The 57671-nt window shown below is 48.4% G+C and carries 52 protein-coding genes, 3 pseudogenes and 1 riboswitch (1 of these 56 running past the window's edge); of the genes and pseudogenes, 10 read left to right on the top strand and 45 right to left on the bottom strand.

The window, feature by feature from the left end:
• The 6 genes from AC58QD_RS29915 to AC58QD_RS29890 all read right to left on the bottom strand — a co-directional run.
• Nucleotides 1-138, bottom strand: partial view of an amidohydrolase family protein gene (locus AC58QD_RS29915; protein WP_497338706.1) — the 5' portion only. It extends 639 nt beyond the left edge of the window; the window shows 138 of its 777 coding nt (coding positions 1-138); the start codon lies at nt 136-138; its stop codon lies off the left edge, out of view.
• A gap of 200 nt (nt 139-338) precedes the next feature.
• Nucleotides 339-806 (bottom strand): hypothetical protein, encoded by a 468-nt coding sequence (locus AC58QD_RS29910; RefSeq protein WP_497338705.1) that lies wholly within the window; start codon nt 804-806, stop codon nt 339-341.
• A 574-nt stretch (nt 807-1380) separates the two neighbouring features.
• Complete coding sequence (locus tag AC58QD_RS29905) at nt 1381-2247, bottom strand: C40 family peptidase (protein WP_497338704.1); 867 nt, start codon at nt 2245-2247, stop codon at nt 1381-1383.
• Nucleotides 2248-2397: riboswitch (cyclic di-AMP (ydaO/yuaA leader) on the bottom strand.
• A 183-nt stretch (nt 2398-2580) separates the two neighbouring features.
• Nucleotides 2581-3234 carry a carbohydrate-binding family 9-like protein gene (locus AC58QD_RS29900; protein WP_497338703.1) on the bottom strand — a complete coding sequence of 218 codons (654 nt, stop codon included), beginning with the start codon at nt 3232-3234 and terminating at the stop codon, nt 2581-2583.
• Between the two features lie 473 nt (nt 3235-3707).
• On the bottom strand, nt 3708-4790 hold the full coding sequence (locus AC58QD_RS29895) for a branched-chain amino acid aminotransferase (RefSeq protein ID WP_497338702.1): 1083 nt from the start codon (nt 4788-4790) through the stop codon (nt 3708-3710).
• 100 nt (nt 4791-4890) lie between these two features.
• Nucleotides 4891-5730 (bottom strand): DMT family transporter, encoded by an 840-nt coding sequence (locus AC58QD_RS29890; RefSeq protein ID WP_497338701.1) that lies wholly within the window; start codon nt 5728-5730, stop codon nt 4891-4893.
• Between the two features lie 258 nt (nt 5731-5988).
• Here AC58QD_RS29890 and cls point away from each other — a divergent pair, with 258 nt between their 5' ends.
• Nucleotides 5989-7449: a cardiolipin synthase gene (cls, locus tag AC58QD_RS29885; RefSeq protein ID WP_497338700.1), complete on the top strand. Its 1461-nt coding sequence runs from the start codon at nt 5989-5991 to the stop codon at nt 7447-7449.
• A gap of 12 nt (nt 7450-7461) precedes the next feature.
• On the opposite strand, the gene AC58QD_RS29880 is transcribed toward cls, so the two are convergent.
• A complete protein-coding gene (locus tag AC58QD_RS29880) occupies nt 7462-8292 on the bottom strand; it encodes an AraC family transcriptional regulator (protein WP_497338699.1) in 831 nt (276 codons plus the stop codon).
• Nucleotides 8293-8879: 587 nt separating this feature from the next.
• On the opposite strand from AC58QD_RS29880, the pseudogene AC58QD_RS29875 reads away from it, so the two are divergent.
• Together AC58QD_RS29875 and AC58QD_RS29870 are read left to right on the top strand one after the other, a co-directional pair.
• A pseudogene (locus AC58QD_RS29875) lies at nt 8880-9026 on the top strand (DapH/DapD/GlmU-related protein); the annotation flags it as partial.
• 1159 nt (nt 9027-10185) lie between these two features.
• On the top strand, nt 10186-10467 hold the full coding sequence (locus tag AC58QD_RS29870; RefSeq protein WP_497338698.1) for a hypothetical protein: 282 nt from the start codon (nt 10186-10188) through the stop codon (nt 10465-10467).
• A gap of 414 nt (nt 10468-10881) precedes the next feature.
• Here the strand turns inward: AC58QD_RS29870 and AC58QD_RS29865 are convergent, their stop codons facing one another.
• The 9 genes from AC58QD_RS29865 to AC58QD_RS29825 all read right to left on the bottom strand — a co-directional run bounded on the left by AC58QD_RS29865 (nt 10882) and on the right by AC58QD_RS29825 (nt 24300).
• On the bottom strand, nt 10882-12390 hold the full coding sequence (locus AC58QD_RS29865; protein ID WP_497338697.1) for an FAD-dependent oxidoreductase: 1509 nt from the start codon (nt 12388-12390) through the stop codon (nt 10882-10884).
• Between the two features lie 907 nt (nt 12391-13297).
• Nucleotides 13298-14206 (bottom strand): dihydrodipicolinate synthase family protein, encoded by a 909-nt coding sequence (locus AC58QD_RS29860; RefSeq protein ID WP_497338696.1) that lies wholly within the window; start codon nt 14204-14206, stop codon nt 13298-13300.
• A 52-nt stretch (nt 14207-14258) separates the two neighbouring features.
• Nucleotides 14259-16403 carry a tail fiber domain-containing protein gene (locus tag AC58QD_RS29855; protein WP_497338695.1) on the bottom strand — a complete coding sequence of 715 codons (2145 nt, stop codon included), beginning with the start codon at nt 16401-16403 and terminating at the stop codon, nt 14259-14261.
• Nucleotides 16404-16435: 32 nt separating this feature from the next.
• Entirely contained in the window at nt 16436-17362 is a 927-nt protein-coding gene (locus AC58QD_RS29850) for a nucleoside hydrolase (protein ID WP_497338694.1), read from the bottom strand.
• Entirely contained in the window at nt 17362-19734 is a 2373-nt protein-coding gene (locus AC58QD_RS29845; RefSeq protein WP_497338693.1) for a helix-turn-helix domain-containing protein, read from the bottom strand. The genes AC58QD_RS29850 and AC58QD_RS29845 overlap by 1 nt, the downstream gene beginning before the upstream one ends.
• A gap of 26 nt (nt 19735-19760) precedes the next feature.
• On the bottom strand, nt 19761-20876 hold the full coding sequence (locus tag AC58QD_RS29840) for an exo-alpha-sialidase (RefSeq protein ID WP_497338692.1): 1116 nt from the start codon (nt 20874-20876) through the stop codon (nt 19761-19763).
• Entirely contained in the window at nt 20873-22423 is a 1551-nt protein-coding gene (locus AC58QD_RS29835; RefSeq protein ID WP_497338691.1) for an extracellular solute-binding protein, read from the bottom strand. Before AC58QD_RS29835 ends, AC58QD_RS29840 begins: the two co-directional genes overlap by 4 nt.
• Nucleotides 22424-22505: 82 nt before the next feature.
• Nucleotides 22506-23384 (bottom strand): carbohydrate ABC transporter permease, encoded by an 879-nt coding sequence (locus tag AC58QD_RS29830; RefSeq protein ID WP_497338690.1) that lies wholly within the window; start codon nt 23382-23384, stop codon nt 22506-22508.
• A gap of 13 nt (nt 23385-23397) precedes the next feature.
• Nucleotides 23398-24300 carry an ABC transporter permease gene (locus tag AC58QD_RS29825; protein WP_497338689.1) on the bottom strand — a complete coding sequence of 301 codons (903 nt, stop codon included), beginning with the start codon at nt 24298-24300 and terminating at the stop codon, nt 23398-23400.
• A 309-nt stretch (nt 24301-24609) separates the two neighbouring features.
• Between AC58QD_RS29825 and rbsK the strand changes: the two genes are divergently transcribed.
• Nucleotides 24610-25509 carry a ribokinase gene (gene rbsK / locus AC58QD_RS29820; RefSeq protein WP_497338688.1) on the top strand — a complete coding sequence of 300 codons (900 nt, stop codon included), beginning with the start codon at nt 24610-24612 and terminating at the stop codon, nt 25507-25509.
• Between the two features lie 493 nt (nt 25510-26002).
• Here the strand turns inward: rbsK and AC58QD_RS29815 are convergent, their stop codons facing one another.
• The 4 genes from AC58QD_RS29815 to AC58QD_RS29800 form a co-directional block, all read right to left on the bottom strand.
• A complete protein-coding gene (locus tag AC58QD_RS29815) occupies nt 26003-27613 on the bottom strand; it encodes a copper amine oxidase N-terminal domain-containing protein (protein ID WP_497338687.1) in 1611 nt (536 codons plus the stop codon).
• A gap of 200 nt (nt 27614-27813) precedes the next feature.
• Nucleotides 27814-28584 (bottom strand): hypothetical protein, encoded by a 771-nt coding sequence (locus tag AC58QD_RS29810; RefSeq protein ID WP_497338686.1) that lies wholly within the window; start codon nt 28582-28584, stop codon nt 27814-27816.
• 116 nt (nt 28585-28700) lie between these two features.
• Nucleotides 28701-29081, bottom strand: coding sequence for a type II toxin-antitoxin system VapC family toxin (locus tag AC58QD_RS29805; protein ID WP_497338685.1), 381 nt, complete (start codon nt 29079-29081; stop codon nt 28701-28703).
• 11 nt (nt 29082-29092) lie between these two features.
• Nucleotides 29093-29905, bottom strand: a complete 813-nt coding sequence (locus AC58QD_RS29800) for a phytanoyl-CoA dioxygenase family protein (RefSeq protein WP_497338716.1) — start codon at nt 29903-29905, stop codon at nt 29093-29095.
• Between the two features lie 138 nt (nt 29906-30043).
• On the opposite strand from AC58QD_RS29800, the gene AC58QD_RS29795 reads away from it, so the two are divergent.
• Nucleotides 30044-30835, top strand: a complete 792-nt coding sequence (locus AC58QD_RS29795) for a helix-turn-helix domain-containing protein (RefSeq protein WP_497338684.1) — start codon at nt 30044-30046, stop codon at nt 30833-30835.
• A 492-nt stretch (nt 30836-31327) separates the two neighbouring features.
• On the opposite strand, the gene AC58QD_RS29790 is transcribed toward AC58QD_RS29795, so the two are convergent.
• The 10 genes from AC58QD_RS29790 to AC58QD_RS29745 all read right to left on the bottom strand — a co-directional run bounded on the left by AC58QD_RS29790 (nt 31328) and on the right by AC58QD_RS29745 (nt 39592).
• On the bottom strand, nt 31328-31531 hold the full coding sequence (locus AC58QD_RS29790; RefSeq protein WP_497338683.1) for a hypothetical protein: 204 nt from the start codon (nt 31529-31531) through the stop codon (nt 31328-31330).
• A 110-nt stretch (nt 31532-31641) separates the two neighbouring features.
• Nucleotides 31642-32928, bottom strand: coding sequence for a molybdopterin molybdotransferase MoeA (locus AC58QD_RS29785; RefSeq protein WP_497338682.1), 1287 nt, complete (start codon nt 32926-32928; stop codon nt 31642-31644).
• A 16-nt stretch (nt 32929-32944) separates the two neighbouring features.
• Nucleotides 32945-33238 carry a hypothetical protein gene (locus AC58QD_RS29780; RefSeq protein ID WP_497338681.1) on the bottom strand — a complete coding sequence of 98 codons (294 nt, stop codon included), beginning with the start codon at nt 33236-33238 and terminating at the stop codon, nt 32945-32947.
• Between the two features lie 2 nt (nt 33239-33240).
• Nucleotides 33241-33579: a hypothetical protein gene (locus AC58QD_RS29775; protein ID WP_497338680.1), complete on the bottom strand. Its 339-nt coding sequence runs from the start codon at nt 33577-33579 to the stop codon at nt 33241-33243.
• Complete coding sequence (locus AC58QD_RS29770) at nt 33580-35094, bottom strand: MFS transporter (RefSeq protein WP_497338678.1); 1515 nt, start codon at nt 35092-35094, stop codon at nt 33580-33582.
• Nucleotides 35087-35278 carry a hypothetical protein gene (locus AC58QD_RS29765; protein WP_497338677.1) on the bottom strand — a complete coding sequence of 64 codons (192 nt, stop codon included), beginning with the start codon at nt 35276-35278 and terminating at the stop codon, nt 35087-35089. The genes AC58QD_RS29770 and AC58QD_RS29765 overlap by 8 nt, the downstream gene beginning before the upstream one ends.
• Nucleotides 35262-35795, bottom strand: a complete 534-nt coding sequence (locus AC58QD_RS29760) for a Rieske 2Fe-2S domain-containing protein (RefSeq protein ID WP_497338676.1) — start codon at nt 35793-35795, stop codon at nt 35262-35264. Before AC58QD_RS29760 ends, AC58QD_RS29765 begins: the two co-directional genes overlap by 17 nt.
• A gap of 32 nt (nt 35796-35827) precedes the next feature.
• Nucleotides 35828-36391 (bottom strand): 4Fe-4S dicluster domain-containing protein, encoded by a 564-nt coding sequence (locus AC58QD_RS29755; protein ID WP_497338675.1) that lies wholly within the window; start codon nt 36389-36391, stop codon nt 35828-35830.
• Nucleotides 36388-38565 (bottom strand): molybdopterin oxidoreductase family protein, encoded by a 2178-nt coding sequence (locus AC58QD_RS29750; protein ID WP_497338673.1) that lies wholly within the window; start codon nt 38563-38565, stop codon nt 36388-36390. The genes AC58QD_RS29755 and AC58QD_RS29750 overlap by 4 nt, the downstream gene beginning before the upstream one ends.
• The gene (locus tag AC58QD_RS29745; protein WP_497338672.1) at nt 38552-39592 is read right to left on the bottom strand and encodes a hypothetical protein; all 1041 of its coding nucleotides are present in this window, start codon (nt 39590-39592) and stop codon (nt 38552-38554) included. Before AC58QD_RS29745 ends, AC58QD_RS29750 begins: the two co-directional genes overlap by 14 nt.
• Before the next feature lie 182 nt (nt 39593-39774).
• On the opposite strand from AC58QD_RS29745, the gene AC58QD_RS29740 reads away from it, so the two are divergent.
• From AC58QD_RS29740 to AC58QD_RS29730, 3 genes are all read left to right on the top strand, one after another.
• On the top strand, nt 39775-40272 hold the full coding sequence (locus AC58QD_RS29740) for a hemerythrin domain-containing protein (RefSeq protein ID WP_497338671.1): 498 nt from the start codon (nt 39775-39777) through the stop codon (nt 40270-40272).
• Between the two features lie 107 nt (nt 40273-40379).
• Nucleotides 40380-40913: a DoxX family membrane protein gene (locus tag AC58QD_RS29735; protein WP_497338670.1), complete on the top strand. Its 534-nt coding sequence runs from the start codon at nt 40380-40382 to the stop codon at nt 40911-40913.
• 149 nt (nt 40914-41062) lie between these two features.
• Nucleotides 41063-42775 carry an acetate/propionate family kinase gene (locus tag AC58QD_RS29730; protein WP_497338669.1) on the top strand — a complete coding sequence of 571 codons (1713 nt, stop codon included), beginning with the start codon at nt 41063-41065 and terminating at the stop codon, nt 42773-42775.
• Between the two features lie 836 nt (nt 42776-43611).
• Here AC58QD_RS29730 and AC58QD_RS29725 read toward each other — a convergent pair.
• The 9 genes from AC58QD_RS29725 to AC58QD_RS29685 all read right to left on the bottom strand — a co-directional run bounded on the left by AC58QD_RS29725 (nt 43612) and on the right by AC58QD_RS29685 (nt 50125).
• Nucleotides 43612-44055 (bottom strand): globin domain-containing protein, encoded by a 444-nt coding sequence (locus tag AC58QD_RS29725; RefSeq protein WP_497338668.1) that lies wholly within the window; start codon nt 44053-44055, stop codon nt 43612-43614.
• A gap of 84 nt (nt 44056-44139) precedes the next feature.
• Nucleotides 44140-44742, bottom strand: coding sequence for a molybdenum cofactor guanylyltransferase (mobA, locus tag AC58QD_RS29720; protein ID WP_497338667.1), 603 nt, complete (start codon nt 44740-44742; stop codon nt 44140-44142).
• Nucleotides 44743-44976: 234 nt separating this feature from the next.
• Nucleotides 44977-45297: a hypothetical protein gene (locus tag AC58QD_RS29715; RefSeq protein WP_497338666.1), complete on the bottom strand. Its 321-nt coding sequence runs from the start codon at nt 45295-45297 to the stop codon at nt 44977-44979.
• Between the two features lie 412 nt (nt 45298-45709).
• Complete coding sequence (locus tag AC58QD_RS29710) at nt 45710-46747, bottom strand: hypothetical protein (protein WP_497338665.1); 1038 nt, start codon at nt 46745-46747, stop codon at nt 45710-45712.
• A gap of 6 nt (nt 46748-46753) precedes the next feature.
• Nucleotides 46754-47047, bottom strand: coding sequence for a hypothetical protein (locus AC58QD_RS29705; RefSeq protein ID WP_497338664.1), 294 nt, complete (start codon nt 47045-47047; stop codon nt 46754-46756).
• On the bottom strand, nt 46996-47661 hold the full coding sequence (locus tag AC58QD_RS29700) for an SGNH/GDSL hydrolase family protein (RefSeq protein WP_497338663.1): 666 nt from the start codon (nt 47659-47661) through the stop codon (nt 46996-46998). Before AC58QD_RS29700 ends, AC58QD_RS29705 begins: the two co-directional genes overlap by 52 nt.
• Nucleotides 47662-47690: 29 nt before the next feature.
• On the bottom strand, nt 47691-48146 hold the full coding sequence (locus AC58QD_RS29695; protein ID WP_497338662.1) for a NanQ anomerase/TabA/YiaL family protein: 456 nt from the start codon (nt 48144-48146) through the stop codon (nt 47691-47693).
• Nucleotides 48147-48189: 43 nt separating this feature from the next.
• Entirely contained in the window at nt 48190-49407 is a 1218-nt protein-coding gene (locus tag AC58QD_RS29690) for a mandelate racemase/muconate lactonizing enzyme family protein (protein WP_497338661.1), read from the bottom strand.
• Between the two features lie 25 nt (nt 49408-49432).
• The gene (locus AC58QD_RS29685; RefSeq protein ID WP_497338660.1) at nt 49433-50125 is read right to left on the bottom strand and encodes an NAD(P)-dependent oxidoreductase; all 693 of its coding nucleotides are present in this window, start codon (nt 50123-50125) and stop codon (nt 49433-49435) included.
• On the opposite strand from AC58QD_RS29685, the gene AC58QD_RS29680 reads away from it, so the two are divergent.
• Nucleotides 50114-50440 (top strand): hypothetical protein, encoded by a 327-nt coding sequence (locus tag AC58QD_RS29680; RefSeq protein ID WP_497338659.1) that lies wholly within the window; start codon nt 50114-50116, stop codon nt 50438-50440. The two genes, AC58QD_RS29685 and AC58QD_RS29680, sit on opposite strands and share 12 nt — an antisense overlap.
• Before the next feature lie 74 nt (nt 50441-50514).
• Here the strand turns inward: AC58QD_RS29680 and AC58QD_RS29675 are convergent, their stop codons facing one another.
• Genes AC58QD_RS29675 through AC58QD_RS29665 form a run of 3 tightly spaced genes read right to left on the bottom strand, consistent with a single transcriptional unit; the run spans nt 50515 to nt 52365 of the window.
• Complete coding sequence (locus AC58QD_RS29675; RefSeq protein ID WP_497338658.1) at nt 50515-51291, bottom strand: alpha/beta hydrolase family protein; 777 nt, start codon at nt 51289-51291, stop codon at nt 50515-50517.
• Nucleotides 51292-51340: 49 nt separating this feature from the next.
• Complete coding sequence (locus AC58QD_RS29670) at nt 51341-51682, bottom strand: hypothetical protein (RefSeq protein WP_497338657.1); 342 nt, start codon at nt 51680-51682, stop codon at nt 51341-51343.
• Nucleotides 51679-52365, bottom strand: coding sequence for a hypothetical protein (locus AC58QD_RS29665; protein WP_497338656.1), 687 nt, complete (start codon nt 52363-52365; stop codon nt 51679-51681). The genes AC58QD_RS29670 and AC58QD_RS29665 overlap by 4 nt, the downstream gene beginning before the upstream one ends.
• On the opposite strand from AC58QD_RS29665, the gene AC58QD_RS29660 reads away from it, so the two are divergent.
• Complete coding sequence (locus AC58QD_RS29660) at nt 52351-53286, top strand: helix-turn-helix domain-containing protein (protein ID WP_497338655.1); 936 nt, start codon at nt 52351-52353, stop codon at nt 53284-53286. The genes AC58QD_RS29665 and AC58QD_RS29660 overlap by 15 nt on opposite strands.
• Before the next feature lie 695 nt (nt 53287-53981).
• Here the strand turns inward: AC58QD_RS29660 and AC58QD_RS29655 are convergent.
• The 3 genes and pseudogenes from AC58QD_RS29655 to AC58QD_RS29645 form a co-directional block, all read right to left on the bottom strand.
• Nucleotides 53982-54758 (bottom strand): annotated as a pseudogene (locus AC58QD_RS29655) (tyrosine-protein phosphatase); the annotation flags it as partial.
• A gap of 213 nt (nt 54759-54971) precedes the next feature.
• Nucleotides 54972-57251 (bottom strand): helix-turn-helix domain-containing protein, encoded by a 2280-nt coding sequence (locus tag AC58QD_RS29650; protein WP_497338654.1) that lies wholly within the window; start codon nt 57249-57251, stop codon nt 54972-54974.
• Between the two features lie 83 nt (nt 57252-57334).
• Nucleotides 57335-57671: pseudogene (locus AC58QD_RS29645) on the bottom strand (carbohydrate ABC transporter permease); the annotation flags it as partial.

Genomic DNA, 57671 nt, shown 5'->3' with positions numbered 1-57671 from the left:
ACCTGCGAATTGCGGATGGGGCATTAAACAAGTCTTGTCGACGCCAGTCATTTGCATATGGTGCAGGGTTTGATCTACAAGCGGTTTCCAAGGCTGCGTTCTAGAAAAAAACACATGAAGATGACTGTCAATAATCATCCTGTTTGACTCCCCTTTCTTGGCCAATCTAATTAAGTTCATTGTTGTATAATACCTGTATTTTATTAGATCTACCTGTATTCTAAAGACGTATGTAAGTGCTGTCAATGGAAAAAGGATAAGAATTCGCAAAAACAAGAAGCATCCTGGTTGAATGCTCCAAGATGCTTCCTGATTGATACGTATTGACTAGCTTTCGATTACATATGAATTCCTGCATCGAAACCGTCATAATCATCCCCTGAGGGATCAAAATCCTTGGCAGTCCCGGAAGAGGCCCCCTCATTACTGAATGATACAGCTTCCGATGCGGAACCCGAGTAATCTGTACTGGTATCCTCATTGACAAGATGGGCAGGAATCGGAATCATATCCATGCCATAAGCTGTATTGTACACATTCCCTCTAGCAGTCTCATCTTCAATCATCCGTGTGTTATGCTCATGCTCTACCTGCATTTCCTGCTCTTCAACTGTTAATTCCCCACCACACGCTTGGGTAATCTCAAGTGCGGACGTGAGCTCGCTGTGATCAACGAACACCTGCACGACCGATTGACCCTTCTGCTCGTTGCGATGCGCATGGTAACCAAGCTCGGTCAGGGTATCATAGGCTAATGATGCCGCCTTGCTGTCTGGAAACATGAATACCATTGGAACATGACTCATGGACAAGCCCTTCTTTCTATTAAGGATATCATGCATTCCTATAGTTCAAAGTTAGCATATCCCAAAATCAGGCATTTAATCCGACATTCGCCTTCGCAAACTACAGCGTATTTAATTGCAAGAACACAAGTAAATTCATCCAAACCGTGCATCCTGGCAGCGTTATTGTAAAAAAGTGTACCATTAGGTCCTGAGGAGATCAGTTAGCCAGTGCTGGTATAGGTTATTGGGGCGGAAAAACCAGTTTGTTCTTGGATAACAAGTTTTACTACTGGTTATTTGCATGGATTCTGAGGGAAATCGGTTCGCAATGCGGAAATAAGGGATAGACGGGTTGGCTATTTAGTGCCTGATTGATGAAATGACCCAAATAGACGATAGTAACATGGCTTATCATTAGGCATCGTGTCAAGCTTAGCGGCTTGGCTGAGCTGTGTAACAAATTGTATACTTTCAGGAATTAGGCTCATCTAGTGATTCACTTCAACAAAGATTGGTTAAAGATAAACAAACGGCACGAACCTGAGGAAGGTCCGCACCGCTTGTTTACTAATCCTATTAAATTAAAGCTAGATTATACGACTCTGTTAGCACCAATAAACTTGGAACCCCAGTAGTTGCTAGAAATCGAATCAATCTTTATCCCACTTGAAGAGGTGGCAGAAATAAATTGATCATTCCCTAGATAAATGCCGACATGTGTCGTTCCTTTGCCTATGTTGAAGAATACAAGATCGCCAGGTGCCAAACCTACGGTTCGTGTGCCAGCAGTGTCATACATGCTTTTCGATGTACGCGGTAGATCTATTCCGTACTGATCGAATACATAGTTCACAAATCCAGAGCAGTCGAAGCCATTGGTAGTAGTACCGCCCCACATGTATCGAATCCCTATGTAATACTTCGACGTGTCGGATACCATATCGGCCAGTGTCTTCTTGGCCGGCACATACCAGGCTGGTGCATGATATTGTCCGTCCTGACAGATGATTGCTACACCATTAGCGTCGTCCCACTGTAACATATAACCGAAGCTTTCTGAGATAAACCGGAGAGGAACATAGGTCATCCCATTGGCTAACACTGGAGGAACATCCGTCTTAATGGATTTTCCGTTGACATTTGCTTCTGTTGAACCTGTCTTGATCGAAATCACCTTGTTACCGTCACTGAGCTTCAGACTAATGCTTGAATTACTCATGGCCCAATCCACTTTGTAGCCCATCTTCTCCGCTATATTGCGAATTGGAACAAGCAAAGTGCCGGATGTGTCGATAAATGGCTGTGCTTCTGGAAATGCGACAATAGAATCATTCACCTGAACCTTAACTCCGTATTCCGCCGGATATGCTTTGGCTTCGGACGGTGCAGTCAAAGAAAGCGCGGCTGCAATACCTCCAATCGCACATGACCAAAAAACCGTTTTGACAAAACGCTTCAAATCTTTTCCCTCCTGTTGCCTCCGAGGTTAGTTGTCGGATTCGGGAAGAGAGTTTCCCTAGCCGGTTCCCCCTTGCGGGCTTACCAAGCATTCACCCCACTTGCGATCCCCCAACCATCCATAAATCAGATGATTCAGTTAGCGCATGGAAAGAAACATCGCACCAGACTTCAATCCAGCATTCGTGCTTCTTTCATAGTCCCCCGTACAAGTCGTTCGGCACGACCCGATTCGGCATTCTTTTGTTTTTACATATTTGTTAGGCTATCATAGGATACATTTGGATTCAACCGCCAATAATTAGAAAATGGTGACCAAAACCGTAATTTCGGGCTATTCAAACGTAAATGTTCCAAATCGTTGCGGAATATGGAACCGTAAACGTCTCGTTGGCGACCAAGCGCTGTATTCGTCCAGCTCAGGATCGTTGCTCGAATTGCGGTCTATGCGATACAAATTGGTTCTCCACTCATCTCCAGCTTCAATGGACCTCCCATTCAACAGATCAGCTGCTGGAATAGCAATTTCATACTCTACACGCCGATTAGCCAAATCCACATTCACCCACAAAGTCAGCTCAGAGCTGTCCCATGAGGTGTCGACATTCAGAGTATTCCCTGTTGGATCATTCAGGTCATTCACAATGGTTGCGTCGAACATCACACTGGCCGGACTGAATTCAAATTCAAAGTATCTGGACAGATCCCCGTCTACTGACATGAATACCTCGACTACATCTTCATCATAAATAGGATCATCCCGCTGTGTCATAGTGCTCACAATACTGTCATCCTCACACACAAAACGATAATAGACGCCCCAATTGTTCCACGCGGCCCGGACAGCAGTAGCCAACTTGGGCTTGTCCCCTGTAACCACTTCACGCAGCTCCACTTCTGTCGCGGTTTCCCACATAGTAGGAGTCAGCGGTAAAGCCAGTTTGCCTTGCAAGGGCAGCTTACGGCACACATACTTGAATTCACTCATACGGATATCTCCTTTATGTATGTATTCTTTGCTAAAAAAAGCTTATCACGGATCGTTCTGGAATGGCAATCGGGGGCCGATATCATTTTGAGCGGCGTGCAGCGAGCTCTAAAGCGGATTTTCCGCTTTAGAGCAAGGCCGGGTGCCGCTGCTGCGGGCTGCAAAGCGGATTTTCCGCTTTAGAGCAAGGCCGGGCGCCGCTGCTGCGGGCTGCAAAGCGGATTTCCCGCTTTAGAGCGAGGCCGGGCGCCGCTGCTGCGGGTTGCAAAGCGGATTTTCCGCTTTAGAGCAAGGCCGGGTGCCGCTGCTGCGGGCTGCAAAGCGGATTTTCCGCTTTAGAGCAAGCCAGGCGCCGCTGCTGCGGGTTGCAAAGCGGATTTTCCGCTTTAGAGCGAGGCCGGGCGCCGCTGCGCACACATAAAGAAACATCCCGAATCCTTTTATGAAGGATCGGGATGTTTCCACTACAATCACTATGCTTTTACCGTTTCAACCTGCACGGTCCAACCGAATGAATCCTCGACGGAACCGTTCTGAATGCCGGTAATCGTATCGTATACACGCTGTGCAACAGGCCCGATCTCACCTTTGTTGATGATGATCTTCTTATCTTCCCAGTTCAGCTCGCCGACAGGTGAGATGACCGCAGCCGTGCCTGTACCGAACGCTTCTTCCAATGTTCCATTCTGAGAAGCTTCGTACAGCTCTTGGATGGATAGCTTCCGCTCTACGACTGGAATATTCCAGGTCTGCAGCAGTTCAATAACGGACGCACGCGTGACACCCTGCAGAATGCTGCCATTCAACTCAGGTGTAACCACCACGCCGTTGATTTTGAAAAATACGTTCATACTGCCGACTTCTTCAATATACTTCTTCTCCACGCCATCCAGCCACAAAACTTGAGCGTAACCGCCCTCTTTGGCCTCTTCTTGCGCTTTGATACTCGAAGCGTAATTACCCGCTGTCTTGGCATTCCCTGTTCCACCGCGAACGGCGCGAACATAATTGCTCTCTACATTGATCTTGACTGGTTTAATGCCCTCTGAGTAATACGCCCCTACAGGAGACAGAATCACCATCAGCATATAACGGTATGAAGCGCGTACACCTAGACAAGGTTCTGAGGCAAAAATAAACGGACGGATGTACAAGGAAGTCCCAGGCAGAGTTGGCACCCAATCCTTCTCCAAATGAACCAATTCTTTAATGGCGTGAATAATGAAATCACCATCAATCGGCGGGATACTTAACCGTTCATTGGACCGATTCAGCCTCTCCATATTCTGATCAGGACGGAATAATAAAATCTGGTTGTCGTGTGTCCGGAATGCTTTGAGACCTTCGAAGACGGCTTGTCCGTAGTGGAACACCATAGCGGCAGGATCCAACTCTATAGGACCATAAGGCACGATTCTGGCATCATGCCAGCCTTGGCCTTCCGTGTAATCCAGGATGAACATATGATCGGTGTAAATTTGCCCGAATCCGAGTTTACTAGGATCTGGCTTCGCCCGGAGTTGCTGGCTTTGTTGCACATGGATGGAATTAGGCATCGTAATCAGTCTCCCTATTCTTTTATACTATTACCAACTTACCTCATTATAAGGCTAAAGTAAAATTACAATATCCGTTCATTCTGATAAATCAGGTTTATTACCCCCAAGCCCCTATAATAAATACGCCTGCCACGATGACAGCAGACCAAGCAATCCTTTGCAGCCCTTGTGATTCCTTAAGCAGCCACACCCCGAACAAAGTACCGAATACCGTGCCAATCTCCCGGATTGGAGCGATATGCGAGAGCGGCGCCAACTTCATGGCATACAAAAAGATCAAATAGGAACCCGGTGACAGAATCGTACCTAACAAAAGAATACGTTTATTGCGACCCCACTCCTTCTTCACATCTGGAAGAGAACGAAAAGCGGGCCCAGTTAACACCGCTAAAAAACCAATGTTGGATAACTGGATAAGAGCAATCGGCGATATGTATTGGAGCACCTGTTTGTCGACTAATGTATAGCTCGTGATGCACAAGCCGGTCAGCAAAGCGATAAATACAGGTTTAATCGACCATGCCGCACCCGATGATTGTCGGAGCCCAATGACGAATAATCCGGCCACTATACATAGGATACCAAGCCAGCCTGCAAGCGATAGAGATTCGTTGAAGAACATAACACTGACAACGGGTACCAGAAAAGCCCCAGTCCCCCGCATGATCGGATACATCTGCGACATCTCGCCGATCCGAAAGGCTTGGATTAGCAGCAGCACATAGGCGCTTTGCAGCAGGGTGCTAACTCCAAGCAGCAGCCACCCTTCAATGGGGATCGAACGATTCAACAGCTCTATCAGGAAGAATGGGAGCAGTATAAGGAAGGACCCGATATGGATCGACCAGAGAAAGACGAATTTATTCATACTTCTCTTGGTGAACAAATTCCATACGGAATGCGCTAATCCTGAACAAATGACTAGCATAATTGCCATTGTTACCACCTGGTGTCAGGCCCCCTGCTGCTCATCGAATTTATGCCAATAAAGCACATATGACTGCATCTTGGCTCGATTATACGGTCGTCCCGTCATGACCGTCAATATAGATTCCATAGAAACGATAATCTTTCATAAAAGTTGGCAATCCGCGCAAGCTCGCTTATACTTAAGGCCTGATAAGATCGTTCCTGATTCTAAGATCAGCAAAACGGCTATACTTTTTATATATTCTGGATTTCGGGGTGTCCATTCATGTTAATTTTTCAACAAGGAATATCGGCTTATATTCTAGCTATCAATATACTGCTTGCATTAGCTGTCGTCTTCCTGGAGCGGAGGAATGTTGCCGCTACCTGGTCTTGGCTGATGGTGCTCCTGTTCATCCCGATTGTAGGCTTCATCCTGTATGTTATTCTGGGGCAAAACCTTAGCCGAAGAAAGCTGTACAAATGGAACCAAAGAGAATTCGAAATGATCCAAACTTTAACTCAGGCGCAAGCCAGGCGCATTCTGGACGGGCGTTTGGAGTTCGAAGACCCCAATATGCAGCTATACAAGGACACGATCTATATGAATGTGACGGCGAACCGTGCGCTGCTCACACAGAATAATGAAATTGAGATTTTTACCGAGGGAAACGCCAAATTCGACTCTTTATTGAAAAGTATTGAAGCGGCGGAGCATCACATCCATCTGCAGACTTATATCATTCAGAAGGACGAGCTCGGCCGACAAGTGATGGAAGCCTTAACGAAAAAAGCAAAACAAGGCGTGCAAGTCCGTGTTCTGTACGATGATATTGGATCGCGTACGTTGAATGATCGGTTCTTCAGACCATTCACGGAAGCTGGAGGGCTTCGCGCCGCCTTTTTCCCTTCGAAAATCCCTTACTTCAATCTGCGGGTCAACTACCGGAATCATCGCAAAATTGTAATCATTGACGGCAAAATCGGTTACATTGGCGGGTTCAATATCGGCGACGAGTATGTGGGGCGGAGCAAGAAGTTCGGTTTCTGGCGAGATACTCATCTACGGGTGACGGGGAGCAGTGTGCATTCCATGCAGGGCTTATTCCTGCGGGACTGGAACTTGGCCTCGGCCTCATCGGCTTATGTAGATTACGATCCTTATTTTTTTCCTGCTATTGAGGAGATGGATCACGGCTCTGTGCCTATGCAGATTATCGCAAGCGGACCGAACCAGAAGTGGAGTCATATCGGGAATACCTATTTGAAAATGATCCATACCGCCAAACAAAGTATTTACTTGCAAACCCCTTATTTCATTCCGGATGAGAGTCTGCAAAACGCCTTAAGAATCGCTGCGCTATCCGGGATCGATGTGAAGGTTATGATTCCTTTTGATTCTGATCATATGTTCGTTCGGTGGGCGTCTCTGTACTATGTGGGGGAGCTGCTGAGGGCCGGTGTGAAATGTTATATGTACAAAAAAGGGTTTCTGCATTCCAAGACGATCGTTGTCGACGGGATGATCTCAACCGTGGGAACAGCCAACTTCGATCTGCGCAGTCTGAAGCTTAATTTCGAGGTGAATGCGGTCATCTATGATGCGGAAACATCCACTACCCTGCAAGAAATTTTCTTACAAGATGTGGAGGACTCTCAGGAGTTGACGAAGGCTGAATATGACAATCGTTCCCTATGGCATCGCTTGATGGAGTCGATCTCACATCTGCTCTCACCGATTCTGTAACAGCTGCCGCTGCTACGTGTGCTGCTTGCGGAATGCGAGCGGCGGCCTGCCGTTCATCTGCTTGAACCTTTTGCTGAAATGATACTCGTCCGCATAGCCGCAGCTTACCCCAATTTCTTTGACCGACAGATCCGTATAAATTAATCTTTTCTTCGCATGTTCATACCTCACTTGATCGAGATATTGCTTCGGGCTTTGCCCGATATAGCGGTGGAAAATTTCTCGTAAATAGGAAACGGAAATCCCATGGCGCAAGGCTACAGCTGTAAGTCGAATATCTGAAGCATAATCTCGCTCAAGCTCCTCTTTAATGCTCTTAACGATCTCCGCTCCCCCTTCTGCTCGCACACCCGAATAAGGCAGTTGAACCATTTCGTATAACAGCTCATGAAGAATCGCTTTGGCCCGCAGCTCTCCCGCTGGATGGCCAGGTACCCAGCTTGAGGTTAGATGGAGGAACAGATTGTCGAAGCTGCGCTTATTGTCCCCTTGAAGGGTCATCAAGAATGGAAGCTCGAGCTCAGGAAGCACACATGCCGATGCCGTTTGCTCCATACCTTGGCCTGATGTATTTATCGTTAAGATCGACATTAACACCATCGTGATGTGCAGCGGTTTATCCAAATCCGACTCCATCGACATTTGCAGCCCGGGCTTCAAATAGAATAGCATTCCAGCACTGACCCGGTACGGCTTATCGGTTACAAAGGTCCCTTCCCCAGAATGAATCCAATAGAAGCTGTGAACCTTGCTGTTTTGGCGAATGTCTTTCCATCCTGGGGCTGTATGCCTATCATCCATCCAGTGGATGCCTATCCAGATGTTTGTTAACCAATCCCCCATCTGCAGCTCTCCTCCTCCGAATTCCTTCCGTTATGATCTTCTTCCTACTTGTTGATATTTTATTCGTTAGCGGCGTTTTTGACAAGAAACAATAGCTTTATTTCCATGTTCATCCCATGTGCGGGGTGGTAAACTACGGATAATATTAACTCATTTACGGATTGCAGAAAGGACGGAGCACCTGGATGGACAGCAGCCCTATTCGCGATGTAGATTATATGCCATGGAGAAGGAACAATGAGGAGGAAAGAGCTGAACAGAGCGAAATTCAACGAAAGCTTGAGACGGACTGTAAAGCGGTGTTCGGAGTCGATTGCTTCATTTCTCCATTCGCTATAGTATTCCCGGAACAGCTTCGGATGGGAGATCGCAGCTATATTGCCGCAGGCGCGATCGTTCGGGATAAATCGATTGTGATGGGTGCCGACTGCACCGTTAATTCCTATGCGGTCGTAACTGGCAATGTCGTTATGGGCGACGGAGTAAGAATTGCCTCGCATGCCAGCATCTATGGCTTCAATCATGGGTACGAGTCCACCGACAAGCCTATCTTCCGGCAGCCCATTGTATCCAAGGGGATTGAGATTGGAGATGATGTGTGGATTGGAGCTAATGCCGTTATTGTGGACGGGGTAAAAGTAGGTGCACATTCCATCATTGCCGGAGGGGCAGTGGTTACAAGGGATGTCCCGCCTTATAGCATTGTAGGGGGAAGCCCGGCCAAAGTCATTCGCAATCGTCTGGAAAATCTGGAGACAGGGAGTGTGGACAAGTTGGATATGAATTTGAATCGTTCAGATGTTGATCGTTCCATTACAAGTGCAGGTGCCGGCGTGTCGAATGCTAGTTCAGGAGCTGCGTTAGAGAGCAGATTGGAGGGCTTCGGACAACAGGTGAAGGAACAGCTGCAAGATGTGCTTTCATTCTATCTGGTACCCGTCCCGAACGAAGATCCGTATTATATCGATAAGCCTGGTCACAGGCGAACCGTGCGAGCCTATTGCGATGCGACAGAGATCGCCGGAATGTTCGGCGAGCTGCCGCCAGGCTTCACCCGCGATCAGCTTATTGCCCGCTTACAGAGCTACCAAGATCCGGTCACAGGCCTCATTCCCGATCCATGGGATAAGCCGGATCCAGAGAGTGACGATCCGGCTTATCTGCCCAACACGTTATCGGGATATTACCTGCTAGCCGTCGGGTATGCACTGGAAGTGTTAGGCTCACATGTCGAGCATCCCATCCATGTCATTGAGCGGAAGACGACGGAAGGGCTCTATCGCAACCTCGATCAGCTGCCCTGGCAGACGAACGCCTGGAGCGCAGGCAACTGGATTGATAGCTATGCCACTGGCTTGTACATCAATGCCAGACACTTCGGTTCTACGAAGCGTCCAGACGATCTGTTCGGCTGGCTCCATACGCATGCCGACCGCACTTCAGGCTTATGGGGCCGTCCGACCCCGCAAGAGGGCTGGATGCAGCCGGTTAACGGCTTCTACAGGCTGACCCGCTCCACATATGCGCAATTCGGCCTGCCTCTGCCTTATGTGAATTCAACCATCGATACAGTTCTTGCTCATTCGAAGAACCTGCAGTTCTTCCGCGATGATCGCGGCAATGCTTGCAATGTGCTGGATGTCATCCATCCGCTATGGCTCTGTATGCGACAAAGCGACTATCGCCGTACAGAGATTGTAGCTTGGTCGCTGCAGCAGATCGAGCGTGTCTTGGGCCGTTGGCAGGACGGCCGCGGCTTCAGCTTCGAGCTGGAGACGTTGCATCCTGCCGGGCTGCAGGGCACCGAGATGTGGCTCAGCGTCCTGTACTTGCTGGCCGATGCTTGCGGCCTGAGCGCAGCACTTGGCTATCGCCCGCAGGGCGTTCATCGGCTTGAGCCGGCTTGGCACTTCTCGACTGTGTGATGGGGCTTTTCTGCGGCGAGCGACGCTGCAAAGCGGAAAATCCGCTTTAGAGCGGACAATGCGGCACCCTCCGGCGCTGCAAAGCGGAATATCCGCTTTAGAGCGGACAATGCGGCGCCCGCCGGCGCTTGCAAAGCGGAATATCCGCTTTAGAGCGGCCTATGCGGCCATCGCCGCCGCCGCAAAAATAACGGCTTGTCTAGATGGACATCCTTTGCCGCTACTCGCCACAATAATCAGTGCTATATGATCACTTCCGTTGTCATTGCCGCCTGTCGCAATATGTAAAAAGGATGTATAATGCTCGCTGCCTTTTTAGTTGGAAGCATCCTTCCTTGAAAATTGCACCATTAGTTTAGTGCTAACGGATGCATATGTACAATAATTCCGACTTTTATAATGAAAATGCGACTTTTCGCTTCATACTGTTAACAAATACTGAATGTCGCTGTCGAATTCAATATTTCCCGGGAAATTTGTCGATGTCAGCAGAGCGATTATTTCTTGTTTCGACTTGAGGCTACAATGTATTTGCATTCTGCCACAGGACGCTTCACTAGTTTTGAAGTAACTCTCTATTATTCCGCTTAACTACAAAAGCCCCTTACCACCGCCGATCTTCCATCCAATCGGGGGGCAAGGGGCTATTTGGCTCACAATCCTCTTATTTAGGCATTTCAAACAACTCTGTATTAAGCTTTCGGCGTTGATCATCGGTCAGCTTCTCGATTTTATTAGCAGCCTTCACATCCGTGAGAGTAATGCTGTACTTCTTTTTCGCGTAATCCTGCAGCTCTCGCATCTCTTTCTCTGAGAGATCCAGCAAGCTCCGCTCTGCCTGAGTCTGACCAAGGATGATCCCGATTACTTCAGCAGCTTGAGCTGTGTTCGGTTGGATCCTGGCACTGCCGTATGCGATTGCGGACGCCCCGACATTTTTCCCTGCCACGATTACATTGGAATAGCCTTTCGGTATGAAGGAGCGCAGCGGCATCCCGTATTTGTCCGGGTCGCCCTGCCTGTGCCCCCAATGACGGTTGACCGTACCCTGCAAATCGATTGAATATCCCGCAATGCTTACATTATCCCAGTACATCTGCCCGCTCATCATATCAGTCGCCTGAAGGATGTATTCCGTCTCATATCGATCATAATCGCGGATGTACAAATAGTCGGGATACCCGTTAATCTCGGCATTCTCCCAGCCTGGGAGCTCCTTACGGAGATGAGGCAGAATTTTATCTGTTTCCAGCTTGCCTTGCTCTACCGCTTTCTTAATACTCGCCGGATCGGAAGGATTCACTTTATGTACAAGCAAGGCATTGATCAACACATCCCCATCGCGCTGATTGATCGTATTCAGTCCTCGCAGGAATACTTCCTTGTTGCTTGGTGTATACCGCGTGCCCACGTTACCGAAGCCCCATGTGAATTTGTCGGTTACCGTAGTCTCGCCCCCGTACTTCTCTTCCTGCTCCTTCTTGCTCAGGCGATTGATTTCCTTCTGAAACTTCGCCCAGTCCACATTGCGGAACTTCATCATCATCGAGGCAGCCATATAGTCTTTATCTCCGCCAAAAATGGTCTCGATGCCCGGAATTCGTTTCAATCCCAGACGGCTCGTAATCGCGGCAAAGTCCGTATTCTCTACCCAATACTTGGCGGTTATTGTCTTATCCTGGCCATCCTTAGTGCGATAGGTGATGGTGTTTATTTTTTTGCGATTCACATCGGCCCCGCCCGTGGCAAGCTCCATATTCTTGATCTCAATGCCTGACTCTAACGGAATGCCCTCAACTAGTGTATTGAAATACTTCTCGAATTCCGCTTTCTTGCGAATGTCCCCTTTCTTATAATCATCAAATAGCGTCTTGACTCTTCCCTGCAGCAGTGACTTCTGCCCATCCGAGAATGGCTCGTCCAGGTATAACATTTCGCCTTGAATGAGCTGACCGCCCGGCTTCTCCCGAGGGTCCAGAATGACAACAGACAAGCCCTCGTCTACAGCAGCACGGGCCAGATACATGCCCTCCATCTCTGAACCTATCAACACGATATCCGGTTTACTGGGATCCGTTCCTTTCGGCACTTTAACGGGTTCCTCTTGGCAAGCTGACAGCAATAGAACACTAATGATTAACAGGCTAAATAATAAACGATTATAAGTTTTCATGATTCCTCCAACTCTATCTATTTCCCCAACATTACCCACCTCCCTTACTTTACCAAATATTTCTGTTTCTTGCACATGTACTGGAATGCTTAGCAGCGTTTCACGATTTCGGACGAGCCTTGGCGTTTGAAATCAGTTAAGCGCGTAGGAGGGCAGAATGATGGGGAAAAACCAACCATTTCAGGACTTAGATGTCGAAGAATTGTACAGCTAAACCTAAAAAAACCTCAAAACTTACCCTAACACGATCTTATCTCGTCTAAATGAGCCTTGTATGTCGAAATGATCTACATCTAGACGGGGAAACATGCAAAAACGGCCTGTCTGTATAAATCATCGACAACTACTTTATCTCGATAAAGTAATCCTCTACAAATGGCCGAGGTTCATCGGTAATCCTTGGGATTAGTTAATCAAACTGTTACTACTTTGGTCTCGATTGCACGAATTCGTTGTGTGATTCCCACCTTACTCAAGCACAAAATTACTCTTTTTCCTTCTCCACTTCTGCGTATTGTGGCCAGTTTGGATTATAGTGGCAAGCCGTTTACAGATAAGCCATCTTACTACTGGCTATATGGGCCATTTCATCGCTCAGGAACTAATTAGCCAACCTGACTATCCCTTATTTCCTCATTGTTACCCGATTTTCCTCAGAATCAGGCCAATAACCAGTGGTAAAACAGGCTATCCCAGAAAAAACTGTCTTCTCCACACAAATAACCTATACTGGCAATGGCTATCGATCTCCACAAGACCTAAGTAGAAACGGTTTGGTTTACGATTAGTAAGGTTTGCTTTACGGCGTCTTGAAAAGGGTTCGTCCCCCTAACATAACTTACTAACAACAAAAAAGAGGCGGAACAATTCCCCCGCCTCAAAAATTAAATCCGAACCAAAAACTCATCTACATGTGATGCATTTCGCTCAATCGTTTGACTTGCTCCAACAGGAGACGTTCCTGCGGCTGTTCAGGGGAATGCGTATTCACCCGGCAGTACGGCTCCAGCATAACACCGTTCATCCGGAGGTACCGCTTAGCATTGGCCGGATAGTTGTGCAGCTCAATGAGAGAAGCCGGTCCGAGGAAGCTTTGCAGTCGCTCCGCCCTCTCAGGATCGCTGTTCCAATGGTTCGTCAGCCATACGTAAAGCTCCGGATGAAAATTCGCCATAACACCGCTGAAGCCAGCCGCACCCAGGCGTAGCGAATGGAGCAACGTAGCCGAGTTGGCGTTAAAAACTTTCAGACTGCTGCCTCGCACAGCTTCCAGCTTCCGGTTCAACTGCTCCGGGTCGCAGCAGGTATCTTTCAGGAACTTAAACCGTCCCGTATCAGAGCACCAACGAAGCAATTCCGGGGATAGCAGCCGTTTATACGGATAAGGGCATTCATATACCCCGAAATTCACATCCGGAATCTGCTTCAAGATCGTTTCCGCATGGGCTTTCCATACGTCTTCGCCCTCATCCTGCCGTGCTAGCCGGTTGCTAACGAGCACGAAAGCAGCGATGCCGGTAGCCGAGATCTGCCGGATTTCCTCCAGCTGCTCCTCGATCGTATCTCCTGTATGGCCTGACGCGATGACCGGGACCCTGCCTGCGGCCTTCGCCACGACAAACCGTGCGAGCTCCACTCTCTCGTCAAGCGATAAGTAGAACATTTCGCTGGACTGGCATACGGCAAACAACCCGTGAACCCCCTGCTCCAAATACCATTCAATTAAAGCCTCAAGACCTTTGTAATCAATCTTGTTATTTTCAGTGAACGGGGTCAGCATCGTGGGCCAAACCCCGTTCGGAATTGTATCATTCATCTGCGTCCCCGCCTTCTGCCTGCGCTCACAGGCTGCCTAACCTAACCACATGTCACCCTTGGTTTCGCATCGTCAAAGAACTTAATTCCTGATCCAGCGCAATCACCTTGTTCGACAGCTCCTGAACTGCCTTGATAAGCGGAGCGACGAACTCCTCATACCGCAGGCCCTGCTTTCTCGTCACCTGATCTTCTGTCCATCCGGCAAAATCGCCAATTCCAAGCGATGTCAGCGTCTCTTTCACCTCTTGCGCGATTAATCCGTAATGCGGTCGGTTGAATCTGTGGCGGATTGTCCGCTCGACAGCAGTCTGCTCGCCGTTTGCCCCGTCAATCATTTCCGTAGTGGTCGAGTCGTAATCTTTAAATTTATAGGAAACAGGACGCAATGCATTTATAAAAGACAATCCGAGGTCGCTGACCTGTATATCCACTTTATCTCGAGCATCCGAAGTAACAATCGTAGGGGATCCCGCATAAATGGATTTCCAACGGTTTGACATCGAGCCTAATGTATATTCATTGTCGTTTATCGGAGTGAGCTGCTTTGTTTGTACCGTCTCACCGTTCAAGTAAAAGGAGTTAGCGCGCCATTCCATTTGGGAGACAGTCGTTCCTGAACGGGTGACCAGCTCGTAATTAACGATTCCACCATCCGCATCGTTCAGAATTTGCCTGTTGAAGACACCGGCGTTAACGTTCCATTTCCAATTTTTCTGATCCGCAGCACCGTCCGTTTCCCGCATCATCATATAGGGCTGCTTGCTCTCCAGTTGCAAATCTTTTTGCACTAGAGAGATCCGGCTTTTATCGACAGTCCCGTATTCATACTTCGTCCAACCGTTGGAAAACACATGCGTGCCGATCACGCAGTCTCTCGTATTGTTCTGAAAGCTGAAGCCAATGCCGGAGACACCTTGGAAATTAGTCCCGTCATACAGGTTCTGCGGACAATTGTCGAGATAAATACCGTAATCCAGCCCAAGTCCCGGAGTTAACCCATCACAGCTTAATGCCCCGCAGTTCTTGAAATGGAAGCCGTAAGCGGTGCCAGAAAAATTCGTGACACTCGTATCCGCCTGCGCGCGAATGTTGCTGATCCAGGTTTTATTAACTTGCTCCAGCTTAAACCCGTACCAGTCCCCTCCGTGATCATAGCCGGACTTGTGTCGACCAACCGCCACATTATGAATGGCCGTCCAGGACCGGTTGTTTAAATGAAGGCAAACCCGTTGGGAATTGAATAGGCTGTCATGAATGCGGCCTTCCGAGAATACTGTAGTTCCAGTTGACAGGAGACCCTCGTAGGAGTGCGCAATATCCACATTCGATATGAAAAAGAAGACGCGATTGCCGATCTCAATCCCTCTTTTGACCCCATGTGTCGTGATTCCGCTCACTCTGACAGATAGTATGCCGCCTGCAGCGGACATTTTCAGAAAAGTATGGTCAGGCTGAGCTTGCGGGTCGATCCCAGTCTGATATACGCCAACCGCATCGATCTCTTCGATATACGCTCCCCAACAGTCACCCATCAGAATGCAGGTTTCCCAGCCATAATCGTATACAAAACCGGAAGTGATCTGCTGCAATTGATTCCCCCGAAACTCCAGACCTCTAAAGAAATATCTTACCCGGTATGTGTAGTACAGCGAGGAATCGACCGGAGTTGAAATCGCATGCCGCCCGTGAGCCCCTCTGCACATTAGAGTCATATGCTCTACTCCGGCTTCCCGTCCAACGATCGTCTCCGACTGAAAGACGAACCCATCCAATCCGGCCATCTGATCAAACACGATGGTTGTTCGGCCGCTTCCTTCGCCGACCAGTCGGATGGAAGGAACCGACAACGTGGACGTAATTCTGTAAGTTCCAGCCGGGAAAACAACGTTGCTTCCGTCAGCCGAATTCAAGGCCGTCTGTATCGCAGCGGTATCGTCTGCGACGCCGTCCCCCTTCGCCCCGAAATCCTTGACGTTAATCCAGTCTTCCCCTCTCAAAGGGTGATCCGGGTGATCCGGGCGGGAGGACTGCCCGTACACGGAGCCTGTCACGGAATTGTCCTTTGCATAGGCAGATTGCAAAGCGTTCCCGCGTAGCAGCTCCCCGGCCGCCAATGCGGCACCCGCCATCCCGAGTCCGGCCAAAAACTTTCTTCTATCAATAGGTTGTTCGTTCTTATCCTTTTCAATGTTCATGTATACACGCCTCCGTTCGTTTTGTGTTTACATTACTTGGACAGAGCTTGAACTTTCCGGAATAAATCTCCAAAGATGCGGTCGCGGTTCACGCCGTTAGCGCATCGAATAAAAGGACGGCTCGAATCGAAGCTCCACCGGTACATATCGGAGCTCGTGATGATTGGACTATGCACAAGACTGGATGGAACCCAATTGGGCTCAACCAACCAAGCGACAGCAGACAAATCCCATATGACTCGCGAATAAGCATAATGATCCTTGCGGCACTGCTCGAACGTTCTGAACAAATAATCTCCCACGGGTCCTTGATGCCTCAAGAACCGTTCTGTCTCCGCCAATGTGGTGAGAAGGTGCGATGCCGCTCCATGGCAAGGAATCCATACTAACGGCACTCCGCAATCAAATACGATTCGGGCAGCATGCACGTCCTGCCGCAGGTTGAATTCATGGCAGTTGGGCCAGTACAAGGCGTGGCCCCCAAGCCAAACGACAACGATCTTCTCGCGAATACGGGGCTCGAGCAGGAGGGCTGACGCCACATTCGTAATGGCTCCTATAGCGACGACATATAGCGGGTCTGCATCCGTTGAAGCTAAGGCGCGTTCGATCAAATCGGACACAGCTTCACTTGCCACCGGGGTCAAGGCATCCGGCAAGAAACGGTTGGAGCCTTTGAATGCAAAGCCTGTGGGCGACAGGTCCAGCAGTTCGAGTATTTTTTCAATTTCCTTATAGCTTTTCTCCATTCCGTCCTCGGGACCGTCGGACATCGCGTTGTGAAAAGGAGCCGCATATATGGCCTCAACCTGCAACCTCTCTGGAGAAGCCAAAGCATATACGACGGCAAATTGATCATCAATTTCGTTGTACGTATCCGTATCCAGCACCATCCGGACCTTGCCGGAAGGCGGTTTTAACCTGTTCAATAGGGTGTCTGCAGGGAGTGCTGACAGCATTATCCTAAACCTCCATCCTCATATAAAGCTGACTGTTTGCTGCGGTTGCGCGCTTCCGATATACGATAGCTTTGGGGCGTGACACCTTCCGTTTTTTTGAATATACGCAGGAAAGTAGTCCGGCTGTAGATGCCCACTTTGTCGCCAATCTCACTGATTGCCAGATCCGTCTCGACCAAAAGCTGCTTCGCCCGGTTGACCCGAACCATGTTCATATACTGGGTAATGTTCATTCCTGTCTTTTCCTTGAATATCCTGGAAACGTATTTCGGAGATACGCCTAACCGGTCTGAAATGCTTTCCAGGTAAAGCTCACGGTCGTATTCAGTTTCGATAATTTCTGTAATAGCGGAAATCAGCGTGTTAGTCTTGTTGGTTTGTTGACGGGTATACAGCTCGAGTGCGAGATGATTATAAAATTCAAGCAGCGCTTCCTTCTTTTGGTCAAGCTCCAAAGGCAGCCCGTTGGAATCGCTAAGCAGCTTGTGCAGCTCCTCGGTTACCAGACGATCGCGTTCCAATCCATGCTCCAGAATAAACCTCAATCCCGTACGGTACACCTCTGTAATCCAAATGCCCAGAGTATGGGCCGAAGCCCCGCGGGTCTCATGCTGAACAATCAGTTGGGCGATTTTCTCCCTCAAGGCTGGTTCTCCTGCTTTCAGCATGTTTAACAGCTTGATTTCGTCCGTAAACGAATACACGACGCTAGGGCGAATATCGAGCCGATCATACGGGATAATCTCGCAATCCCGGGTGTTGTCGGCATACTGCAGCGCTACGATCGATTCCTTATAAGATTCGGCGATCCCCTTCAGGTCCTTATGGACTTGACCTATTCCGACGTGGACGATGCAATATTGAAAGTCAAATTGGAATGTTTGCATGAAGCTGTCCAACGCTTTGCGCAGCCCGGCTTCATCATTATGGTAATCACCCGGCTCGATAACGCAGACGTAAAGGTGACGCGTGCATTCCAGCACGTAAAGTCGAAAGTGCTCGCTCAAGAAACTCCAGATCAGCTTCTTAAGCTTGCTCCAGACAACAATGCGGTCTTCGTCCTGAATTTGTTCATAGAAGGCGTCTTTGAACTGAAAGTGAATGCTGCAGCAGCGATACCGATCCCCTGCAAACCCAAGACGCTCATGGAACAACCGATGAAGCTCCGTGTCGTTAGGAAGCTCGCGATTATTCAACAAATGCAGCAGTGCCTGATCCATATACTCCAGCCATACGTTTTTCAATTGCCGCTCGAATTTCATATTGTGCCGAACCAGTCTGCGGATGCCGATTCCGATTTCGTCAAAGTCATTGGCCGCCTGCTCTGGAGAGTCGATCGTTTCGCCGGGATCTGTGAGCGCATCCTTGATCCGCTGAATTGGCGTGTACAGCTTAAAGGCAAAGATGAAGGAAAACAACAAACCGATGACGACCAGGACGAGACAAATGACAACGATCATACGCAAAATACCGCTTGCTTGACGATTGAACTCACTGACAGGTGTCAAGGAGTAGAGCTTCCAGCCATATAAGCTCGACTGGACATAAGAAACAATATATGACGTTTCTCCCATGGACAACTCCGCACTGCCTGGATCATCGGTGGGAAACGTCTCCGCCAATTGGCTGGTTGAGGCAATGGGCTTGCCTTCCTCATCCTTGGGTCCGAGCACAACCCGACCGTATCCATCCAAGGCGACGAATTGGGTGGTAGGAAACGGCGCATAGCCACTTAGCTTTCTCTGCAAGACATCCACAGAGATATTGGCGACAAGTATTGCATTATAGCCTCGCACCAAACGGCTTATAATTACCGGAACGACCTTTTTGACAGACTGAGTCGTATGCATGGAAGTGGGTTCCAGGATCTCAATTATTTGATCCGATTGGATCGTTCGTTTCCAATAATCGGCCCCGAACGTATCGTAGTTGGCGGTATGCTCGAAGAATGAATCGAAATCATCAACGCCTGAAGTCGTATATACTCTCTCGTGATCAATGAACATGAACAAGTCTTCGGCAAATTCGGTCAGTATCGCCCCGGTCCGCTTCAGGCTCTGCAAAATATCAGTCAAGTTGGCCCGATCGGCTAACGTATACTGGGCGTCTGGCTTAAGCAGCCGGTTCACGGATGCTTCGCTGAAAAAGCTGATTCCCGCCTCCTGAACCGTCCGCAAATGCGCATCAACCAAATCCGCCGATATTTGCAGGCTCATTCTGGCGTTCGCTGCAAAGTCTTGCTTGTATTTGCTCACGAAATTGGCATATGTAACGATGCCTATGATGACGATAGGAATGAGGAGAGACAAGAAATACAGCAGGATTCTATAAAACAGCCGGTTGGCTGGCATCAAACTCGTCATCCGCTTCATCGTTGTTCCCTCCCAAAGCCTATTGTTTATAACGTTTCGATCGGCACGCGAAGCGCATGTACACTTTCCTTGCAAACCGAGTAGATCACATGAAGATATCCGTCGTGCACCAACGTGTGGGGGTACCCATAGTCGCCGCCCTTGTACATTCCCTGAAACAACCGTTCACACGGTTCATTTTTCAGAATGAAATGGCGGTTGAACAGCATCCCGTCGAGCGACAGTGACAGAACCAATGGATTGCGCTTCCCTCGAGGCTCAGGATCGGGTGTGCCGACATAATAAATCGTCCCGTTCGGTAATCGCCCGAAATGAAATTTGCTATTATTATCGGAAAATCCAGTCGGCAGCGGATTCGACCAGCTCATTCCATCATCAGCGCTGCGTGTTACCCAGAGGGTGCGGCTGTTGCTTCTCAGCAGCATATGAAGGATTCCATCGGTCGTTTGATAGAACGAACCTTCACATAGTCCGACTGGCCAATTGCGCGCTTCCTTAACTCGCCAGAACGACTCGGAATCGTCGCATAATATTCCAGCCATCTCTGGAGGGTATATGCCCGATTGAACCCAATTTGCAAGACCTGCAGGATCGTCCGAATAAGGAAACATAATATTGCCGCTTATGATCAGCCTACCCGATTGTGTCTGCTGAGGTCCGTGATTCGGGATGATAGGCACATGCAGCGGGATCGGCTTGCTCCAGCTCATTCCGTCTGTTGTTGTAACGGCATACAGGGAAGTATTCATATGTCCCTTATCCCCGCTTTTGCGAGTGTTGTTCTCCAGATGCTCCGGTCGATATTCGTACTGTCCATAATAGACGACTAACGTATCGCCGTGTTGGTGAAATCCAGCTGCAGTCAGTACCAAATCGGAATGTAACCCCCGAGCAGTATCCACTAAAGGCTGGGGCGGCGACCAATGAAGGAAATCATCCGAGACCGCCATTTGCACCCGTTGACCAACATCGTCTTCGTTAATCCTCCCATTCGACCAGACTGCATAATATTTGCCCTTGAAGAAGGCAATATGAGCATGGTGGGAATAAGACCAATCAGACTCGGCTGCAGGCGTATAAATAGAAACCGTTTCGACCTGCAGTTTGGGGCGTTTCCGATCGTTTAATGTATTGGTAATCATTTTTTCACTCTTCCGAGAGCCGAATTGTATATTTTCTCAAGTTCAGGCACACCGTTATCATTCAATGCTTTTACGAAAGCCTCAAACTCGGAAAGCGGCTTAGACCCCATGATGAACTTCACAACGTCGGCCGTGATTGGACTCAATTTGGAGTTGATTTGCTTGATCTTCTCGTTCTCTTCATCCGTAAAAGGCGGCTTTAACGACGGTGCACGGTTCTTCGAGCCGGGATCCTTGTCGATTTGCTCTCCCCAACGCACCAGATCGGGATTGGAAACTTGAATGATCGGTGTTTCATCTACATGCGGCGCAAGACTCAAATATCCCGCCCCCAGCTCTGACAGCATGGCCCTCGCCGGATCGGCAGCTGCTTTATATTTATCAAGGACGCTTGGAAGCAATTTGGGCTTACCGCCTGCTAACTCATAGGTTTCGCCGAGCACACCGAAGTTGGTAACCTGCATACCCTCGTCGCTATATAGCCAATCGTAGAACTTGACGACTGCCGCGGGATCCTTGACCTTGGAGCTGATCGCGTATAATTCCGAAATCCATCCGGCCTTCGGGTAAGCGAATCCTCTAACCTTGCTCTGGCTGTTCGTAAAGTACGGGATCAGATCAAGTATCGCTTCCTTATTCTGCTGCTGCAGAGCCTGGTTAAAGTTAACGGCGAACGTGTTGTTGTCGAAAAAGAAGAACGCTTTGCCGGCGCTCAGCTTCTCCGCCCACTTTTGCTGTGTGTTAACGGAAAAGTCTGGGTCGAGCAGCTTCTCGCTGTAAAGCTTATTCAAATAAGTAAGCACTTCTTTGAATACGGGCTTGTTGGTCCCATATACATAGGAGCCGCCCTGCACATCGTGATCGAAATACATCCCGTAGCCGCCGCCCATACCGTAAGAGACTGCATCCAGAAAGGAACCCATCCCTCGTGACGTCCATGGTGTCGAATCCGGATAAGCCTCCTTCAGCTTTTTTAATACCTGATACAACTCTTCAAAGGATGTTGGCGTTTTCAAATTATGCTTTTTCAGCAAATCCGTTCGGATCATCGGTGCTTTTCCGGCCGAAAGCTGGTTTTGGGCGGTAATCGGAAAGCCGTACAGCTTGCCGTCGATCAGCAATTTGTTCGTTTCCGGATTTTCTACCAGTCGCTTCTTAAGATTTGGAGCCTGATCCAAGTAATCGGAAATAGTAAGGAAGATTCCGGTTTTGGCGTATTGGTTGAGATCGTTTTGATCAATTAGAATAATGTCCGGAATATTGTTCGTACCGATGAGAACCTGTTTCTTCTCGTTATAGTTGCTTTGCGGTACCCCTTCTACCTGAAGCTTGACGCCCATTTTTTTAGCGATTTCCTTTAATACCGGCGTATCCTGCTTGAGGGCCTGGGAAGGATGCTCATAGCGGATCATCTTCAGAGACATTTCCTTTCGGCTTTCCGTGGAGGAAGGCTCCCCTTCGCTCGTTTTGGCTGTGCAGCCGGAGATTAGTGCTGCGGCCAAAGTGATGGAGACAATTAAGTTGACCCTCATTCGTTTGTTGGACATGTTACCCCTCCATTATCCTTATTATTGTAACAGCTAACCAATGAACTTAAAATGCCTGTACTGCTGATAATGCCTGTAGCTTCTACCCCTTCAAAGAGCCGATCATCACCCCCTTGATGAAGTATTTTTGAATAAACGGGTAGACGGCGATGATAGGTGCAACCACAATCATGATGACGGCGTATTTGATGTTCGTTGACGTGACTGCCGCGTATGGCCCGCTTAGCTCCTGGCTTTGCTCCGACATTTGGCCCATTACGACGATGTTGCGCAGCAATATTTGCACCGGATACTTCGCCTTTTCATCTAAATAAATCAAGGCAGGGAAAAAGCTGTTCCAGTGGCCTACTGCATAAAACATCGAAATGGTTGCAATAATCGGCAATGAAAGGGGCAATACGATTCTCCATAACACTAGCCATTCATTCGCCCCGTCCATGCGGGCAGATTCGAACAGCTCGTTCGGGAGGCCTTGAAAAAAAGTTCGCATCACGATCATGTTCCAAGCGCTGATTGCACCTGGCACAATGAGGGCCCACATCGTATTCATCATGTGCAGCTTTTGCACAAGCAAGTAACTTGGAATCAATCCCCCGCTGAAAAACATCGTAAATACAATCATCAGAGTAAAAAAGCTTTTTCCGTAAAATTCCTTCTTGGAGAGCGGGTAAGCGCACAGGATGGTGCAGCACAAATTGACAAGAGTGCCTACACTTGTATACAAAATCGTGTTTCCATAGGACCGGAGGATCGCTGAATCATGAAGCAGCAAGCGATAGGTGTCCAAATTCGGACCGACTGGCCAAAAATTCACTTCCCCTCTCAAAACGGAATGTCCGTCGCTGATGGAAACAACGAATATATGATATAGCGGATAAAACGTTACGAAAATCAGCCCGATCATAAAAAGGATGTTGAATGTGTCGAACGCTTGGGATCCGATGCTTTGACGGATTCTCACAGGAGCTCCTCCTTCACCATAAACTTGTCTCACTGACTTTTTTGCTGATCCGGTTGGCCGCGGTCAAGAACAGTACAGCCACGATGGAGTTGAACAAGCCTACTGCTGTTGCATAGCTGAAGTCGCTGGAAATGAGTCCCCGGCGGTAGACATGAAGAGAAATAACATCAGAAGCAGGTTGATTGGAACCGTTGGACAGCAGCAACACTTTTTCGAACGACACGTGCATCACCGCTCCTATATTGAACAAAAGCAGAATGATGATCGTTGGCGCTATGCCTGGGAGCGTAATGTGCAGCATTTGCTTCCAACGGTTGGCCCCGTCGATGACTGCAGCCTCGTATAATTGAGAATCCACGGCAGTTAAGGCCGCCAAATAAATGATCGATCCCCAACCGATCCCCTGCCAAATTTCGGATCCAATGTAGATCGTTCGAAACCATTCCGGCAACATTAGAAAATGAACAGCGTCGACCCCGAAGAGGCCAAGAAAACGGTTAATGATTCCGTCATAGGCCATGAAATTCACAATAATCCCAACAACGACTACAGTGGACAAAAAGTGCGGCAAATAGCTGACCGTTTGAACGAACCGTTTAAACATTTGATGCTTCAGCTCGTTCAGAAGCAGGGCCAGCACAATCGGGGCCGGAAACGAAAACAAAATATGGTACAGTCCGATCAGCAGCGTATTTTTGAGCAGCTTGTAAAAATAAGGATCGCTAAGAAACTGTTTGAAATATTGTGTCCCGACCCATGGGCTCTCGAATACGCCCTGGAACACGTTGTACTTTTTGAAAGCGATTAAGATCCCGAACAACGGGATGTAATGAAACACGGCAAAGTAAACAAATGGAATCAAAAACATGGCATAATAGTACTTGCTTTTCAGAATCGAATTAACGATAGTTACCACTCCCCCCTAATCTGCTCTATCTTGTCTTGACGACCACCTCGAGGCACAGCCAGGATTTGTCGACAGGTTCAGTATAAACATGCAAAGATCCGAATTCCCATAACCAATACTTGCTCGAATGAATCATTCCTCCACTTTGACGAATGTTTCAAGTTTCTACTTGGAAGCATTTAACCACTTTACGGCGTTTTGGGGGGTTGAAACGGGAATCCGTTGAAGGAAAGGATTGATATTCACGAATAACTCCTTTACACTACATCTGTCATTCAATGGGATAATAAAATGAGATCTGGAAGCGGGGGGATTCGTTTGCGCAAGCCAAAGATCGTTGTCGTGGGAAGTTTGAACATGGATATGGTAGTGTCCGTGAACCGGATGCCGACCGTGGGAGAAACGCTTCAAGGCTCGGCAATTCATTACATGCCGGGAGGCAAGGGAGCGAATCAGGCGGTTGCATGCGCAAGGTTAGGAGCTGAAGTCTCCATGATCGGAGTAGTGGGTCGAGATCTATTCGGAGAACAATTGCTCCGCAATTTATTAGACAATGGGATTGATGTATCGGCTATCCGGTATGCCGACGAGGTACCGACGGGTACCGCAACCGTGCTCCATACGCCCGAAGACAACTGTATCGTGGTCGTTTCCGGAGCTAACGGTCAATGTGTGGAAGAGGATATAGAGAAACATCGATCATTAATAGAAGCAGCCGATCTGCTGCTGGTGCAGCTGGAGATTCCTTTGAAGACGGTGGAGTACGCTCTGCGCATTGCCCGTGAATATGGCGTCCTTACCGTATTAAATCCGGCTCCGGCTCAGCCGCTTTCCTTAGAACTGCTGCACAACGCTGATTACGTGACCCCTAATGAAACCGAGCTCATGCAAATGTCAGGGTGTGAATTCAAAGGTCTGGATGAGCTTGCAGCCCTTCTCTCTGAATGGGAGCTGCGCAACAAACATAGACTGATCTTGACCCGAGGTGAGAAGGGCTGCGCTTATTTGGACAACGGGGAACTCTGTACCGTACCCGCCAATAAGGTTAGCGTCGTTGATACAACGGGGGCGGGGGACGCCTTCAACGGCGGACTATGCTTCGGTATCGCGTCCGGCTGGGCATTGGGCGAGGCCATAGCCTTCGCAGTAAAAGCAGCCGGGAAGTCGGTAACGAAGCTCGGCGCCCAAGCGGGCATGCCCTATTGGGCGGAGCTTTAGCAGCAAATATCTCTCTTCATGCCCCTTTCTGATTCACTTTAGCGAGTAGATGTATACCATTTCGACATCTACTTTACCTCGCTAAAGGAATTCTCAGCAAAGGACCGGAATTCATCGATAGATCCTTTGGATTAGTGGTACCTCGCCTACAGATAAGCCATGTTACTACTGCCTTTTTGGGCCATTTCATCGCTCAGACACTAATTAGCCAATTTGACTATCCCTTATTTCCGCAATTTGAGCCGATATTCCTCAAAGCTAGCCAAATAACCAATAGTAAAATAGTCTATCCCAGAAAGAACCGTCTTTTCCGCCCAAATTGCCTATACTAGCACTGGCTAAATGATCTCCACGATCCTAAGTAGTAACAGGAAACATACTAATTTGTCCTCTAACCGAGCCGCGGGGCGATTAGTAAACTCACCTTAACTAATGCTAGCAGACACCAAAAAACTGTCGGCTGTACCGACAGTTTCTAGGCCAAGCAGTGAAGCTATTGGATTTTAGTTAGCTTGATTTCGGGATCACCTTGTTTTCGAGTAAGCTCCCAGTTCAAGCTCTTAGCAACAAATTCTGCGGGTAGAACGGCTCGCCCGTCCTGGTTGATGGATACGACCGAACCGACTACTTTCTGGTCACCATTGTGGTCCATGAGGTCTTTGCCTACCCAAAAGGTTTGCAGATCAGCACCGAACTCCACTACAATCGAATGGTTCTGTTCGTACCAGTATACTTTGGCTCCCATCGCTTCGTACACATAGCGTAACGGGAGGAACAGCTTGCCGTCAATAACCGTTGGCACTGTATCCATCATCGTGGTTTGGGTGTCCACCGTGATGTCTTTGCTCTCGATATGCATCCAGATGCTTGTTAACTTAGGCTCCACTTTGGGAACTTGGAACATAGCATTCTTCTGAGCAACAATGGCCGAACTCAGAGCTTCCCCTACACTGAACATGAACTTGTATCCTTCACGTATTGTTTTGTAGGCCGTATCATACATTCTCGCTGAATATTGGTCAAAAGCGAGCTGTACTTGGTCCTCATGCTTGCGAATCGACTCTTGGGCAACGCCCTCCGGTAACTTGCCCTCTGTAGCAGAGCCCAAGAATGCGCCGAATTCAGTCACGAATTGATTGATTTTTTGCTTGGATTCGGTTAACGCCGTGCTGTTGCCTGACTTCACCGCTTTCACGATTTCGCTTTGAGCATTAATGTGATTCATAGTCCAAATTCTCACGAACTTATCCGCACCGTCTGCCCCGTATACGGAAGCGATGGCCGCTTTGAAATCCGCTGTGTTATTAGCCTCAGCTTGAACCCAAACGTTAGCATCTTTGCCGTTGTCTAGTTCTTTCTGCATCTGCGTTATGGATAGAGCCAGATGCTCGGAAGCCAATCGGTTCAATGTAGATCTCAGCTCTGCAGCCAGTGTATCCGGGGTGGAGTTGTCGAATTTGGCTGGCATTTGCTTGGTAATCGCTGTGGATAATGCCTTGCTGATCGCAAACATTTCCTTGAATCCCTCGCGGTACGTTTGGAGAGCGCCACTGTAATCACCCGCTACATACCGATCAAAGGTTAATTGAACTTGTTGTTCATGCTTCCGTACGGCATCTTGAGCCGCTTGCTCTGGAAGCATTCCGCCAGTTGCAGTGACTAGTAGCTTGGAGAAATCAACGATGAAGTTCTGCACCTGCGCCTTAGCGTCGGCAACTGCTTGTGTGTTGCCTGCTTTCATCCCCTTGACCAGATCGTCAGTTGCTTTGTTATGTGCCCGGAAAATCTGGGTGAACTTAGCTGCAGCCTCAATCCCATACAAGGATGCGATCGCGGGCTCCATGTCCAATGCGTTCTGATCCAATGCCTGGTAAGCATTGCTTGCATCTGACGAGCCATCATACGCTTTGGTCATGGCTGCCACTGCCAATACAAAATGCTCGGAGAGCAGATGATCCAGGCTTACCCTTAGCTCCACTGCCTTCGAGTGAACCGTTGCTTGTTCTACGACGGTAGCTGCATTCGTGACCGACGGTACTGTCGGAAGTAATAGGGATAAACTTAATAAAGGCACTAACAGCTTGTTCCTCATCTTCATACTCATTTCACTCTCCTCATGTTATGTACGCCCCTTGGGCTATTACGCTCTACAAAATGTATATACACCGTAATTTACCAGTTTCAAACACTTTCCCTCAAAAGATTCAAACCTGAATATCCTGTCTAATATATATGTTAAAAATACAAAAAACCTTGCTCTCCATGTACTTGGAGAGCAAGGTTCTTCTAGAGAAAAATGAAAGATCAAAACAAAATGCGAGACTTGTCGGGATGGTTCTGCTGCCAATCCGCTACCTCTTGCTCATGTCGACACAGCTTACCTTGATAACGCAGTCCGCCATGAGAAATATTGATGCTGCAAGCCGCTTGTTCAGATGCTTCAACCCAATGCGGAGTTAAGAAAGTATTCCACAAGCACGTCCCGGTGGTCATTGTATATGTTAGCTCGTCCGCTTCCGTGATTCCTTCAGGACGCTGAATGCCTTTCGCGTGAATACGTGTCTCGAGCGGAGCCCAGCGCTCTGGATCCTTCAGCCCTGAGAATAGCTTCGTTCCATGCGTTTGCCATGCCATTACCTGTGAGTAGTCCATGTGATAGTTAGTCGCGCAACGAGGCCCGCTCATGAACAGGATCGGATAACATCGGGTCCATGTGAAGCCGGCTTCCCGGAGCGCCTGCATCCAAGGCTCCATAACCTGCTCCTCGAAGCCCTCTAACAATTGACCGGGTCCATAAAACTTCTGCAGCTTGAAATGGGCCAATGCAAAAGAGGCATGTACCGCTTCATCAAGAGGCAATTGCCGGAATGATTCCGTGATATCTGCTAATTCGAGTGTATTACTCTTCACTCCTGGCGTAATTCTGGTCTCCGGATCGTTCCGCAATGTGTCGACAATTCTTTCCATGGAAGGCATGTTGTAAGAGAATGGTATGCATTCGCCATCTAACAGGAAGTTAAGCACGCCATCCCAGGATTGCTGAAACTGTTGCCATGTGCTGACCGTCTTGTGCATCTTGGTTACCCCTCTCGAGCCTGAAATAGGTCCCTCTCATCTAACCTTAGTCCAATCCTATTCAGAATAACAAGGACCGACCGCACAAGCAATGAGAAATTTGGAAAAGGTAGAAGTTACCCCTCTCGGATCTGAATGATGTCCAACTCACTCAGCTCTAGCCTAATCCAGGCTCTATCAGTAGTGACAACTGGAAGCTGAAGCTTCAAACCAAGAGCAATACAAGCACGGTCTCCAAGAGACAAGCCTGACTTTCGAGTTGCTGTCCGCAAATCACCAACCGCAATCGCATCATCTGCATCAAAATTAATAATCTCCATTCCAGCTAGGTGCAAATAGGAGAGTGTCTGGTCTGGGGGAGCTCCGAGTTCAGCTTGCTTCGAGATCACTTCCGCTGCATTCACAGCTGAGATCAATGTTCCCTCCATCAGCATTTCGCTGACTCGTTCAGCCCCCGGTTCCCTGTTCATCCACGCTAACACGGCTGATGCATCCAATATGACCTCGCTTATCCATTCTCCGTTCCTTCAAGCTCTTTCAATGGAACCATAGACGCTTTTGGGACATAGTGCATGAACGGATTCTCGTCTATGACGCCTAACAGCTGCTTCCGATAAGGACCGGCCTGTTCAATCAGCCGCGCCGAGGACGTACGGTAATCGATCGGTCGCATCCAGATTGGACTGTACCCAAGAAACAATTGGCGTCTCGTATGCGTGGAATGATTAGGTGCAGCGGAATGCCATAGGTTCTGTGCGAACACAAAAAGATCACCTGGCTTGCCGCAAATCTGCAGTTCATCTGCAAGGGTATGCCTTGAATCTGGGAACTCAGGTTGGTAGGGGCGATTGTGCGAGCCTGGGACAATCTTGGTGTTCCCTCGGTCCGGTTCAGACATGTCGCTCAGGATATAGCAGGTCTTGATATAGTATAACGGCGTAATTCCCGAGATCGATGGAAATTGTGGATGAGGACCGTCCTGATGCCAGTTAATGAAGCTGTGCGTCTCCGTAATCAAGTCCTCCGGGTTAGGCTTGCGGATCGTCAGATGGGATATATGCAGTTGAATATTATAGCCAAGTAATTGAACAACGAGCGGCAGCACCGCTGGTTCATCGATGAGCGAAGCTATTTCGTCATGACGCTCCACGCTATTGTAAATATTGTAGGTAAGCGACTCAGGCTCCTGACTCAGGATTTCGTCAATTGCAGCATTTAACCGCGATACACGTTCCTCCGACAAAACTCCCCGCAGCAGCAAATAGCCGTCTTTCTCGAATTGCTTTTTGTATTCAGAGCCTTCCAGACCGGTCACAGGAATCCATCCTTTCCTAATCAAATCGTTAAGATCGCATTCGAATCGTTTATACAATATTTATTTTATTTCTAGCGCTTTTCTTTTAAAATACACAATACTATAATATTTCTTATACAAAATTTAAAATAATGGAGTTGCAGAATGGTTGAAGCATGGGAGTTGATTCCTCACATTAAGTATCATATCTACGTTGAAAATGCGGAACGATTCATGCTTGATCAAGCTGCGTATGAGGATTGGATACTATTTATCGTGGAAGACGGCAGCTTCGCGTTCGAATTCGATCACATAAGAGGAGTTGCTGCGAATGGGGATCTTGTCATTTGTCCTCCCAACCATGTCTTTCATCGGAGAGCGCTGACTTTATTGTCTTTTCATTTCATCATATTTGACTGGTCACCTGACATAGAATCGGCCAAGACAACCTTTAATCCATTTCCCAATGGCAAGTTTCATATTCGGGATTCTCAGCGTCTGCAGTCCACCCTTACTTTGCTCCGATCCCTATCAGGAAAGCAAGATTCGTTCTCGGTACGAAGGAAGAATCATCTGCTCGAAGACCTGTGGCTCACCTATATGTCCAATGATATGGAGCTTGCGCCCAATGCAGATGACCCGCTAATGAATCAAGCGCTGCGAAGCATCCAGCAACGGGCACTCGGTAAACTCAGCCTGAGTACATTAGCTAAAGAGCTTCAGTTGAGCCCTGCCCAGTTAACCCAAAAGTTCACTCTGCGATTCGGTAAAAATCCCATGGGTTATATCACGGAGCTGCGTTTACAAAAAGCTCAGGCTCTGCTGAGAGAAACGAATTTGACCTTAGCCGGTATTGCTTCTCGCTGCGGCTACGATAATGAGTATTATTTGAGTAGAATATTCAAACTCAAGCTAGGAATGACTCCCTCCGAATACCGCTACGTATCGCGTCTTTAAGTGGAATTAGAGGGATGCCTTGAGAACCAAAAAAACCTGACCGGAAGTTCACCGATCAGGCCCTCTGGCGAAGGAATTCAGTTTGGAGGGTGGGAGGTCAACGAGGTGGGCCACGATTGTTGTTGTGCTTGGGTTCCCTTGATTATAAGTTTAGAGGTAGGCCCCCAACCACAAAGGCAACCACTTCGTTTCTCCGCTCCATTGTGGAGATCGATAGCCATTGCCAGTATAGGTTATTTGTGTGGAGAAGACAGTTTTTTCTGGTATAGCCTGTTTTACTACTGGTTATTGGCCTGATTCTGAGGAAAATCGGGTAACAATGAGGAAATAAGGGATAGTCAGGTTGGCTAATTAGTGCCTGAGCGATGAAATGGCCATATAGCCAGTAGTAAGATGGCTTATCTGTAAACGGCTTGCCACTATAATCCAAACTCACCTTTGCTAAAGCAGTGGCCGCCGATGTCACCATGTGACTACAGCTTTCATAGAAGTTTAAAGTGCGTAAACGAATAGAAGTACTACGAAAAGTGCCGTTCCTACGACATAAAACACGGTTTGCAGCCATAAATTCCGACCCGTGCGATTCGTATAGGAGCTGCCTTCTTCCTTATTCGCAGGTGAGAAACCGACCGACAGTGTCGTAATAAGAGAACCGACAATGAGAAGGACTACAATACTAATAACAATGTATAACATTGGGAACACATCCTTTGGTCATTGATTCACCATCTGTTTACATTGTAACAGTGCCTGGACCAAAGAATTGTGATCTAAATCACAGTTCTAATAACCACCTACATTTAACTTTACCCCACTACATATCCCCGCTGCGATTCTCGCAGTTTAATGATCTTCACCAATTCTCCCGCAAGTAACCCCCGCCCTCCAGGCGGGATGACGATTAAACAATCGGAATCCCTGATCGATATAGTACTGCTGGATTGATCCAGTCCTGCCTGTCTTACATATACCTTACCTTCTTCTGTGTAACTAATGCCGCGGACGAAGCGAGGGTAGGCGTTGACCTTTGTAAAATCCTCGCTGATAAAAGCAGTCGTCTCCTTCGGGAAACAATCCTTCCTACCCTGCATACCATCAATTACAGGTCGGACGAACAATTCAAACCCTACAAAGCAAGCACCCGGGTTACCAGAGAGGGCAAAAAGAAGCTTATCCTTCCACACCCCTACGGTTGTTGGACTCCCTGGCCGCATGGTGACCTTGTTAAAGAGCATCGTACCTTGCCAGTTCTTGAATAGATCGGCCATTATATCATAATCACCAACCGAAACTCCGCCTGTCGTTATTACAAAATCAGCAATTGAATACGCCTCCGAAATTTTATATTTTGCTAGATCGATCTCATCGGGAATCGACCCCATTAGAATAGGAGTTCCACCTGCATCCCATACCTGTGCAGCGAGCATATACGTATTACTGTTGCGGATTTTTCCTGGCTGAAGCGGCTCATCTATACTCAGCAACTCTGACCCCGTTGCGAAGATGGCTACTTGAGGACGTTTGTAGACGGGTACAATGCCATGCCCGAACGTCGCTAACAAAGCAACCTCTCCTGCTCCTAATCTTCTCCCGCTTTCCAGTACATCGTCGCCTTCCATCAGCTCTAAGCCGATGGGAGTAACGTTAAGATTTGGCTTCAGCTCTTTTTGGATTGATACATACTTTTTGCCATCTTGTTCGAAGGATTCCGTCATCTCCAACATGACGACTGTGTCTGCCCCTTCCGGAACCATTGCTCCAGTCATAATCCTCGATGCGCAAGCCCTTGTTATCTCTCTCGCAGGCGTCGAACCGCATGGAATGTTCTCGATTACTTCCAATACAACGGGGCTGTCAGAAGACACACCGGCGGTTGATTCAGCTTGTATAGCAAAGCCATCCATTCCGGAACGGCGAAAATGCGGCATGTTATGCGTTGCCGTAATATTTTTGGCCAGCCTTCTGCCGAAGGCATTCTCTAATCGGATGTCCTCCATGACGCCATCTCGAATCCATTCATTGATTTTCTGCTGCGCTTCTTCCACTTGAATGGCTTTTCGCCGGAAGCGGTCTGAGCTTTCTGGGTGATTCATTTAGGAACCTCCTGCATCACTTGGAATCTTCGAAATATACCCAGTATATCAGCTTTGCTTCTAAGTCATGAGAAACAAAATGTTCGCCCGTAGCGCTTTTTTCCAGCTTTGTTAGAGATTCATCGAAAATAGGGATGGACAAAAACTGAGCAGCATTCAAGTAAAATTGCAACCCTTTCCGGTCATCCGCCAGTGCCACCTTAAACAAGGAATAAGGCTTGGGCTTCGTCTGTTCTTCTCCTGATCGATCCTCAATCCACAGCTTTATCGGTTGTCCTGCATATTTGGATAATATTTGTTCCCATTCCATGATTATACCCCTACTCTACTCTCATTTTTACCGCAATGACTGCACCCCGTATGCTCCTCTTTTACATCTAGCTGTATCCGGTATCCTTGCAGCCAATTAAGAAATTGCGGCTTTGCATGATTTTCAAGGAAAAGAGCGACATCCTCTTCCTTCTCCCAGTTGCCTATTCCACTGACCTCCGCGATTACGTATTCCAACTGATCCTCCTGCCTGGCCTCCGTATACCAGCTCGACTTCCCAGAAAATAAACTTTCTAAGTGCTGCTCAACAGACTCTTTGAAGGGATCTGCCTGACCTTTTTCCCGAATGAAGCATAGATCCATAAAAAACTCTGCCCTCACTTAGCTCACATCCTTAGTTTGCTTAAGCTCTGTCATATCACTAAACATGCCAGCAAAGCACTTGATCTCCCCTGCTTCATTACGAATGCCATTAATAATTAGCCACTCTAAATACACTTCTCCATTTTTACGGCGATTCCATATTTCTCCTTGCCAGTGACCTGTTTCTCTCAGAGATGCCCACATCCTGCTATAAAATACGGAATCCTGTTTGCCTGATTTGAGGAAGTTCGGTGTTCTACCAACAGCTTCTTCTGCCTTATATCCAGTAACCTCAGTAAAAGAATCATTAACAGATTGGATGACGCCTTTCAAATCCGTAACCATGATGCCCTGAGTCGTCTGCCTGATAATATTCGTGGTTAGACTTAATTTATCTTGATAGAACATCCATATAACGAGAATTAAACTTGCTAACGCAACCTGAGACAGAGCCATAAAACCAATCGCATAATGTCCCGTCAATTTAAAGATTAAAGTTAACATCAGAGGTGGAAAAAATCCTCCCAGCCCCCCCATAGCCGATATAATCCCGTTAGCGATCCCTGCTTGCTTGGAGAAATAAAGCGGAACCAGCTTAAAGATTGTGCCATTCCCGGTTCCAGCACATAAGGCAATCGTTAAACATCCTACGGTGTATGTTTCAATAGATGGAGCGAACGATAACAGCACGGCTGAGATGGTTAGTCCACCGAATACAAACATGAGAATCTTGAATGGATTCCATTTGTCCCCCATCCAGCCCCCAACGGGTCTCATTAGTGTTGCCATTACAATGAAGCCGGCGGTGCGAAGCCCTGCATCTACTTTGGTTAACTCGAAATGAGAGACCAAGAAATTAGGCAAGTACACCGTGAAGGCGACGAAGGAGCCGAACGTAATGAAGTAAAATAAGCAGAGCAGCCATAATTTCTCATTCCGATATATGCCTTTGATCTGATCAGATAAAGAAGTGACTACTTTAGGTTCATTCTTGTCGCCGAATACAAAGTTCAAGGCAATAAATATGCCCAGGAGCACTGTATAGAGCAGCACTGTCTTTTCCCATCCTAGAAAGCTTGCCGCTACTGGAGCCGAGAAGGCGGTAAGAGCAGTACCCAGATTACCAATCCCGTAGATTCCGTTGACAAATCCATGGCGTTCCTTTGGGTAATACTTCGGCAGAGAGGTAACCCCGACGGAAAATACGGCTCCCCCTACACCGAGGAAAAGTCCTCCAATAATTAGATCCGCGAAGGAGTTCGCCATGCTGACCCAATACACCGGTGCAAGCAAAATAATAAAACTGATCACAAACAGCTTCCGTGCACCATATCGATTCGTCCAATACCCTACCGGGATCCGTAAGATAGAACCGAATAATACCGGAATGGCGGTTACCCAAGCTAATTGCCCCGCACTAAGCTGAATGTCTTCTTTGATATAAGGAACCAAGGAAGAAAGAATGACCCAAACCATAAAACCAAGTATTAGACTAAAAGTTTGTAGAGGCAGCTGCAGCTTTTTGCTATCCATGGTCTCTCACCTCTTTTCTGTAAATGTATAAGGCAATAGGGAACAAGATCACATTGCATGCTGCAAAAAAGAGAACACGCTCATAATTTTGATAAAAATAATAGTTAACCGTGTACTGCGTACAGACGATATTAAGCAGGAGCACAAGACTCAGCAGAATGACACCCCTATACTTTCGTTTCATACCGCTTCACTCCCGTTGCATAAATGGCATCGTCTTCAACCGCTACTACAATTTCAGGAAGCGGTCTTCTAGGAGGACCTGCTGTTGGTTCACCTGACTTCGGATCGAAGAACCCGTGGTGGCAGGGACAAATCATTTGTTCTTCCTCCCGACTCCAGAAGACGGGGCATTTCAAATGCGTACACGCATTCTGATAAGCCTTGTATTCATTGTCACCTAAGCGGATCAGCAGAGCCGAATCATGCTCGCTCGGATAAGCGAACTCTAACGCATCTCCTACCTTCAATGAACGAATATCGGCGATTTTAGTCTTAGGATGGCTTTTGCCGCCAAATCCCATCAGTTCTTTAGCCGCAAGAGCCCCCCAGGGAAGGGTCGAAACCGCGAATACTCCTGCCCCTCCGGCCATTATTTTCATAAAACTGCGTCGATCAAGGCTTCTTTCGTTGTCCTTGTGGATGTTATGCTTATAATTATCTTCGTTGAAGGAAACTTTATTATTTTTATCCTTATCCATAGTTCCAGCACCCCTGTCATTAGTGGGTTTTCTTAAAACAACTTCTGTTTCCCTTGCAAAATGCCCGGAAGACTGATCTTCACATTCGTTTCTCCTTCGAGCGGGTCGAACGGCTGATGGCTGGAAAGCCATTTGCCCAAGCGATATTGCTCCTGTTTCGCCGCCAGCTCATCCTCGTTGATCCATTGCAGCGTGTTGGTCGGGCAAACAGATGCACACATAGGCGGGATGCCTTCCTTCGTGCGGTCATAGCAGAGATCGCACTTATACATCAGATTTTGTTCTTCATCAAATTTCGGGATTCCATAAGGACATGCAATTGTACAATTCTGGCAGCCGATACATTTCTCCACGAGAGCTGATAATACAGCTCCCTCTTCAGTAATCTGAATCGCCTGGGCCGGGCAGCTCCTTGCGCATGCCGGATTAACGCAGTGCAAGCACATAAGCGGTATCGTCTGCCGATTGACGAGCGGGTTAACATCGTACACATAATTGCGATTCCGTTCTTCATGGCCGCCGCACTGTGTACAAGCAGCCAGGCAGCTGCGGCATCCGATACAGTTATCCATTTCGATGTACAATATTTTCTTCAATGTACGGCCCCCTTCAAATTATTGTCTGTTTTCTCAATCTGAGCAGCACACGCTTTGAACTCCGGCATTCGGGACATCGGGTCCAGAGCGGGAATGGTCAGCAGGTTGATCGCTTGCTCATGTCCGAAATGATAGGGGACGAATATAGTATCTTTACGTATGGCCTCGATGATTTTGACTTTGTAATGCGCCTCGCCGCGGCGTGTGACTAAACGAACGATCTCCTCATGCTCAATCCCATACTGCATGGCCGTTTCCGGATGAACCTCTACGTATGGCTCTGGACACATATCCCGCAAAAAGGGAATTCTTCGGGTCTGGTTCCCGGACAAATAGTGGTACACAACCCTTCCTGTGGTCAGCCGCAACGGATATTGTCCACAAGGCTCCTCTGCTGGCGGTCGATACGGAAGTGCACATATTTTCGCTTTTCCGTCGGGGTGATAATATTTTTGATCTAAAAACATGTACGGTGTGCCGGGATCTTCTTTGTCTTTACAAGGCCAGAAGATGCCGTTTTGCTGTTCGATTTTATCCCAAGTAGCACCGTAATAATCTGCATATCCGCCCTTGGATGCCAGCCGGAATTCCTCCCCCACCTCAGCAGCCGTCGTAAGATGACGGAAATACTGACCGCGGCCCAGAAGTTCGGCAAGCTCTACTTGAATGAGCCAATCCGGCTTCGATTCACCGAGCGGCTCCTGCGCTTTGTTGATTTTAATAATTCTTCCTTCCAGATTCGTTACCGTGCCTTCGTCCTCCGACCATGTAACGGATGGAAGCACAACATCTGCGAACTCAGCTGATTCGGATAAGAACATATCGCTACAAACCATGAAATCCAGACTTTTCAATGCTGCTTTGACGTAATTCAGATTCGGTGCCGAAACCGCAGGATTGGAGCAGAGCAGGTAAAGAGCTCGAATCGTTTTGTTCTCCATCAATTCAAACATTTCATAAGCGGAAACCCCCGGTAGCGGCATCTCCTCCGGCTTAATCCCCCACACTTCGCTTACCTCTTGAACATGCTTCGGGTTTGTGATCTTGCGGTAGCCTGGCAGTGCATCCGCCTTTTGCCCGTGTTCGCGCCCTCCCTGACCGTTGCCCTGTCCCGTTAAAGTGGCAACACCTGATTTTGGACGGCCAATTTTCCCCGTTATCAAGCACATATTAGTATAGGCAGATACGTTATCGGACCCTTTTATCTGCTGTTCGATACCACGGGCGAACATAACGATGGCATCCGGCGCTTTCCCGTAAATCTCTGCTGCTCGAATTAACTTTTCCGGAGCTACTCCGGTAATTTCACTTGTATATTCAGGGGTAAACTGCTTCACGACTTCCATCGTTTCTTCAAAACCATTCGTATGGTTTTCAATAAACGTCTTATCTGCAAATCCGTTCTGTATGAGCAGATGAACCATGCAGTTAGCCAAAGCCAAATCCGTTCCCGGCTTCAAGTCCAAATGAATGTCCGCACGCCTGGCAAGAGGAGTTTCCCGTGGATCGACGACGATTAAATAACCTCCGCGATTCTGGACCTCCCATACCCGGAACATCGAGGTAGGATGACACTCAGCCGTGTTGCTTCCGGCAATAAACAAACAATCCGTTTCATGGACATCCGTCCAAGGCAGTGTTGAACCGCGGTCCACTCCAAAGCTACGGAGAAATCCAGCGGCAGCGCTGGACATACAGAACCTTCCGTTATAATCGATATATCTGGTCTGTAGACCGACACGGGCAAATTTACCTGTCAGATAACATTTTTCATTCGTCATGGAAACGCCGCTGTAGACTGAGAGTGTATCTTTGCCATATGTGGACTGAAGTTCTTTGAATTTACGTACAATAAGCTCGTAAGCCTCATCCCAAGTAGCCTCTCTGAACCCTTCCTTCGTACCTTTCTTGGAGGCATCGTCCCGGATCAACGGACGCAACAAGCGATCCTCATGGTTCGTTTGTTGGTAAGCTGTGACTCCTTTTGGACACATTTTACCGAGCGTAACCGGCCAATCATATCTTGGCTCCACCCCAATAATCGTGTTCTTGTCCGTGTCCACTCGCAAATTCATGCCGCACTGCATCCCGCAATAAGAGCAGTGTGTATGAACCAATTTTTCCTTTGGGTGATGTTTATTGGGTACATCTTTATAAAATTTATCCTTTAGCATTCTGATTGGCCTCCTTGACCTTGATTGCGTGTGTAGGGATTCCCGTAAATCGGGACATGCGGTACTTACGACGGCAAGGCAGGCACAGCTCAGCCAAATGAAAGCCTTCGTCCATTTTGAAATGAATCTCATTTTGCTTCAAAACCTCAATAACATCCTTGGATTGCTCTGTTGAGACGAATTCATCCGCACAAACTTTACATAATTTCATTTGCTGCCCGCCATAGTGCTCCCGGTAATTTTTCGCCAGCACACTCATTGGACGGAACGGGATATGCGCCAGCTTACCAAAAGGCAAGTATATAAGCGTAAGAATGACAGACCACTGATGAATGACGGTGATTACTGGGTGCCCCCATCCATGAAGGAATATATTGCTTCCAGTCAACATTAATCCGGTTATGCTGATAAACAGAAGCAAATATAAAGGGAGAAAGTCGTACACAAAGTTTTGCTCCGCCCTGGCTTGCATGCTTTTGAGACGACGGTATAACGCCATACATACGCCTGCAATGACCATAAACGCCGTTATATTCAATGCATTATAGAAGAGAAACGCGATCCATCCATCGGCCTTCACCTTCATGATGTCAATTCCAAAACCAACAACGGTATAAGTGCCGTTATCTGCCATAGTGAAGTACATCCAACCGAATACTAGAGGAAAAGTTACGAACGCTGATAAAATGCAGCCCCAGCCAAGAAGCACGTGCTGAGTCCATCGATATAAGCCGCGATTCCAGATAAAGCGATAAGTAGCCAAATGCTCTACTGATGTTTTCGGTGTGCTTCTTCTAAATAACAGCTTCAGCCCTTTTTTCATTATGATCTTTGTCGGAGGCCGCTCCCCCCAAGCAATAAACCGATAGAAAAACCCGCCTATAAACACGATCGTACCGACCATGTACCCATATAAAGCCAAATCGATGTGGGTGAAAAGCCTTGATCCGATATACATTAAACAGATCAGGGCCACCACCGTAAGAAAATACAGCTTGGCGAATTTCGAAGCGAATGCTCGGTCCATAGTATTGTCTCCTCCGTATCGTAATTTCCTTAGCTCATTAAACCATTTTGGCATGGGAAACCGCTGTGACTTTTATCACTGTGCACAAATCTAAGCTGTTGTGAATTACATCACATCAATCGGACGCATTTGGAATTATACTCAGAATACTAGGGGGTACTATAGAATTGGAGGCGGAGAATATGCGAAATGTGGAAGAAGTGTTTATGAACAAATACGAGCTTTGGATAGAAGACCATAATAAATGGAAGGAGAAGGTACATGGATTTGACACAAAATTGAAAAATAATCCGATTGATTTCCAATCTGATGACTGGTCGGATGCCCTTCGGGGTCTAAAGAAAGAATCCCTAGTCCTGATGAAGGAGCTAGATCGTTATCTGGAAGAAGAAGAACGGTCTATATTTCCGGCTGCCAAGCTGTATACATGCGGAAAAATCGGTCCAGTTAGCGCATTAGAGAAGGATCATCTTCTAGCGAAGCATTTTTATGAGATGTTTCTGGAACAAGCAAGCTCAGCCGCGGATTACCTTGATAGGGGAGCGGCCGAGGATGCTCTTTCCTGCCTCAAGCAAGTCTTAATGATCGTATCGGAGCATTTTCGAATCGAGGAGCAAACCGTATTTCCCTCTAAGGAACGGATCATGGCGGAACTATTGTCATCTGGAGAACCTGACTAATGGGCAGTGAAAATATATTCTATCATGTGACTTTTATCACTTCGGCAAGCCGGGAATACAGCTAAACTAAAGTCAGAAAGAACAAAACGTATAAGGAGTTGGTAGCCATGATTAGCACTTGGCTAAGAGGAAACAAATTCGCAGCGGCTCTACTGTTGATCACTCGATTGTATCTGGGTTACACCTGGTTGACGGCTGGATGGCATAAAATTACTGGGGGCTTCAATGCAGGCGGCTTTCTAAACAATGCCATTGCCAAGCCAGTGATTGACAAAGCAACGAACGAGCTCATCTATCCTACCTTTACTGCTTTCTTGAAAGGTTTCGCACTTCCAAACCTCAATATAATCAACGTTATGATACCATGGGGTGAGTTTTTCATCGGTTTGGGCCTTCTGCTTGGGTGCTTGACCACCGCAGCCGCCTTTTTCGGATTACTCATGAACTTCATGTTTCTGTTCGCTGGCACTGTCAGCACGAACCCGTGGATGATACTGATCGGCGGCGTTATCTTGGCCGCTGGAGCTAATGCCGGGAAATTCGGTGTCGACCACTATCTGCTCCCTTACATGCATCACCTGTTCGATAACCGTAAACCTAAGATCAAGGGCAAGAAAAAAGACCTGACACCCGTACATTAATACCAGTAGATCACGGAGGCTGTCTCGCGGCAGCCTCTTGTTGTTGTCTCGGGGGCTTCATATATAGTAAGCACTCTATGAATTCAGTTATTGACTGAAAGATGTGGCATAATAAAGAAATACGATATTGGATTAGGAGGCATATTGGAATGGAAGTAATTGTAGGCGTTTCTAGTCGTCATATTCATTTAACACGCGAGCATGCTGATGTGCTGTTTGGCAAAGGGTATAGGTTGGAGAAATTGAAATCACTTCGGCAGCCAGGACAATACGCCTGTGAAGAAACGGTAATTGTCACCGGACCAAAAGGCAGCATTCCGAATGTCAGAGTACTGGGACCCGAACGCTCTTATACACAGTTGGAAATATCCAAGACAGACGGTTATGTGCTGGGTGTAAGTACAGAGGTCAGAGATTCTGGAGACATCGACAATACACCCGGTATCAAGGTAACAGGGCCGAAGGGCACCCTTATATTGGACAAAGGGGTCATTATTCCATTCAGGCACCTGCACCTGCATCCGAGCAATGCCGAAGAGTTGGGCGTGAAGGACAAAGATCTGGTTGCCGTCAAAACGAACGGAGACCGGATGGTCATTCTGGAAAATGTCCTTTGCCGGGTAAGTGACAAATACATGCTGGAGTTTCATATCGACACCGATGAAGCCAATGCTTCCGGTTTACGTACCGGAGACCTTGTGCAAATTATCGCTGTTGACGGCTATCACGAGCTCCGTACATTCAAGAAAAAGAAAGTGCTTGTATTGAATTGCGGCAGCAGCTCCGTCAAATTCAAGCTGTTCGAAATGCCTAAGGAAAAAATAATCATGAAAGGGAATGAGAAAATTACATCAGAGCGTTCGGTTAGGGACACATTAACCGCTATTTTCGATCAAGTCGGGCAAGAGGTGGATATCGTAGCTCATCGTGTTGTGCATGGGGCCGAACAGTTTCGTTCTTCGGTGCTTATCAAGGATGATGTGGTTCAGCAAATTGAAGCGATCAGCTATTTGGCGCCCCTGCACAATCCGATCAACCTTGAGGGTATACGGCTCGCGCGTTCGCAGTATAGGGAGAAGCCGCAGGTCGCTGTTTTCGATACGAGCTTTCATCAGACGATGCCGCCTACCTCTTACCTTTACGCCATTCCTTATGAATACTATGAAAAACACAAAATTCGAAAATACGGATTTCATGGAAGCAGCCACCGCTATGTAATGGAACGCGCAGCGCAGATTATGGGCAAGCCGGTTGATAGCCTCCGTTTACTCAGCTGTCATATAGGCAACGGTGTAAGCATAACAGCGATTCGAAATGGAGCATCTTATGATACCTCCATGGGGCTAACTCCTCTCGGCGGAGTCACAATGGGAACCCGCAGCGGAAATATCGATCCCGCAATTATTCCTTACCTCGAACGGCTTGAGGGCCTGGAAACCGATCAAATTGTCGACGTCCTTAACCACCGCAGCGGTCTTCTTGGAATTTCCGGAGTCAGTAACGATATCCGTGAACTTATACAATATGCAGAGGATGGTCATGAACGCTCGCAGCTCGCCCTGGACCTTTTCGTGGCAAGACTGCACAAGTATATAGGGCTCTATTTCGCACGCCTGAATGGCGCTGATGGTTTAATATTCACCGCAGGAGTTGGCGAGAATAGCTCGGTGATCCGCGAAAAAATTTGCCAAGGACTCGAATACGCCGGGGTTTACTTGGATTCTCATGCCAATTGGGAAGGAAATGGGGAACGGCTGATCTCCAGTCAATATTCCCCTGTCAAAGTGATGGTCATCCCTACGAATGAAGAGATTATTATGGCCCGTGACGCTTATCAAACCGTTGTAATCGATGGGGAATAAGATAAAGAGACCGCTAGAGGAGATCACTCTAGCGGTCCTTGGCGACCCGAGTTCAGTTGTGCTCGCGGGAGGGCAGGAAGGTGGCTCCACCCCTGCCCTCTTCTGTTTAACTTTAGGTGGTATACTGTATTTAAAACGTACCCCTAATAGATCATTACTCGTCTAAACGAGCCTTGCGTGTCGATCAGTTAGCCAGTGCTAGTATAGGTTATATGTGCAGAAAAGACGGCTTTTTCTAATATAGCAAGCTTTACTACTGGTTATTGGGCTGGCTTTAAGGAAAATCGGGTAACAATGAGGAAATAGATGATAGTCCAATTGGCTAATTAGTGCCTGAGCGATGAGATGACCCAAATAGCCAATAGTAAAATGGCTTATCTGTAAGCGACGTGCCGCTAATATCCAAACTAACCTATAAGCAAAATTAGGGAACTGAGTTCCCTAATCCTTCGCAGTGCCCACTTATCTGCAGGAATAAGGGAACTCAGGTCACCTAAATCAAAATAAGACCTTTTATTCACAGCTTTCTCGATGATTAGGGATCTCAGATCCCCTATTCCAGTCTATTCCTAGCGTCTCGTAGAGATAAGGGACATTTTGTTCCCTATCACTGGAAGTGGACTGGATTTGAACTCTTAGCTAGAGAATTTTTGACAAGCAAACTCCTTTGCTAAGCCCATGAACAAGAAAGATATACTAAGAAAGGGTGCTACCCGGATGCTTCTGTACGGTAAAGAACTTAAACTTTCTTATCAATTAAAGAAACCTGATCGATGATATTCATCAGTCAGGTTTTTTGATGAATCACTATTGTCGCATTTTTATTGTCGCTATTATTAATTGGGTTGCTCTGTCTCTCTACCTTGTGGCGAATTTACGAACCGATGGGCAGCATTCGTCAGCATCTGGAATAGCATTTGGCGTGGAAAGCCTTCTAAGCCGATCTCGTCCATCGCTTCCCGCATGCAGGTCAGCCACGCCTCTGCACGTGCTGGTGTAATCTGAAATTGCTCATGAACACTGCGCATATTCCCGAACCCATGGCGGTCTGTATAGAGCATCGGTCCACCTGTGAATTGGGTCAGGAATAAATATTGCTTCGCACGGATTTCATCTACTCCGTCTGGAAACAGCGGGATCAACTCAGGATGTGCATACACTTTAGGATAGAAGGCGTAGACAAGACGTTCGATCGTCTCTGCACCCCCTATTTGTTCGTACAAACTTTCCGTATGCACGGCTGATTCCGGCCTGTTTTGCAATCGTTCCGAATAAGTCATGGCTGCCACCTCGTCTATTTGTTTGGATATAATGTAAGTATAGCTTGGTGTAGACATTAGGAATGTGATAACGATCACAGTACCTTATCTTTCCAGTAGTTGCATGGCCTCTTCATATTCCTCCGGTGTATTAACATTCATGACAAACCTGAGGTCCACTCCCAGATCGACAAAAACATCCTCCTTGACCGTGTTGCAACGAAGGGCATTTAATAGCTCCGTCATTCTGTATTCACCTTGATTCAGCAATTTCGATATTTGGTCAACACAGCTCTTCCGATAAATACCGTGGAGCGGATGTAGGGTACCATTAACGCAGGGAACGACAGAATCAAATTGGCACCCTTTTCTTAGCTTCCACATGAATTCGGCAGCTTGACTGGAGATAAACGGCATATCGCACCCAACAACCCATATATCCGTGTATGTGGAAAGCGTAAAGGCTGCGTGCATCCCGCTCAACGGTCCTTTACCTGGAATGTAGTCTGATATGATCCGGCATCTGTTTCCCAAATGAGGTAAGAAGGCTCTAGGATCGTTGGCCACCAGAATGATCTCCGCGCACAGCACTTGCATGATTTGAATTTGCCGCTGAACAAGAGTTTCATCCGAAAATGGAAGCAATGCTTTATTGATGTTGCCCATTCTGCTGCCTTGCCCTCCAGCTAAAATAACCCCTGTTAACATCCTCTTTCCTCCATTCCTACCTATCTCTCTCTTGTAATTAATTGTACACTCGGGGCTTGATGGCCTCAGTGACAATAATCACATCCAACCATTTATATAGTAGGGTAAGACTGGGAATTACTTCTCCGGACTCCCCATCAAACCGTGCATGCGGATTTCCCGCACACGGCTTTCCTTCGTCAGTTCCCCACCCTCAGGAGCGAGTCATCTTCACCCGTCACCGGGCTGCATATTTCACTCCTGAATTAGAAACGTGTGGTGAGTAAGTTTGTTAGAAATACCATACCCGCGGTTGATTTCCATCAAATCCTGATTCGCGTTCCTCACCTCATACTCGTCCCCGTCGCCTCCCATACACTCGAACCAAAACAGTTCATCAAACATTCGCTTCAAATCCTGGGTCGACACCAAGTCGAGCTCGCCTTTGAATTCCCATATTTTCGTCACGGTTGAGTAGCATACGTGATCCAAAATGCGTTGGCATCGCTCATGTTTGACTGCGATATTGGGCTCCAATGCATGCTGGTCGATGAAATCCCAAAATACCTTATTCATGAATCCACTCCATCTCCTTCAAAAAGACGACACCCCCTCGTTAAAGAAGAAGTATCGCCTTGAAATAGAAAAAAGCCCTAAAGCCGGCCTTGGCAGACAGAAATGTGCCTGCTGCAATACCGCCTCTAGGGCTTGTTGGATTTGCGGAAAATGTAATCAACATGATGGTCATTTTACCATATCTTGCTTGAGGTGAGTAGATGAAAATTGGTAATCTCTATTTGTGCATATCTTGTACATGATGTGTACAAATAACAATTCCTGAGACCATGCCGTGAGTTCCCGCCATATTGCCGCAACCGATAATGCCTAGACGAATTTTACTCATGGTGTCATCATTCCTTATCCGGTAAATAGATTAAATAGATTTCGTTGGAACAAACTTCAATTTTCTACAACTGTCGGATGATCACTAGCTGCAACGCTGGTAATCGGTATCACAGTGTGACCGGTCCCAATCCTCGGGGTCATAGGCGCGAGCTTTTGAACACGTACTTGATCCCCACGGGTTGATTGCTGCCCACCGTTCTGCCATAGCTTCGCAGCCGAACCGGGCCACGTCCGTGACGCAAGTCAGCTCCGCTCCATTGTCAACGGCGAATCTTAGCGGGTGGACGAGCGAGCCGAACCCAGCTTCTCCCCACGCGAGCAGCACCGTCACACCTTCGATCTGTTCGCCAGCGGTCGAGACGATCCGGCCCTGCGCCACGTCCACCGCGCCGCCCGACCAATCTACCGTCACATGACGCCGCAGCTCGAACCATTTCCAGATCTGCTCCGACGTCCACCATTCGAGGCCCAGGCTGCGACCGTACTCGACCAGCTTCACCATCCACTCGCCGACCTTGCCGTCCGCATCCCCCGCCATAGACGGGTGGAACAGGAAGTGCACGACGCCGTTCACATCCCGAGCCCGCTCGGTCAAGGCGAACGCCTCCTCCGCCGTGCAGCGCAATGGGAACGGAGGGTCCCATGACAGCGTTGGCAAGCTGATGACTCGGGTCGCATACCCGCCGGTCGCCGGGTCGAACGACAGATGAGGGTGCGACGTGCCGACGATGAAGCCCTTCATCGGCGCAAAGTTATGCGATTCAAGACCGCGCCATACAATGTTGTTATTGCTCACGCCGTCATGTTCAAACAGTCCGAGTACAGGTCTCTCGAAATGAATTCCGTCCTCGCTTTCCGCATAGCAAGTCACCTGCTGGTCATCGTGATCGTCCGTGGGCGCGTTGCCCCGGTAGTAAAGCCGTATTTTCCCCGCATCCTGGATAACGGTGAAATAACAAGCGGCTTTTCCTTCCCAAGGCTTATCGAGCTTCAGAACAACTTCACGCCTCTCGGGCGATGTCACCCGCAGTTCGATTCCTGGCTTCTCATCGATCAACCAGTGGTCGATAAACATCTCGACTCTGGAGCCAATATGTGCGACAGCTTTACTGCTTCTCATCCAAGTTCACCGCTTTCCTGCTATTTGAATACGTTCGGATTTGGCGCGGAAATCTTCCACTTGCTTTATCGTTTCTTCTTCTGCCTTGCGAAGCGCTGTGTTGAAATCGGTTGTGCCGAACATGCAGCGTCGGGGCGGAAATAAAATCGTTATCGCGGCCGATTCGATTTTGCTTAGATCGACATTGTGCTTTTTCGCTAAATCGGTCATATCGTACTGAATTTCAAAGGGCAGCACTTCGATTCCGATCAGCCCTGTATGTTCACCCGTCCATCCAACATTATGCTGTCCCGCAAACATTGAAAAATCGTATCATGCCCTTGTTGCGTAAAGTGTATTGCGTCATAAAACCAACCGGATATTTCCGTTCCATTGTCCCATAATCTACGAATGACGCGTTCCGCATCCGCGAGGATTAAACGATGCTCAGCCGCCAAGTTTCGCAGCGTATCGTTATATTCCTCAAAACGATGGGGAAACGAGCCGTCCTGCATCGGGCTCTCGAATCCGTAGCTTTCTTCGCTTGCCGCCGCGACTGGTCCGCTCGTCCATACGACACATTGGCATCCAATCCGCTTCGCTTCCAGCATGATCTGATCCATCGCCGTTTTGTAAACGTGTAACGGAATTTTGTTCGTCCAGTCGTTAATGGCGAAATTGAGAATAAGCAAATCCGGATCGAGCACCGCGACTCGCCGTTCGAAATGATCCCGCCCTTGGTAGCTTTTCCAACCCGGCATCCCTTGATTGCATATGCCCGTTTCCGGATCCATTTGCGTAAGCCATCGTCTTAGTTGAGAAAACCAGGAGCCGTGAATGAGCTCCCAATCATACCCGGCTTCTTTCGCCTCATGCCAGCCGTTCGCGACGCTTCCGTAAGTCCAACTGTCGCCATAGGCGACGACGGTAAACACCTTTCGCTTCGGCTTCGCCGCACTCGCCCTTACGGTTCGATCAACACCTTGATCACGATTTTTTTAACGGATTGAGCCGTTTCCAGTTGAATGCAGGGCATATGCACGTCATGCGGCGCGAACAACGCGAAGTGCCCTTCCCGGAGCGTGAAAAAATCGCCCGATGCCGCGAATAACGCATAATCTCCATCTTTGTCATAAGGGCGGGTCACTTCCGTCCGAGTGATCGGGATATATCCCAGCATCTCGCTGCCCTCCGCCATATATTGCACGTCCAAATATTGCCGATGTGCCTCCCAGAGCCCTTTCTCCTTCGGCTTCGTTTCATAATGCTGAACAAGCGCATACACTTTATCACCGTCTATTTCGTATTTGCCCGGTTCCAAAGCTTTGCAATCATGAGTTTCGAGAAATTGCGCCGCCAGCTTCAATCTGGAGCTCACGCTTGAATATTGTCCGATATGCGGTAACGAATCTGTAATCATGCCAGTTCTCTCCTTAAATAGGTTTGTATGTGTATCGCCTTCTTTACGTCGTCAACACTTTACCGGGGACCGAATTAAATTCGCCGCTTCCCGGAACGAACGAATATTTATTTTTAATCTCATCGGTCAGTACAATGCCAAGGCCGGATCCCTCCGGAGGCCATATGTAGCCGCCTTCCATCCGGAACGAATCGCGGACAATGTCGCTATGAAGTCCTGCGAAATCTGGCGGAATTTCCAAAATGAGCGTATTGCCGCTTGCGAAGCCACAATGAATGTTTTGCATCAGGCAGCCACCCGCCCCCCAAGCATGGGTTGCAATTTTGCGTCCGTTCGCTTCCAGCATCGCCGCCACTTTCATAAATTCGCCGAGTCCGCCGGTGAAGGCGGCATCCGGTTGCCCGACATCAAAACAGTTCAGTTCGACAAACAATTTCCATTCGCAGCTACCGGTCAAACATTCGCCGCCTGCGATCGGAATCGTCGTTTTTTTGCGCAGCTCCGCATAGCCCGCAGCGTCCGTATAATGAAGCGGCTCTTCGAAAAACAACAGATCGTAAGGTTCGAGCGCCTGCAGCACCGTAACGGCCGTGTCAAGATCCCACGTATGGGTCGGGCTGTTTCCCATATGACCGTCGAGCATAAGGTGGACGTCGCACCCGACGTGCTTGCGGACGAATTCCAGCTTATCGGCTTCGAATTCGGCGATTTCCCCTTTCGACTTCGGCATATGCCAGCCGCCCCGGCTCGTATCGAGACAGCCCGCGCCCAGCTTCACCCCGTTGAAGCCAAGCGATAAATAATGATCCAGCTTCGCCGCCAGCTTCTCCTTCGGATAGTTGCTCGGACCTCCTGTGGCATAGCAAGGGAGACGGTTGTGCTTTTTTCCTCCGAGCAATTCGTAAACAGGCAGGCCGTACATTTTCGCCTTCAAATCCCAAAGCGCGGCTTCGATGCCGTTCAGCACGGAAAGACCCATGCCGACTCTGCACCAAAAGTTGCCGCTATGGTACATGCGCTGCCAAAGCTCGGCGATGTTGTCGACGGTTTGTCCGATCAAAATCGGTTTGAAAAAATCGACGATCGTCGGCACGCTTTCTGGAAAAAAGTAGCCGATGTAAGTCTCGCCGATACCGACAAGCTCCGTATCGGTTTCAATTTCAACAAACGCGGCGCTGCGCAGTTTGCGCGACTCGCTTAAAAACGGATCGTTCGTGCACGGTCCTGTCAGCAAAACTGTACGGACATCAGTAATTTTCATATCGCTTGCGCTCCTCTCTCTGGTGCTACTGCCCTGCCAGTTGGCTTGGCGACAATTCGTTCCATAACGGCTCCCCGTCCATATGGCGTCGTACATTTTCTACAAAAATCGACCATATTCGACGTTTGAAATGCGTGCTTTGCGAAGACCCGGAAATGTGCGGTGTCATAATCACATTCGGAAAATCCCATAGCGGATGTTCCGGCGGCATCGGGTAATGGTAGTGCGTATCCAATGCGGCGCCGGCGATCCATTGCTCGCGCAACGCCCGAAGCAAAGCTTCCTCACGGATGATCGGCCCGCGGGACGGATTGAGGACGAAAGCATGCGGCGGCAGAGCGCGCAGCTCCTTCTCCCCGATCATGCCTTCCGTCTGCTGGGTTAAAGGCACGGCTACGATCATCGCATCCAAATCGCGCAGAAACTCCGTCTCCTGACCGCGAATGAACACCCGGTCCGGAAGCGCGCCTTGCGGGTCGCCAGTGCCGGGCACGCAGTACGTATAGCCGCGCTCCTTGACACGATCCCGCACGAACGTCTGAACATGCATGCCCATCGCCTTCGCCAGGCGTGCCGTCTCTCGTCCGATTCCGCCATAGCCCCAGAGTCCAATGTTCATGCCGCGTATTTCCGTCTGAAACTTTGCCGAGCGGTCCCACATTTTGTGCTCCTGATTGCGAAACATCCCGCGCATGTCTCGCGCAAGTTGGAATATCATCGCGATATTCCATTCGGCGATCGGAACGTCGAACACGCCCTGCGCGTTGCATGCCTGCACGCCTCTTTCCTGCAAACCGATATTGACGATCTGGTTATAACCGACGGAGCTGATCTGGATCATACGAAGCGCGGTGCAATCGTTTATGTTGGTTGGCGGAAACGTGCAAAACAACACGTTTACCTTTTTCGCCAGTTCGTCTGGCAAACGCTCCGGCTTTTCGCGCGGATCGATCTTTGTAACAAGTACGCCGGGCAAGCTTTGAAGCTGCTGCAGCTTTTCGTCGTCTACCGGCATATCGATTATGATATTTAGCATTGAAATCTCCCTCGCCGGTCCCCCAAAAGCCTCATCTGTTAGCCAATTTTTTGGGGACCCCTTACGTTTATTTACCCATTCAACAAAAATGTTGTTCCTTTGTCGTACCAGTAGTCGCCCATCGTATGGCCGCGATCGTCCGTACAATAAAACTCGACCAACGTCTCGCGATAGCCGCGCGACAAATTATGTTCGGTCAGCTCGGTGTACAGCTTGCAGCAGCTTAATGTGCTGACGCGACTGTCGTCGTTGCCGATCCCGATAAACAATCGTTTACCGCTCAAGCGGTCAACATAGTTGTGGAGCTTGAGTGCTTCCACGTCGGGCCTCTCCTTAATCGAATCGAATTCGCTCAAAGCACGCCAGTCGGTTACTGGGGCGAATCCCGCCGCGCAAGCGACTCGCGAGTCGGCGACAAGTAGCCGGAAAGCCAAGTACGCACCCCTGGAAGCTCCGCAAATGACAATTTGGCCGGGGAACGCAAAGCCCAAACGAATACAGTCGTCGATGACTGCGGTGGCGTCGCGTACGAATCGTTCGAAGGGATCGTCCCCGGCCAGAAAGGCGTTACGAAACCCGTTAATGCCTTCTCCATAAGGCTCGACGCGCTCCCCGTGACAAGGGATATCGAAGCTTAGCGCATAGTGGCCGTTGGCTAGAAAACCGTCGGCTGTATTGCGATATGGCTTAGTCAACAAAGGCGTTTTCCAGTCCGCCCCGACCGTAATGAGCAGCAGCGGCTTTTCATGTATGCGAGCGTTGTTTGGACTTCTCAGCACATATTTCAGGCTTTCGCCGCAGCTTTGAACCCAGTGCTCGGATAGGCGTTCTTCGTGCTTATCATTCATCGTTTTCGCTCCAAGCTATTTCACAAGGTATACGGCATACACTCTGGGATCAATTTGATCCTTTTTCTCCAGCTTCAACCGCATCCGGACCGCTGATCAACAGGCTGAAATCGCAAGATGTTTCTTTAAACGGATTTTGCTGATGATGCCACAACCCGTACAGCCCGACGGCGACGTTGTCGTAAACGATCGGCGCCGTACCTAGATGAACTTGATCGTAAGCAAAGTACGTCCCTCTCTGGGTCGGATCGTGAGGCTCCGCGAGCCAGAACGAATCCGCGCTTTCATTCATCCAGTTGTCAAAGTCGGTTGAAATCCACGCCGTCCCTTGTCTTCCCGTTGCGGCGCCGCCATCGCTTCTGCGGAAGCCGCATAAACATTGGCCGTTCAAAACGTAAAGCCCGTAATATTTGTAAAAGGAGGCATGTTCGACAAACTCGGGAATCGGTCCTCTCGCCCCCGCCGTCCAATGGATGCCGTCGGGACTTGTCGCAACGCGCGCAGTTTGCCCACATTGTTTCTGAACCCGTCAATCGCCGCCGATTCGAGTTTGCTCAAATCGACGTTGTGCTTTTTGGCCAATTCAGTCATATCGTACTGAATTCCAACAGGTAACACTTCGTTCAAAAATCCATAGACGGAGTTGAAATAAAAGAAGAAATGGGTTTTTATGGAAACCATATCGGCCAGCAGCGTTCCCGGACCTGTGCGCTGAATGTATTTGATCGTATACTGCGTAAATTTTTTTCTAATTTTGTCACCGTAAACTTCGTTGAAAAAAGCCTCCGACGACCCGTTCTGGGAATAAAAGACGAGCTCTGCCGGTTCCGACATTTGCTCGACCGCAGGGGCTTTTCCCGCTCCTCCTTCGCCGTTCCCCGAATCCGTTGTCGATCCTTTGCCGCTGCAGCCCGCAGCGAAAGCGATACACGCAAATATGACGGCACTGTACATCCAAGTCGGCAAGCGACGCGAATCCGGCTGTTGACAATCTTGTCTCTTCCTGTGGTACAATGAGGAATATTTACATGCGAACTTGATCGTATAGGAGGGAACCTCTTGACGAATTCTCAAATTCGAACCGCTTCGGTCGCTTGGGATCAGTTGGACATTAAAGTCCGTTTCGGCTCGCTGCTGTTCGATATCTTGCTCGACAGCAACATTTACCCGATGAAGATCGTCCGCAACAAGAAACATAACCATGCGGCGATCGAGCTGCAATTCATCGATTCCGGCATCGGGACGCTCGTCCTAGAAGATCGTGAGCAGCATCTTGAAACCGGTTCCATTCATATTATCGGGCAGCACATCTTTCATTCATTCGAGCCGGACCCCGTCCTTCCCGGGGAGCGCTCTACGATTCGCTTCACCTTTCAGGACAGTCCGACACTTGATCCCGGCTTTCCGCAGGAGGAAGCGGATCAGATCAAGGCTGCGCTGTCCCGGCTGACTTGCTGCCAACTGACCGATTCAACCCGGAATCGCGCCATTTTCAGCCTGCTGGCCGATGTACGATCGGAAATTGAGACGCCCTCGGTAGGCTCCTATACGAAAGTACTTAGCCTCTTTGCCCAGATGATCATCGAAGTGGTGAGAGGCATTCAGATGGAACATCAGACGAATCGAGCGTCTACGATGCCGCGCAAAGTCAAGGACGATCAGTGGTCGCGTTCTATCGATGCATTTTTTTGCAATTGTCAGCAAAATTTGACACTCGAGATGTTGGCCGATACGCTGAACTTGAGTACGAAGCAAACGCACCGGCTGCTTAAAAAACATTTCAATACAAAATTCAAGCATAAGCTCATGAACACACGGGTGGAAGTAGCCAAAGATTTGCTGCGAACGAGCAGGCTGTCTATTGAGCGTATCGCCAGCGATGTCGGCTATTCCTCGACTCAATACTTCTGCCACCTGTTTCTACAAAAGACCGGCATGACCCCCTCGGAATACCGCATGGAACTAAGCAGAAATACTATGCAGAACAGCACCTGATGTAGCTTTGATTCGTCACCTCCTCGTTTTGCAGTACTCACGGACGTTTTCGGTTTCTATCGCTGTTTCACGTAGTTGGTGGTCTCTTTCGCGAGTACGTTTACAACAAGTGTACTGGAGGAAACCATGTGCAACAACAAGCTGAGCGGACATCTTTCTTCGGATATTGTCATTATACAGGAACAGCTTACAACAGAACGTATGTTTCTCCCCGCCTTTTTGTTTGCCTTCGCTAATCTGGTCCTTTGACACCCCTTCTCAGGAAAATTGATATTATAGTTACCAGTAAAATTACCAGTTGCCTTAGAGCAACGACTGGCTTGATTCCGGTTGTGTAGTTGAACCAAGCAGCGATGGTTTACACCCCACCGCTCCTTCTAAGTTAGTGACTGAGTACGGAATGAACGGTTAACATGGCTGAGTTGTTGTCAAATGTGTGATATTCCAGAATTAATTAGAAAAAGGAGCCCGCAAACCCGCGTGGCTCCATTTTTGTTGTTTCAGAATTCATTAGAATTTCAAGTCCGTTGCGGCGGATAAGACCGTTTGTTACAGAATTCGTTAGACAAAAATTTGGGGCACAAAATGTCTGATAATCAATATGTGTATAAATATACAACCCTCTCTTACCTGTTTTACTAATGACGGGAAAAGCTTTGTGATCATCCAGTGGATGCGTTTTACCACGCTTGCCCCTACTCCAAACACATGCTTTGCAAGGCTTCGCGTCTTTGATTGGTCAAGCCGAATTCTTCAGAAAAATAAGTGTCAACATTGCCATATGTCTTCTTGATCGACCCGAAGGCAGCTTCCATGAATTGTCCTTTCACTCCAAACAGGTGTTCGATATTGCGCAATTCCACCTCATTCACATGTTCGGCAAGCTGACTCAGCAATTTCCTGTTGAACCCTTTCATCGTTTCGTTGGTGAGCAGGTAGTCTTTCATTACCGTTTCCTCCGGGACGCCGAGCGCCAGTAAGATCAAGGCGGCACCGACTCCCGTACGGTCCTTGCCCGCCGTGCAATGATGCAGAAGCCCAAGGTTGTCCGAATGCTGGATCATTTCCATCAACCGTTTATAGGACGGATTGCCGAGCGGGAGCTTCGTATACAGTTCCATCATCATAGTATCTGCGCGAAATTGTTTGAAAAAGCCGTTTTTGACCATATCGACGATAACGTGTTGGTTTCGATCGGCGTTCCCAGCATTTCCCGATATGTTGATTCGAGATGCTTGATCTGCTTGAATAGCAGCGATGCGAATATTTTTTACGCCGGCAAAAACCGGATCCGGTTTCTTTTGCGCTTCATAGTCATCGCGATAATCGAAAATCGTTTTGATATTCAAGGCTTGAACAGCCGCTAAATCTTGCTCCGTCAAACCGGTCAATTCATCGGAACGAAAGAAAATACCATATTTGACTTTCCTTCCATCGGCAGTTTGATAGCCTCCCATATCGCGGAAATTATGTGTTCCTTCGAGAACGGAAGTTTCTTACAAGTCTACTGCGGGCGCTCGCATGCGGACAATCGAAGATATGCCTATCTTCCACAAAAAAGAAAGCGCTCCCACTTTCCGGAAGCAGGCAAATATACCTGTTTCATCGGAAGGAGAAACGCGATTTTTCGGACGATTGGACGTTACGTGTCGATTGCCGTCGAAAAGCACACAAGTATATACCGTTCAATTTGTCCTGTCCCGAATGAGAAATTTGCGGTAATCGCCTGGGGTCAATCCTGTTTTTTCTTTAAATAGCTTGATAAAGTAATGATTCGTTTGGAAGCCTACCGCTTCGGCCACCTCATAAATTTTCAACTCGGGCGAGGCAAGCATCGTTTTGGCCCGTTCGAGCCGTAGCGTGCAGACATAATCCATCAGCGAAACGCCCCGTTCTTTTTTGAACACCCGGCCGATATAGGTCGGGCTTAAATTAAATGCTTCCGAAATCATCGTCATCGACATTTCCGTTTGGTGGAATTCTGTCTCTACATACTTCAAGATTTGTTGCACCCAGTGGGTTTCTTCCGCTTCGATCTGTCCCCTGTAATAGTCGGCTACGGAAAGAAAAGCAGTCAGCATCCATTCTTTGCACAATGCCAAATTTTTGATCGCGATTAGCTCTTGGTACAATTGCCGTTCCCCAAAAAAAGCTTGTTTGCCGATTCGATCCAATGTTTGCAATAAAATGTGAAGCACGTGAATCATTTGCTCCTGCATCGCCGCAGGACTGTGATACTGGGGCAGAGATGTGAAAAATTCGTCCAAATACGCGGTTATGTCCGCATTGTTGCCCATGACAATCATCGCAGACAGCTTGTTCTCGTCAACGAGAAACAACTCGCGCTTTTCCGGTTGGGGGATGTCCGAATTTTCTTGCAGCGTCATAATCATGCCGTGACCGAGACTGATCTTGTACCGGAGCAGCTCACCGACTTGCTTGAAGCAGGGATGGAGATCGAGCGGTCCCCCGTTGCATTTGCCGATGCCGAATGAAACGGAGATGCCGATTGTTTCCTCTGCTTGATCGCGCAGGTTCTTGCACAGCGCATATGCGTATCGGTTAAATTCCCGGTTGTCAAATTCGTTCTGCTCCCGCAAAACGACAGCCCAGCGGTCCTCGGCAACCTCGACCATCACCTTGCCCTGGTGCTCCGCCCAGAAATGCTCGCTCTTATCCAGAAAGAGCAACCGCTTCGCATGTTTGTCCTGCATGGTGTGCTGCTGCAAGAAATCAATCTCCATGACAATCAAACCGAAGTCTTCCGTGTCTGCATTGAGCTGCAGCAATGAGGCCTGTTCCTGAACCAGATTTATGGTCTCATATTTGCCGTGAAGCAAATTGTAATAATAACGCTCCTTCAACTGCGGCATGAATTTGTTATACGTAACCTGCAAATGTTTATTTTCCTTCAACATTTTGTGAATGCCCGTTTTGATCCGTTCCAGCTCGTCGCGCATCGTCACTCGCTTTTCTTCCGGCGCTCCGCTGAACAACAATCCCTTGACTGCCGCCATCATTTGTTTGACTGGGCGATGCATGTAGAGAGACAGAAAGTGCGCGATGGCGACATAGACCAGAAACAGCACGATATTGCCGACGATGATGACCTTGCGGATGAGAAGCTCCGACGCCATCAACTCGCCATACGGAGCGATCCGCACGAAGGTGAGACCGGGATCTTTTGCATGGATATGCATTTGAACCATACGCTTGCCGCCCGAGCGGAACGCATTCGCTCCCGACATGCCGTCGACCGGCCCGATGCCGGGAAAGAGAGCATCGAGCCGCTTGCCCTGCTGCGCCTTCGGCAGCAGCACGTTGCCTGCGGCATCGACAAGCAGCAAGTCGTCCGCATCGTTGCCGACAATATTGGCCATCAGGAACGAAAGATCGATGTCGATCAAAATCATCCCTGTTTTTACCATCGAATCGAAAGGCAGCCGCAGTACGATGCCGGACAAGACGCGCGATTCTTGCGTGGCTGAACCGAACGATCGAACCGGAAGCGTTTCGAGCGACGAATCGGATCGATGGAATATATCGGTCAATTCCTGCTTATACTCGTCGTACCAATAGCTCAAGTCGGGATCAACATAAACGTATTCGCCATTCTCGCGCCTGGACATAAAATAGATCGCGTCAATATTGCGATCGGACGAACGAATTTGCTGCAGCTTCGCAACCAGCCGCATTTTCTCGACCAAATCGAGCACCGAGTAAGGATCGGCTACCGCATTGAAATTTTTATCAATGATGTATTCGTTTGCCTTGCTGTAAATCTGTTCGAACACAAGCTCGAAATTTTTTCTGTATTGGTGCAATATTTCAAGCTGATCCGCTTGTTTGGTTTCGATCGCTTTGCTTACATTTTTCTGATAGATGAACAAACTGAACGAAATGCTTGGCACGACCAGAACAACCAGCAGGATGCCGAACAGCGGCAAACGTACAAATCGGTTCAATGAAATCCCCCCGTCTTCATCAAATAGATGTCGGCGTCCTTCATCTCTAAGCGGATGGAACCGGCGGCAGAGGTGGCACAGGGTTATTCTTTGACTGAGCCGAGCATGATGCCGCGGATAAAATATTTCTGCACGAACAGATACACAAGCGCAATCGGCAGAACGGTCATTAACAGCGTCGCCATCTTGATCGCTTCCGAGGAAACGGCCGTCAACGCGGTATCCTTCATTTCGGCCAATGTTGTCGATTCCATCACGAGATTGCGCAGAAACACCTGCATAGGCCACTGATTCGCGTCGCGAACGTAGAGCAGAACGTTAAACCACTCGTTCCAATGATACACGGCGTAAAACAAGGAAATCGTCGCCAGAACCGGTTTGGACAGCGGCAATATGATGCGAACGAGCACGAGTATATGG

The sequence above is a fragment of the Paenibacillus sp. J2R1T-4 genome (assembly GCF_059692235.1).
Note: the sequence above shows the minus strand (reverse complement) of the source record. Positions and strands in the feature narration are given on the sequence as shown.

Coding starts and splice junctions, on each gene's coding strand:
- AC58QD_RS29705 (WP_497338664.1), bottom strand. CDS start 47,047: ATGTTTGCGGGACAGCATAATGTTGGATGGACGGGTGAACATACAGGG.
- AC58QD_RS29695 (WP_497338662.1), bottom strand. CDS start 48,146: ATGATTACAGATTCGTTACCGCATATCGGACAATATTCAAGCGTGAGC.
- AC58QD_RS29890 (WP_497338701.1), bottom strand. CDS start 5,730: ATGGCAATTATGCTAGTCATTTGTTCAGGATTAGCGCATTCCGTATGG.
- AC58QD_RS29685 (WP_497338660.1), bottom strand. CDS start 50,125: ATGATATTCCAACTTGCGCGAGACATGCGCGGGATGTTTCGCAATCAG.
- AC58QD_RS29815 (WP_497338687.1), bottom strand. CDS start 27,613: ATGAGTATGAAGATGAGGAACAAGCTGTTAGTGCCTTTATTAAGTTTA.
- AC58QD_RS29845 (WP_497338693.1), bottom strand. CDS start 19,734: ATGAAGCGGATGACGAGTTTGATGCCAGCCAACCGGCTGTTTTATAGA.
- AC58QD_RS29750 (WP_497338673.1), bottom strand. CDS start 38,565: ATGCTAAAGGATAAATTTTATAAAGATGTACCCAATAAACATCACCCA.
- AC58QD_RS29675 (WP_497338658.1), bottom strand. CDS start 51,291: ATGAATGATAAGCACGAAGAACGCCTATCCGAGCACTGGGTTCAAAGC.
- AC58QD_RS29760 (WP_497338676.1), bottom strand. CDS start 35,795: ATGGATAAGGATAAAAATAATAAAGTTTCCTTCAACGAAGATAATTAT.
- AC58QD_RS29895 (WP_497338702.1), bottom strand. CDS start 4,790: ATGCCTAATTCCATCCATGTGCAACAAAGCCAGCAACTCCGGGCGAAG.
- mobA (WP_497338667.1), bottom strand. CDS start 44,742: ATGTTAACAGGGGTTATTTTAGCTGGAGGGCAAGGCAGCAGAATGGGC.
- AC58QD_RS29880 (WP_497338699.1), bottom strand. CDS start 8,292: ATGGGGGATTGGTTAACAAACATCTGGATAGGCATCCACTGGATGGAT.
- AC58QD_RS29860 (WP_497338696.1), bottom strand. CDS start 14,206: ATGAATGATACAATTCCGAACGGGGTTTGGCCCACGATGCTGACCCCG.
- AC58QD_RS29855 (WP_497338695.1), bottom strand. CDS start 16,403: ATGAACATTGAAAAGGATAAGAACGAACAACCTATTGATAGAAGAAAG.
- cls (WP_497338700.1), top strand. CDS start 5,989: ATGTTAATTTTTCAACAAGGAATATCGGCTTATATTCTAGCTATCAAT.
- AC58QD_RS29835 (WP_497338691.1), bottom strand. CDS start 22,423: ATGTCCAACAAACGAATGAGGGTCAACTTAATTGTCTCCATCACTTTG.
- AC58QD_RS29690 (WP_497338661.1), bottom strand. CDS start 49,407: ATGAAAATTACTGATGTCCGTACAGTTTTGCTGACAGGACCGTGCACG.
- AC58QD_RS29795 (WP_497338684.1), top strand. CDS start 30,044: ATGGTTGAAGCATGGGAGTTGATTCCTCACATTAAGTATCATATCTAC.
- AC58QD_RS29900 (WP_497338703.1), bottom strand. CDS start 3,234: ATGAGTGAATTCAAGTATGTGTGCCGTAAGCTGCCCTTGCAAGGCAAA.
- AC58QD_RS29715 (WP_497338666.1), bottom strand. CDS start 45,297: ATGAATAAGGTATTTTGGGATTTCATCGACCAGCATGCATTGGAGCCC.
- AC58QD_RS29745 (WP_497338672.1), bottom strand. CDS start 39,592: ATGGACCGAGCATTCGCTTCGAAATTCGCCAAGCTGTATTTTCTTACG.
- AC58QD_RS29850 (WP_497338694.1), bottom strand. CDS start 17,362: ATGCTGTCAGCACTCCCTGCAGACACCCTATTGAACAGGTTAAAACCG.
- AC58QD_RS29770 (WP_497338678.1), bottom strand. CDS start 35,094: ATGGATAGCAAAAAGCTGCAGCTGCCTCTACAAACTTTTAGTCTAATA.
- AC58QD_RS29840 (WP_497338692.1), bottom strand. CDS start 20,876: ATGATTACCAATACATTAAACGATCGGAAACGCCCCAAACTGCAGGTC.
- AC58QD_RS29790 (WP_497338683.1), bottom strand. CDS start 31,531: ATGTTATACATTGTTATTAGTATTGTAGTCCTTCTCATTGTCGGTTCT.
- AC58QD_RS29910 (WP_497338705.1), bottom strand. CDS start 806: ATGAGTCATGTTCCAATGGTATTCATGTTTCCAGACAGCAAGGCGGCA.
- AC58QD_RS29865 (WP_497338697.1), bottom strand. CDS start 12,390: ATGAAAACTTATAATCGTTTATTATTTAGCCTGTTAATCATTAGTGTT.
- AC58QD_RS29785 (WP_497338682.1), bottom strand. CDS start 32,928: ATGAATCACCCAGAAAGCTCAGACCGCTTCCGGCGAAAAGCCATTCAA.
- AC58QD_RS29710 (WP_497338665.1), bottom strand. CDS start 46,747: ATGAGAAGCAGTAAAGCTGTCGCACATATTGGCTCCAGAGTCGAGATG.
- AC58QD_RS29765 (WP_497338677.1), bottom strand. CDS start 35,278: ATGAAACGAAAGTATAGGGGTGTCATTCTGCTGAGTCTTGTGCTCCTG.
- AC58QD_RS29740 (WP_497338671.1), top strand. CDS start 39,775: ATGCGAAATGTGGAAGAAGTGTTTATGAACAAATACGAGCTTTGGATA.
- AC58QD_RS29810 (WP_497338686.1), bottom strand. CDS start 28,584: ATGCACAAGACGGTCAGCACATGGCAACAGTTTCAGCAATCCTGGGAT.
- AC58QD_RS29730 (WP_497338669.1), top strand. CDS start 41,063: ATGGAAGTAATTGTAGGCGTTTCTAGTCGTCATATTCATTTAACACGC.
- AC58QD_RS29735 (WP_497338670.1), top strand. CDS start 40,380: ATGATTAGCACTTGGCTAAGAGGAAACAAATTCGCAGCGGCTCTACTG.
- AC58QD_RS29725 (WP_497338668.1), bottom strand. CDS start 44,055: ATGACTTATTCGGAACGATTGCAAAACAGGCCGGAATCAGCCGTGCAT.
- AC58QD_RS29780 (WP_497338681.1), bottom strand. CDS start 33,238: ATGGAATGGGAACAAATATTATCCAAATATGCAGGACAACCGATAAAG.